Genomic DNA, 55,983 nt, shown 5'->3' with positions numbered 1-55,983 from the left:
GCCGGCTGTTCAGCCGCCGGGTGGGCGTGGCGCCCGGCCGGTTCCGCCAACAGCAGTCGGTGCCACAGCAGTCGGTGTCGCAGCCGTCGATGTCGCAGCCGTCGGCACGGTGGCTCCTCTCCCCCGTCACGGCAGGTAGCCGATGTTGAGTTCCGCGACCGCCGTCCACGGGTTGCCCGCAACCTCCTTCGTGGCCTTGAGCTTGACGTAGCGCGCGGTGCGCGCCGTGAAGGCGACGTCCTGCTGCGCGGTGGTGTTGGCGAAGGTTCCGGACGCGGCCGCCGTGCCCCAGGTGACCCCGTCCGTGGACGTGAGGACCTGGTAGTCGGCGATGCGCCCGTTGCTCTGCGTCTGCCGGGGCAGGTAGTGCAGGGCGGAGACGTTGTACGAGGCGCCGAGGTCGAGGGTGATCTCGTGCGGCATCGGCGCGGTGGCCTGGTACCACTGGGTGTGCCAGATGGTGGCGCTGTCCCCGTCGAGCACGTTGGCCGCGGCCCCGTTCTCCCCGGCGGTCTCCTGGCTGTCGACGGCCTTGACGCTCATCTGCGTCTGCGGGACGAGGAGTTCGCCGCCGCTTCCGGTGCCCAGGTCGTCGACCGCGAGGTCGTCGAGGATGAAGTCGGCCTCGTTGTGCGAGCCTTCGGCGGTGACCTTCCGTACGCCGATCCAGGCATCGGTCCCCGCGGTGAAGGTCTTGGTGAAGGTGGTGGCCGTCCGGGCCTGGTTCAGCGCGGTGGCCGTCTCGGTGCTGCCGGAGCCGGTGATGAACTGGTAGTCGCCGCTGAAGCCGTTCTCGTAGCTGAAGGTGACCTTGTACGAGCGGCCGGGCGTCAGCCGCAGGGTCTGCGGGAGGGTGCGGTAGACCAGGCCCTGCCGCTCCTCGTGTGATTTCAGCGAGTTCTGTCCGCTGAGCACGTCGTCGACCAGTTTTCCGCTCCAGCCGGCCTGGGTGTACGGGGCGTTGCGCTGGGCGATGTGGGTGCGCGGGTCGGTGGCGGAGCCGCCGGCCCCGCCGAAGGCGAAGGGGCCCCAGCCCGCGTCGACGTTCTCGAAGTCCTCGGTGAACCAGTGGCCGTTGAGCGGGGTGCGGGCCGAGCGGACGACCCGTACGTCGTCAAGGTAGACGGTGCCGGAGCCGGAGGCCGCGGACAGCTTGAGGGTGGCCGTCGACTGCCCCGCGGGGACGTCGAAGAGCACCTTCATGCGCTGCATCTTGGTGCCGTTCTTCTCGCTGCCGCCGAGGCTGTTGGTCAGCGTGGAGGAGTCGGCGTAGACGGAGGCGGCCGTGCCTCCGGCCGGGGTCACGGTGAGGGTGGCGGCGCGTCCGGCGGGGGTGGTGACCCAGACGGAGGCGGCGTAGGTGCCGGGGGTGAGGCCGGTGAGCTGCTGGGAGACGGCGGGCGCGGTGCTCGCGGCCATCGTGAGCTCGTTCTGCCCCTGGGCGTTGCGGGTGACGGCGGCGCCGGAGCCGGTGACGGTCCAGGCGTTCAGGTTGCCGGAGTAGAAGGAGGGGTCCTTGACGGGGGCGCCCTCGCCCCAGTTCGGGTCGGCCTGGGTGGCGGCGGCGCCGTTGGTGACGACGTAGGCGGTCTTCGCGGCGGCGTTGATGGTGACCTGCCCGCCGGTGACGGCCAGGTCGCCGACCAGCTGGCGGCCGGTGTCGGTGAGCTTGTAGAGCTTGGGCGAGGACCAGCCGGCCGGCAGGGTCCAGGTGGTGGAGGCGGCCTTGTCGTTCCAGTGGTAGAGCTTGCCGTCGCGCGGGAGCAGGTAGGCGGAGCCGTCGAGGACGGTCCGGCCGGCCGTGGTGATCTTGCGGGTGTTCCCGGAGGTGGTGACGGTGGTGCCGTTGGCGAGGGTGACCGCGCTGGCGGTCCACTTCACGATCGGGGATTCCTGGAGGTACTTGGTCGGCAGGTTCGTCCCGAAGGTGGTGGTGAGGAAGGCGGTGTAGTCCCGCTTGCCCTGCCAGCCCTCGTAGGCGGTGATCTCCGCGCCGCCGAGCAGCGGGTTGGCGGCGATCCAGTCGTCCTTGGTGTGGTTGGCGATGAAGCGGGCGATGTTCGAGTTGATGCCCTTGAGGTCGCTGCCGCCGTAGTTGACGTCGGTGGCCCAGTGGTGCCAGAGGGACTGTCCGGTCATGGAGGCGGGGAACTCGGTGGCGAGCTGGTAGCCGAGCCCGCCGATCTCGCGTTCGAGCTTGCGGGAGAGGTAGCCGTCGCCGTACCAGACGTCCACGTAGAGGAAGTCCAGGCCGGGGGCGGCCGCCTTGAGGTCCTGGAGCCGCTTGAGGCGCCCGCCGGACTGGCCGTCCTTGCGCGTGTCCACGTAGTACGACTGGTCGAGCCAGTCCCAGCCGAGGCCGCCGGTCTGGTGCGCCGGGTCGAAGGTGGCCGAGACCGGGTACTCCTCGGTGGCGTTGATGTGGACGCCGAAGTCGGCGTTGTAGGTGTGGCCGACGGTGGTGAGCGTGTTCAGGTCGGTGGCGCCGCCGAGCTTGGAGCCGATGTTCTTGTAGTCCATGTGGGCCGAGTCGTGGCCCTCGGAGGCGTACCCCTTGAGCAGGACGAACTGGCCGAGGCCGTCGGTGGCGAGGTTGACCCGCTTGGTCTCGTCGAGGGTCTCGGAGAAGGGGTGGGTGGCCGCGGAGGCGAAGTTGAAGGGGATGCGCTGCACGACCCGGTCGGCGGTCTGCTGCCAGCCGGTGGGGGCGGTCCAGATGTCGCGGTAGGCGACGGCCGCGTCCTGCCAGTCCACGGTGGAGTCGGCGTTGCGGTCGGCCGTGATCGCGACCCGGACGTAGGGCAGCGGCTCGGTGTCGGTGTCGGCCGCGCCCGTGGACCGGTAGAGCCAGGATCCGCTCCACAGGCCGGCCCGGCGGTAGCTGCCCTTGTCGGTGACCTGCTTGCTGATCCGGCCGTTCTCGTTGGCGGTGCCGCCGGAGGGGGCGTCGTAGTACGAGTTGGAGTCGATGGCCGCGGCCAGTTTGCCGGTGTTGGCCAGCCCGTACATCACGGTCGTCGCGGCGGCGTCGACCGGGGTGCTCGCGGTGATCGGGGTGAAGGTGTCCCCGGTGCCGGTGGTGGCGGTGTGCATCTTCGCGGTGGAGAGCGCGGCGCCCGCCTGGCTGCTGCGGACGCTGACGAGGTTGTGGTCGGGGATGGCGAAGCTGCGTACGCGCAGGGCGGCCGTGTCCTCGATCGCCGTGACCTTGAACTCCACCACCGAACCGGTCACCGAGAGCCGGGACCTGATGGTCACTCCGGAGAAGGCCAGCGCGTAGTCCACGCCGGAGGCGGAGGGGGTGGCGGTCACGGTGGGGGTGTAGGTGGTTCCGTTGACGACGATCGCGCCGATCGTGTCCTCGTTGCCGTTCAGCACGTCCCCGGTGGCGGTGCGGGTGTAGCTGATGACGCGGGGGAAGGCGCTGTCCACGCTGACGGACAGCTCGGGCGAGGCGATCGTCACGGGGCCGGCGGCCACCGCGGGGGCGGCGGGCACGGCCACGACCAAGGTGGCCACGAGACCGGCCACCGCGGCTGCGGCCGGCCAGAGGGGGGTTCGCATCGGACCTCCGGGAGTCGGCGCTTCCTGGGCGGAAGACCGCACACCGTGGAGGCCTGCGGTCCGCTCACTGACCTGACAGCCTGCGGACCACGGCCCGGCAGGCCCATGGACAAAGCAGCGCCCCGTCCTGGACTTATGTGACGGGTGGGTCGGGTGGGCGCACGGACGGGGGTACGGGGCGTCGGCGCGCGGGGGTACGGAGGCGTCGGCGCGCGGGGGTACGGAGGCGTCGGCGCGCGGGGGTACGGGTCGTCAGCGCGGGCGCTGACGGGCGCGGTGCCGGCGGACGGCGTCCCGGCTGCCGCAGCGCGGTGAGCAGTACCGCTGGGTGCCGTTGCGCGAGGTGTCGACGACCACGTTCGTACAGGGCTGGGCCTGGCACCGGCCGAGGCGGTGCATGCCGCGGGTCGTCAGGTGCAGTGCCGTGCCGACGCTGAACACGGCGTGCAGGACGCGTGCCAGGTCGTCGTCGACATCGCGGTAATGCAGGTGCCAGCCCTCGCCGTTGTGGTCGGTCAGGCGGGGGTACGCGGTCGCGGAGGCCATCTGCTCGTTGAGGATCGCCGCCCGCTCGTCCGGGTCGCGGGCGTCGACGACCCGGAGCCAGTCGTCGAGCACGGCCCGGCAGCGGGCGTGGTCGTCGGGCCGCTCGGGGAAGGGCATCGTCATGCCGAACTCCCGGGTCCGCTCGACGATCCCGGCCCGGGCGGCGGGCCAGTCGTCGGCCAGGGAACGGGCGAGGAGGACGGCGTACTCGCCGTAAGGGTTGAGATGCACAAGGGCATTACATCAGGCTGGGGTCATGTCCCTCACCTGGCTCTCCTCGCCCGTCTCCGGCATATCCGTCCTCGGGATGGCGCTCACCGCGCTGGTCATGGTCCTGACCCCCGGGCCCAACATGATCTACCTCGTGTCGCGCAGCATCGGCCAGGGGCGCACGGCGGGGCTGGTCTCCCTGGCCGGCACGGGCGTCGGCTTCGTCGTCTACATGCTGATGGGCAATCTCGGCCTCGCGGTCGTGTTCGTCGCCGTGCCCTGGCTGTTCATCGGCTTCAAGGCCGCCGGGGTCCTCTACCTGGCGCACCTCGCCTGGCAGGCCCTGCGCCCCGGCGGGCGAGGCATGTTCGAGGTCCGCGACGTTCCCCGTGACAGCCCGGCCCGGCTCTTCCGCATGGGGCTGGTGACGAACCTGCTCAACCCCAAGGCCGCGATCATGTACCTGACGCTGATCCCGCAGTTCATCGACCCGCAACGCGGGAATCCGACCGTGCAGGGCCTGACCCTCGGGTCGGTCCAGATCGCGGTGAGCCTGACCGTCAACGCCCTGATCGTCGTCGCGGCCGGCGCCATCGCCGCCTTCCTCGGCGAACGCCCGGGCTGGGCCGCCGCGCAACGCCGCATCACGGGCACCCTGCTGGGCGCCGTGGCGGTGCTGCTCGTCCGCGAGGTGCCCGCCAGGGCCCGGGTCTGACGGGAGCCCGCCACGCCCCTCCGGGGTGCCTAGACCGGCTCGGCTCCCCCCGCCTCCCGGCTGGCCGGGTACGAGGCTGCGGGCTCGGCGCGCCGGAGCCACAGCAGGGCGCCCGCCAGGAGCATCGCCCCTCCCGCCAGCCAGGGCAGCGGGCCCCGCGGCAGCACGCCGACGAGCAGACCCGAGAGCGCCCCGGTCAGTTGCAGGGCGAGGGACTGCACGGACAGCGCCGTGGCCCGGCCCGCGCTCGGCACCCGGCGGTGCAGGAGCTCGTTCTGGCTCGGTCCCGCCGCGCCGAGGCCGAGGTACACCAGGCCGTAGCCGAGGATCGCGAGGGCCAGTGCGAACGGGCCCGCCGCCGCGGCGGTGGCGCCGAGCAGGAGCAGTCCGCCCGCGCCGGCGCCCAGCCCGAGCAGGACCGCGCGCTCGCCACTGCCCGCGAGCCGGGCCGCCAGGGGGGCGAGGTGGTTCCCGAGCCCGGAGGAGAGGAAGCCGGCGCAGGCGAGGAGGGCGAAGAGCATCGCCCCCGATTCCGGCGCCCCGGTGAACGATGCGGCGCGGCCCGGTGTCAGCAGTTCGAGGGCGGCGAGCGCGCCGCCCGCGGCGGCCGCGCTGAGGAGAACCCGGCGGATCAGCGGGTCACGGCCGCCCAGCCGTAGGCCCTCGGCGACGGTGGCCGGGATGCCGTGGAGCACCGAGCGCAGGGTGCTCGGCGGGCGGGGCGGCTCCGGGAGCGCGGTGAGGACGTACAGCACGAAGGCCGTCGCCACGAGGGCGCCGAGCAGGGGCGGCAGGGAGAGCGGGAGCACCAGTCCCGAGGTCGTCCGGCCCAGCCAGGCGGCGACCGCATCGCCCCGGGCCGCCAGCCAGGGCAGCGCGCCCCCGAGCAGGGTGCCCGCGGCGAGCGCGGCGGACACCGCGGTACCGCCGCGGGCCAGTCCGGTGCGCAGTTCGGCGTCGGGGCCGGAGTGGGCCTGGACGGTGTCGACGTACCAGGCCTCGGCGGGCCCGCTGGACAGGGCGCGCCCCGCGCCCATGAGGGCCATCCCGAGGGCGAGGACCCAGGGTGCGGTGCCCAGGCCCTGGAGGGCGAAGGCCGTCAGGTTCAGCAGGCCCGCCGCGGCGAGCACGGCGCGGCGGCCCAGTACGTCGGAGAGTCCGCCGGTGGGCAGTTCCAGTGCGGCGGCGGTGACGGAGTGCGCGACGAAGAACGCGGCGACGGCGGTGAGGGACATGCCGCGCTCGGTGAAGAGCAGGATCAGCGGGCTCACGGCCAGGCCGACGGGGAACCAGTAGAGGACGCAGGCGGTCACGTAGCGGCGTCCCGCGGTGCGCGGGTCCAGGGGCACGGTCACGTCGCGACCCCGGCAGCCCTGGCGGCCCCGGCGGGATCGAGCGCGCGTATGGATTCTCGGCAGATCATCACGGGAGATTAGAGCCCCGCCGCGGTGATCACCAAGCACGGATCCGCGGAACGTTCCCGCGGGCCCCGGCGACCCCGGCGGGCCTGGGCCGGCCTAGGTGCTCGCCGGCACCAGGACGACGGCCGTCCCGTACGCGCACACCTCGGTGCCGATGTCGGCCGCCTCGGTCACGTCGAAGCGCATCATCAGCACGGCGTTCCCGCCGCGTGCCTTCGCCTGCTCGATGAGGCGTTCCATGGCCTGGTTGCGGGTCTCCACCAGGGTTTTGGTGAGGCCCTTCAGCTCGCCGCCGATCATCGATTTCAGCCCGGCGCCGATCTGGCTGCCCAGATGGCGGGAGCGGACGGTGAGGCCGAAGACCTCGCCGATGACCCGCTCGACCCGGTAGCCGGGTACGTCGTTCGTCGTCACCACCATGACGCCGGTCTGCTGTGCGCCGGGGCCGCCGCCGTAATCCTCGATACCCATGCCATCCACTCTGGCGGCGCCGCGCAGTGCCCGCATCCGGAGGAGGGGGCCGGGCCGCGGGGCACCCTCCGTGACGCCTGGGCCACACCCCGCATATTGGGCATATCGGGCGACGTCGCGGTGCGTCAGCACGATCTCACGGCCCTCCGTCGCCATAGTCGTCCCTGGCAACCGCCCGGTTGCCGCCCCGGGTCGCGCGACGCGGCCGGGCAGACGCTTTCTCGGAGGAGCCGGCTCATGCTGAAGCCCACCAGGACCATCCTCGCCCTCACCGCCGGAAGCCTGGTGCTCGGCCTGGTCGGTGCGGGCGCGGCCGTCGCGGCCGATCACTCCCCGCAGCGCGGCCAGGTCCTGACCACCCCCCTCACGGAGGACGACCAGGACGGCTTCGGCCGGGACGACGAGTACGGCAACCGCAAGCACGCCCGCGGCGTCGTCATCTCCCGCGGCCCGCTGACCGTCCGCAGCCGCCCGACCACCCACTCCCAGAAGGTGGGCCGGCTGCACCCGCACGAGAAGGTCGTCATCGAGTGCAAGACGCGCGGCGAGCGCGTCGACGGGAACAACATCTGGTACCTGCTCAAGGAGCGCGACGAGCGTCAGCCCCTGGACGAGGACCGCAAGGGCGCGATGATGCCCAAGTCGGCGAAGTCCGCGGCCGCCAAGGACCGCGACGACAACTGGGTCGCCGCCCGCTACGTCAAGAACTTCGGCGAGGTCAAGTACTGCCGCGCCTAGCCGCCCCGCCGCCGTGACACGGCGGCCGGCTCCTAGGCTTCCGGGCGTACGGTCCGCGGTCCCACGCACCGCGCACCGTGCGCCCGTACCCGTTCCCGCAGTTCCCGGTCCGCCGTGACCACGACGCATCCGCCGTGCTCCGCGCAGGCGGCCGCCGCGAGCTCCACGATCCGGTCGTCGCCGCTGCCCGGCGCCTCGTCCACCCGTACGCCGGGCACCGAGGCGACACCCCGCGCGGCGCCTTCGACGACGAGGACGATCTCCTCGCCCCCGTCGCGCAGCGCCAGCCGGTCGCGCAGCCGCTCGGCGGCCCCGCGCCGGTCCCGCCACCAGCCGTCCGGCACGGACCCGACGACGTTGGCACCGTCCACGATCAGTACGTTCGGCTCGTCCATCTCCCCAGTATGGCGAGCCGGCCGGCAGCCGCCGTGCCCGCCCTTCTAGAAGTCGCCGTAGTTGACCTGCCAGGTCGCCAGGCCCATCCGGCGCCAGATGGCCACCACCCGGTCGCGGTCGTCCAGGGAGACCCGGACCGCGTACCGGTCGCGCACGTGGGCGTTGAACAGCTCCGCCTTGACGATGTCGTCGCGGCGGGTGTCGCCCGCGGCCCGCATCCACAGCTCGTCGTACGGGACTTCGTGCTCGGCCAGCCAGGCCTCGGTCGGCTCCCGGTGCTCCTCCCCCCGCCCGGACAGCAGCACGATCGTGTCGCCGTCCGCCCGCCGGAAGGAGTCGAGCGCGTCGCGCACCGGCGCGTTCAGCGTGTCGAGGCCGCAGCGCGAGAAGTCGTACGGATTGCGGTCGCCGGTCATCGCGAGCGTGCCGTCGATATCGCACATGACCGCCGGGGGCAGCGCCGGGTCGGGGACGTACGGGGACACGTCCGGCTGGTCGTTGAGCCAGTCCGCGGTGAGCCGCCAGCCGCCCCGCTTCGCCTTCGCGTGCTTGTCCGCGAGTATCCGGATGATCTCCTCGCCGACCTGGCGCTCGCGCGCGGCGTCGCGCCGCAGGCACTCCTCCACGGGCACGTCGGTGAAATCGTGCACCACGAAGGTGGCCCGTCCCGCGACGGCCGCCTTCAGCCGCTTGGGGATGTAGGAGGTCAGGTGGGTGTTGTCGACGACCACGTCGAAACCGCCCTCGACGGCCGCGTCGACGGCCGCGTCCTGGATGTCCAGCACGGTCTGCTCGTGCTTGTACGAGCGTGCGCGCTCCGGGTCCGGCACGTCGAGCATGGCCCGCAGGTCGTCGAGGTTGACGCGGCGCATCCGGCCGCCGGACGCCGCCTGGAGGGCGCGCGCGGCGGTGGTCTTCCCGGAGGCCGGCAGACCCGTCATGACGTGGACCACCGGCAGCGCGGGAGCCGCCGGGGACGCTGACGGGGACCCGGGGGTCTCGGTTTCGGGTGCTTCGGACACGGGCTCAGTTCTCCTCGTCGTGGGTGAAGGGGTCGGACGCCTCGGGCCGCACCTGCCGCCAGGTGACGAGCTCCGTCGTCCTGCCGTCGAGGCGCTGGAACAGCGCGCCGCGGACCCCGCTGTCGCGGACCGTCGCCTTGACGGCGCGCGCGAACGCGCCCCGGTCCGCGGCCAGATGGGACAGCGAGGCGTACGCCTCGTCGATGGCGAGCTCGCGGAGCACGGCCTCGGCCTCCAAGCGTTCGATCACCGAGCGGACCCAGTGGTCGAACTCGTCCGGGACCTGTTCCAGCAGTGCGTCGAGCGGCTTTCCGTCCGAGGCCTCGATCTCGGCGACGGTGCAGTTCAGGCCCTGGGCGAGCTGCTTGAGGGGCAGGCCGGCGAACCGCTGGATGCCGTGGCCGCGCCAGATGTCGCGCTCGGTCACCCCGGTGAGCACCTTGTGGAGGCGTACGTACTCGGCGATCTTGGCCTTGGCCCGGACGCCCGAGGCGAAGCGCAGGACGAAGCCCTCCGCGTCCGTGCCGGTCGCGGCGGCGCCGCCCGGCAGGGTGCTGGAGCCGGTCAGCGCGAGCAGCTCGTCCAGCGGCATGGCGGGCCACACGGTGACCACCGAGCCGATGTCCTGCCAGTGACCGGAGGCCTCGGCGAGCGGCACCTCGGCGCCGTCCGCTCCGTACGCGGCGAGCAGGACCAGGTCGCGGCGGTCCCCGTAGTCCACGACGATGCGGTTCTGCGGGTACAGGATCTCCGCGAGGTAGGTGGTGCCGGGGACCAGCGCGGAGGTGTCCCGTCCGTCGAGGCGGCGCTGCGCCCAGACGGCCTGGGTGCTGGTGAAGGAACCCTTGGACGCGGCCCGCCACTTCCCCGCGTAGTGGAAGAGCACCCCGAGACTGCCGTCGACCTTGTCGTACACCTCGAACGGCTCGTCCGGCAGGGCGGGCGCGTACGGCCGGCCCGCCTCGTGCTCGCCGACGTTGAAGAACTTGGGCAGCGGCAGCGCGACGACCTCGCCGGTGACGTCGTCGGCGACGAGTCCGCGACAGCGCGTGGTGACCTGGTTCCAGACCTGCTCGTACTGGGCGGTCCGGCTGTAGGTGTAGAGGGACAGCGGCAGCTCGGGGTGCACCTTGCGGAGCACGTATCCGGCGTCGATGGCCTCGGTCAGCGCCTGTGCGGGCATCAGGTCGTGCAGAGTCAGGTGGTCCTGGCTCATGGGGTTCCTCCCGGTTCGAGATGCCTCATTCTCGGGTGCGGGAGGCCCTGGCCGAAACCGAATAACGGCCCGTTACCGCAGGTCTTCCGCCCTGTGCGGGCCTTCGCCGCCCAGCCGGTTGATGTCGCGGGGCCGCAGGATCCGCTGGGTTCCGGCGTCGCCGGGCCCGGCCGCGGCGACGGCGATCATCGCGCGGCCGAGGGCCCGGGTGGTGGTCACCAGGTCGGGTGCGAAGCGCTTCAGGACCGGGAAGAGCGGCGCGGTGACGGCGTAACCGGCGCGGTAGAGCGGGGTCTTGGAGGGGATGCCGCGGTCGGGCTGCACGATCCCCGGCCGGAACATGTACGCCTCGAAGGGGAGCTTCAGCAGGTCGTTCTCGGTCTTCCCCTTGACCCGGGCCCACATGGTGCGGCCGTTCTCGGTGCTGTCGGTGCCCTCGCCGGAGACGTAGGCGAAGGTCAGCCGCGGGTTGGCGGCGGCGAGGGGGCGGGCGGCGGCGAGCGTCAGATCGTAGGTGATCCGCCGGTACTCCTCCTCCTTCATGCGGAAGGAGGAGATTCCGAGGCAGAAGAAGCAGGCGTCGTACGAGGCCAGGTCCGGTCCGGGCACCGACAGGTCGGTCGGATCGGCGCGGACGAGCTCGTGCAGCTTGGGGTGGGTGACGGCGAGGGGGCTGCGGCCGACGGCGAGGACGCTGTCGACGGAGTCGTCGCGCAGGCACTCGCGCAGCACGCCCCGGCCGATCATGCCGGTCGCGCCGAAGAGGATGACGTTCACGGGTCCACCCTAGGCGGCGAGGCCTGCGTCAGGCCGACGCCGTCAGTGGGAGATGCACAGCTCGTTTCCCTCGGGGTCGGTGAGGGTGGTCCAGACTGAGGGGCCCTGGTTGCCTTCGTGCAGGTGCTCGGCCCCCTTGGCGAGGAGCCGCTCGACGAGTGCCCGCGGGTCGTCCTCGCCGGTGCGGACGTCGAGGTGGACGCGGTTCTTGACCGTCTTGGGCTCCCCCACGTACTGGAAGAGGATGCGGGGCGCCCTTTCGAGGCCCTCGGGGTGGCGGATCCCCTGGCCCGCCTTCCAGACGAGGACGCCCCGGTGGGTGGTGGTGTCGTCCTCGGTCGCCCGTCCGACGGCGATCATCTCACGGATGAACTCCTCGTCGCTGGGCTCGACTTCCCATCCGAGGGCCTCGGCCCACCAGTCGGCGAGGGCGTGCGGTGCGGTCGAGTCCACGGTGACCTGGAACGTGTAAGCCATGGCGCGACCCTACCCGTAGCCCTCCGGCGATCCGCGGCAGGAACACAGCCGGGGGCGGAGGCCGGGGGGAACTTCCCTGCCGGGGCCGCCGGTTCGAGGGCCCGGCGGGCCGCCACACGCCCACCGGAACCCCTGCGGGTCGCTCCTCCCCGCACGCATCCTCCCTCGCTAGCATTCCCGGGGACCAGGCCACGCGATGACCAGAGGCACCCCCATGACCTCCACCCCACCCCGGCGGCGCGGGATCCTGCGCCCGCTGGCCGTGCGGCTGTTCCCTCCGGAGGCGCCGGGCGCCGAGACTCCCCACGGGGTGCTGCCCCCGCTGCTGATCGTCCTCACCTTCGTCAGCGGTGTGGTCGACGCGGTCAGCTATCTGGGCCTCGGCCACGTGTTCGTGGCCAACATGACGGGCAACGTGGTCTTCCTCGGCTTCGCGATCGCCGGGGACCGGTCCCTGTCCGCACCTGACTCCCTGCTCGCCGTCGGCTCCTTCCTCGCCGGGGCGGCCGCGGCCGGCCGGCTCCGGCGGACCACCGGGGCGGCCAGGATGTTCGCGCCGCTCGTCTCGGTGCAGACGGTGCTGGTGGGCGGGGCGCTCGCGCTGACCGCGCTCGGCGCCGGACCGCCGGGGGTCATCGCCCTGCTCGCCCTCGGCATGGGCCTGCAGAACGCCGTCGTGCACCGGCTGGCCGTCCCCGATCTCACCACCACCGTCGTCACCAGGGCGCTGACCGGACTGGCGGCCGATCCGTGGGGTCCGGGTCCGCTCCGCCGCCTCGTGACGGTCGTGGCCCTGCTCCTCGGAGCCCTCGCCGGCGGCGTACTGACACTCCGTCACGGTACGGTGTGGGCCCTGATCTTGGCCGTGGGTCTGCTGGGCTGCGTAGCCCTCTCCCCCCGGTGGGACGGCACCGCGCGGCGGCCGTAGGTCCTGGCCCGGCCGCCGCTCACCTCCCCGGGCGGGCCCCTCCGCGCTCCACGAGGAGCGCCGCGAAGGTCAGTACCCACGCCGCGACCGCCACCCAGAGCAGCACCGTGCCGAGGGGCCGCAGCCACTCCACACCGGTCGGGGCGGCCGCCGCCAGGCAGGCGGTCGCCGTCATGCCGAGCGGGAAGACGCTCGACCAGCGCCGGATGTCGTAGCGGGGCCGCGGCCGGAGCGCCTCGGCGGCGAGGAGCACGGCGTACCAGGCCAGGGAGAGGCCGAGGGCCGCCAGGGTGACGGTGCGCAGCCCCGCGTGCACCCAGCCCGTCCACAGCGGTGACGCCGTGAGCCCGGATGCGGCGAGGGCGGTGATGGAGAGCGCCCCGCCGGCCACCCAGTGGTCGCCCGCGCCCGAGACCACCTGGCGGAAGTCGAAGCGCACGAGCGCCTCGGCGTAGAGCAGCACTCCCAGGCAGAAGGCGGCCAGCGCGGCCCGGCCGAGCCAGTCCTGGCCGGTGGGGGCGGCCAGGGTGGTCGCGAGGACGGCGAGCCCCTGGGTGGCCACGCAGACGAGGAACGCCGCGCCGGGCATCCGGTAGCCCCAGTGCCGCAGTACGGCGACCAGCAGTCCCGGCCAGAGCGCGGCGGCCAGCGCCAGCAGGCCGAGGGCCACGGCCTGCCAGCCGAGGAGGGAGAGCCGGTTGCCGAGCACGGCCGTGGCGGCCACGGCGGTGAGGGCCGCCGGGGTGTCGGCCTCGGCGCGGAACCGGCGCCGGTCGCCCAGGAGCCGGGCCGTGAAGTCCGCGGCGAGTACGAGCCACAGCGCGGCGGCGAAGACCAGCGCGGCGATCGACAGCCCGTCGCGGCCGATCAGGTGCAGGCCGGCCGAGATGATCCCGGCCGCCATGACGGCGGCGCCGGCGGACGGCGGCAACTCGGCCCACCAGCGGGCGCGCACGGAGATTCCCATGCGCCCAGCCGACACCATCGAACCGCGGCCCTTCGTGCGGCGCGCCATCGGCGCCGGGGCGATGACCCTTGCGAGCGCGGCGGCGCCCACGGGGACGCCCGCCGATCCGAACGGCGCACCCTATTGCAATCCGCTCGCAATAAGGCTCCAGGTGCGAAGGAAGCGCCTCCCTATTGCACCGACACGCCCAATTCCAAACGGGATTATCCTGAATTGCCGCTACTGTCGGTACTCAGTTGGCTACGGAGCGTCTCCCGCTCGATCCGATCGCCCGTCCCCCGCCGCACCATCTATCCAAGGGCCTGTACGGGCCCTGTTTTTGCGCATTGGAGAAGGAAATGCAGGCCGTGGCAACGGAGCCCGCCGCACGCCAAGCTCCCGCTCAACCCGCGAGCTTCATCCAGGAAGTCCTGCGTGGCGTCGCCCAGGTCGATTTCATGCCGAGCGCGATCACGGGCATCTTCTTCCTCGCCGCCCTCGCCGCGGCCGGCTGGCAGTACGCCCTCTACGGCCTCCTCGGCGCGGTCGTCGGCACCGCCACCGCCTACGCGTTCGGCATCGACCGGGAGATCGTCTCGGCCGGTCTGCGCGGTTTCAACGGCACCCTCGTGTCGCTCGGGTTCGCCGTCTTCCTCGGGTGGGACCACCTGTCCACCCTGCTGCTCGCCATCGGCGGCAGCATCACCGTGGTGGTCGTCACCTCGGCGCTGGCCACCGTCCTGGGCACCTGGAACATCCCCACGTTCACCGCGCCGTTCTGCATCATCGCGAGCGTCATGACCATCGCGGCGCCCAGCTTCTCCCGGGTGTGGCACAGCGGCCCCGATCTGGCGGCGCTGCCGGCTTCCGCCGCCGGAACCACCGAGCTGGACTGGGGTCAGCTCTGGCGCGCCTTCTTCGCCAACGTCGGCCAGATCTTCTTCATGCCGCAGTGGTACGTCGGCCTGATCTTCCTCGCCGGCATCTTCGTGGCCAGCCGGGTGGCCGGGGTCATGGCCTGTGTCGGCAGCGTCACCGCCATCTTCGTCGCCTGGGCAATGGGTTCGCCGTCCGAAGCCGTCTCGCAGGGGCTCATGGGCTACAGCAGCGTGCTCGTCGCGATGGCCCTGTGCGGCGTCTTCCTCGTCCGCTCCCACTGGAGCTTCGGCTTCGCCGTCCTGGGCGCCGCGGCCGCGACCGGGCTCACGGCCGCGATGACCGCCTTCTTCGCCCCGTTCGGCGGCCACACCTTCACCTGGCCGTTCGTCCTGACCACGGTCGTCTTCGTCGCCGCCGTCCCCCAGATCCCCCGACTGCAACGGACCTGAAACCCCCTCGGCCGAGGCCGCCGCAGCGCCGGCAACAGCAGAAGCAGAGGCACCGGGCACGAGCGGCGGCACCGGCAGTACCGGCAACACCTGAACCACCTTGAGAGCCGAAAGTGAGTGACCGATGAATCTCGCCCCCCGTGAGATGGACAAGCTCTGGATCTACGTCGTCGCCGACCTGGCGCGCAAGCGCCGGGACCGGGGCGTCAAGCTCAACTACAGCGAGGCCTGCGCCCTGATCAGCGAGGGCATCCTCGAAGGGGCCCGCGACGGCAGGACCGTCGCCGAGTGCATGGAGCTCGGCAAGCAGATCGTCTCCGCCGCCGACGTCATGAAGGGCGTACGGGAGATGCTTCCGCTGCTCCAGGTCGAGGCCGCCTTCGTGGACGGCACCAAGCTCGTCTCCTGCCACGACCCCGTCGGCGCCTGAGTGGTGGCGGTCATCGCACCCGAACGGCCGGGCCGCGCACCGGAATCGGCGGTCTCCGTCGTCCTGGCCGGCGGTCACGAGGGCGGCGCCGCGGCAGGTGCCGTGCACCCCGGACGGCCGCTGGCCGAAGCCGTGCGCGCGGCGCTCGCCGCCTCGGCCGAGCCGGTGTGCGTGGTCCCGATGACGCTGGGGCGCGACCCCGGGCTGATCGCCGACTGTGCCCGCGCCCTGCGCTGGCTGAGCCGGGAGGAGGAGCCCGGGCGGCTCGTGCTGGCGCCTCCCTTCGCCACCGTGGACCACCTGACCGCGTGGCTCCGTACCGCCGCCCTCAAGGCGGTCCGCGAGGCGCCCGAGACCTCCGCCGTTCTGGTCACCGCACCCGCCGCGGGTCCCTTCGAGGACGCCGATCTGTTCCGGGTGGCCCGGCTGGTGCGCCAGTACGGGCACCACCGCTGGGTCGAGGTGGCCTTCGACGGCGGTGACCCGGACCTGGCGGAGGGCGCGGAGCGCTGCCGCCGGCTCGGCGCGGGCCACGTCGCCGCGGTCCGGGCGGCGTTCGCCCCGGTCACGGGGCTCCCGGCCGGGGTCCTGGACACCGGTCCGCTGCTGTCCGACGCCGCGATCGCCCAGGTCGTACGGGCCCGCGCGCAGGAGGCGCTGCACCGGCTGGCCCACGGGCAGGACGGGGTGACGGAGGGCCTGGACGCCGAACACGGGCACGGGTACGCGCACTCCCACGGCCCGGGCGGCGACCACCACCACGCGGGCCCGGACGCACACGACACGGAGCCGCACCACACGCACGCGCACGCCCACGGCGAGGGCCACCGGCACGCGCACGGCCAGGGTCACGGCCACCCGCACGGCCATTCCCCCCACTGATCCGAAGGAAGGGAAGTACCACCATGTCAGGTGGCGCCACATACCTTTACGGCGAAGGCACCGTAGAGATCAACGCAGGCCGCCGCAAGGCCAAGGTCACCGTCTCCAACACCGGTGACCGTGCCGTCCAGGTCGGCTCGCACTACCACTTCTTCGAGGTCAACCGAGCCCTCGACTTCGACCGCAACGCCGCCTACGGCATGCACCTCGACCTCCCCGCCGGCACCGGCGTCCGCTTCGAGCCGGGCGACACCCGCGAGGTGGAGCTCACCGCGTACAGCGGCCACGGCCGGCTGATCGGTTTCAGCTCCCTCGTCAACGGCGGTCTGGGCTCCACCGACACCCGCGTCCGCGCGATGAACCGGGCGGTCGAGCTCGGATTCCTGGGAGCCCGGGCGGAGTCGGCCCAGCAGGCCGCGGCCGCGCAGGCCGCCTCGCCGGCCGTGGAGGCAGCGCCGAAGCCCGCGGCCAAGCGCGCCGCGAAGCCCGCGGCGAAGCCGGCCGCCGAGCCGGCTGCGAAGCCCGCCGCCAAGGCGCCCGCCAAGACCGCGGCCGCCAAGAAGTCCAAGACCTCCAAGAAGGGCGACAAGTAGCGATGGCTGTCCTGAGCCGCAAGCAGTACACCGACCTGTTCGGACCGACCGTCGGCGACCGCTTCCACCTGGCGGACACCAACCTGGTCATCGAGGTCGAGAAGGACCACAACGAGGGCCACTACGGCGACGAGGCCGTCTACGGCGGCGGCAAGGGCATCCGCGACGGCATGGCGCAGGACCCGCAGGCCACCAACCTGCAGGGGGCCCTGGACCTGGTCATCACGAACGTGGTGGTCATGGACGCGATCCTGGGCGTGGTCAAGGGCGACCTCGGCATCAAGGACGGGTTCATCGCGGGCATCGGCAAGTCCGGCAACCCGCACACCCAGTCGGGGGTCCACCCCAAGCTCGTCATCGGGCCCGGCACCGAGGTCATCTCCGGCGAGCACATGATCGCCACGGCCGGCGGCATCGACAGCCACATCCACTTCATCGCCCCGCAGCAGGCCGAGCACGGTCTGTCCAACGGCATCACCACCCTCATCGGCGGCGGCACCGGCCCCTCCGACGGCACCAACGGCACCACCTGCACCCCGGGGCCGTGGAACATCGGCCGCATGTACCAGGCGTCCGAGGACCTGCCGGTCAACGTCGGCCTGCTGGGCAAGGGCAACGGCTCGCTGCCGGAAGCCCTCATCGAGCAGGTCGAGGCGGGCGTGTGCGGTCTGAAGGTGCACGAGGACTGGGGCACCACCCCGGCCGCGCTGAGCCGGGCCCTGGACGTGGCCGACCAGTACGACGTACAGGTCGCCGTGCACACGGACACCCTGAACGAGTCCGGCTTCTTCGAGGACACCCGCTCGGCCATCGACGGGCGCACGATCCACACCTTCCACACCGAGGGCGCGGGCGGCGGCCACGCCCCCGACATCATGCGGGTGGCCGGCGAGCCCAACGTGCTGCCGTCCTCCACCAACCCGACGCTGCCGTACACGGTGAACTCCGTCGACGAGCTGCTCGACATGGTGATGGTCTGTCACCACCTGTCGCACGACATCCCGGAGGACGTCTCCTTCGCGGACTCGCGCGTGCGCGCCGAGACGATCGCAGCGGAGACCGTGCTGCACGACGAGGGGGTCATCTCGATCTTCTCCTCCGACTCCCAGGCCATGGGCCGCATCGGCGAGTCCTGGACCCGCGCCTTCCAGACCGCGCACCACTGCAAGGACCAGCGCGGCAAGCTCGACGGCGACACCGAGCGCAACGACAACTTCCGCGCACTGCGCTACCTCGCCAAGATCACGATCAACCCGGCGATCGCCACGGGCACCGCCGAGCACATCGGCTCCCTGGAGACGGGCAAGCTCGCCGACGTCGTGCTGTGGCCGATCGGCTCCTTCGCCGCCAAGCCGAAGATGGTCATCAAGGGCGGACTGATCAACTGGGCGCTGATGGGCGACCCGAACGCCTCCCTGCCGACCCCGCAACCGGTGTACTACCGGCCGATGTTCGGCGCCTACGGCAAGGCCAAGCAGGCCACCCGGGTGTCCTTCATGTCGCAGGCCGCGATCGATCTGGGCGTACCGGAGAAGCTGGGCCTGGACAGCCGGGTCCTGCCGGTCAGGCACTGCCGCACCGTCGGCAAGCAGCACATGGTCCGCAACGACGCCCTGCCGGTCATCTCCGTCGACCCGGAGACCTACAAGGTCACCCTCGACGGGGTGCCGGCCACCATCGAGCCGGCCCGCGAGCTGCCCCTGAACCACCTGTTCTACCTGGCATGAGCACTGCCGCCGACTCCGCCGTGGCCGGCACCGCGGCCGTGACGCCCGTACAGGCCCTGCTGGTCAGCCTCCAGCTCACCGACTCGGCCTTTCCCAGCGGCTTCTACACCCTCTCGCACGGCCTGGAGGGCTTCGCCCAGGCCAAGGCCGTGACCCCCGAGGGCGTACCCGGGCTGCTGGCCGACCTGCTGCGGCATTCGGTGGGGCCTTCCGACGCCACCGCGCTGGCGCTGGCCCACCGGGCCGCGCTGGCCGGTGACTGGGAGGCCCTGGCCGAGACCGACCGGCGGCTGAACGCGGCCAAGCTGAACGAGGGGCTGCGCCGCGCCGCCACCCGCACCGGCCGCCAGCTGCTGGACCTCGCCCGCGAGTGCATCGGCGGCGAGGCCCTGGAGCGGTACGCGGAGCTCGTGGCGGCCAAGCGGGCTCCCGGCTCGCAGGCCGTGGCCGCCGGGGTCGCGTACGCGGCCGCCGGCGTCCCGGCCGAACAGGCCGTCGTCAGCGATCTGTTCGCCTACTCGGCCAGCTTCACGGGGGCCGCGCTGCGGCTGCGGCTCACGGACCACCGCAAGGCGCAAGTGGTGCTGCGCGGGATCGCACCCGTCATCGAGGAGGTGGCGGGGGCGGCCCTGCGCCGTGAACTCTCCGATCTCGGCGGGTGCGTTCCGATGGCGGATGTGATGTCGGGCCGTCACGAGCGGGCCGAGGCCAGGCTGTTCGCCACCTGATCCGCAGCTGCACCCGCTCCTCCTTCGATCTCTTTCCCCCATTTTCCTCATCCCTAAGGTGTGTGACTTTCATGACCGAGGACAACGTCCTGCGCGTCGGCGTCGGCGGCCCCGTCGGCTCCGGCAAGACGGCGCTGATCGAGGCCCTGGTTCCGGTGCTCATCGCGCGCGGGCACCGGCCCGCCGTGATCACGAACGACATCTACACCCAGGAGGACGCCCGCCAGGTCCGCCGCACCCTGGCCGGGGTGCTCGACCCCGAGCGCGTCGTGGGCGTGGAGACCGGTGCGTGCCCGCACACCGCCGTGCGCGACGACCCGACGATGAACCTGGCCGCGGGCGCCGAGATGCTGGAGCGGTTCCCCGATGTCGACACCCTGCTCTACGAGTCGGGCGGCGACAACCTCACCCTCACGTTCAGCCCGGTCCTGGTCGACCTCTTCCTGTTCGTCCTGGACACCGCCGAGGGCGAGAAGATGCCCCGCAAGCGCGGCCCCGGCATCACCGAGTCCGACATGCTGGTGATCAACAAGATCGACATCGCCCAGTACGTCCGCTGCGACATCGGGGTCATGGAGGCCGACGCACACCGCGTGCGCGAGGGGCGCCCCGTGGTCCTGACCAACTGCCTCACCGGGCAGGGCCTGGAGGACGTGGCCAACTTCATCGAGTCCTTCCGCCGGGTCCCGGCGTGAGCGTAGTGGCGGACCCGCCCCACACTCCGCCCCGCGGCCTCCTCCCGCCCGCACGCCTGGAGGCCGCGCACTACGAACCGCCGCGCGTCCCCCTGGAGGTCCTGCGGCACTCCTCGGTGCCCGACACCCTCGGTGTCGGGCGCCCCGGCAAGGTGGGGCTGCTGGAGCTGGGCTTCGAGCAGGTCGGCGGCCGTACGGAGCTGGTGCGGCACTACCAGAAGTCCCCGCTCCAGATCATGCGGCCGCTCTACTTCGACCCGTACCGCCCCGACCTGCCCGTCACCTTCCTGATGTCCACGGGCGGCGGGATCATCCAGGCCGACCGGCTGCGCACCGACCTGTCCTTCGGACCCGGCACCTCGGCGCACATCACCACACAGGCGGCCACCAAGGTCTACCGGATGGAGCACGACTACGCCGTCGCCCAGACCTTCCTGACCGCCGGGGCGGACGCGTACGTCGAGTACCTGCCCGATCCGGTCATCCCCTACGTCGACTCCCGCTTCTACCAGCGCACGGTGGTCACCGCCGACCCCACGGCTACCGTGCTGGTGAGCGAGACCGTCCTGACGGGCCGGCTGGCGCACGGGGAGCGCAACGCCTACCAGGTCTTCGCCTCGGACTTCGAACTGCACCGGCCGGGCGGCGAGTTGGTCGCGCTGGACACCGTACGGCTGGAGCCGGGCGGGGCCGGGGGGATCGAGGGGAGCTCCGGCTCCGTCGACGGGCCCGCCGTACTGGCGGGCCGTTCCGTGATGGCCTGCTTCTTCGCGGTCAGCCCGCTCGCCCCCGCCCGCGAGCTCGCCGACCTGATGCACGCGACCCTGGCCGGCAGCGGACTCCCGTACGGGGTCAGCGTGCTGCCGCAGGACTGCGGGGCCTGGGTGCGGGTGCTCGGGGAGCACACCGAGGCCGTGACCCGGGCGCTCGGGGCCGTCTGGGACGCGGTGCGGCGCAGGCTGATCGGCGTACCCGCCCCGGACCTGCGCAAGACCTGAACTCCGCACTCCTCCCTGCCTGTTCACGACCAGAGAGAGCTCCACCAGATGCCCAGTGGCTACGATACGGGTAATACCGCCTGGATGATGGCGAGCACCGCCATGGTGCTGCTGATGACCCCCGGCCTCGCCTTCTTCTACGGCGGCATGGTCAAGACCAAGCACGTGCTGGTGATGCTCAAGATGAGCTTCGCCTGCCTGTCGCTGGTGACCATCCTGTGGGTCGCGGTCGGTTACTCCCTCGCCTTCGGCAAGGACTCCGGCGGCGGCATGATCGGCAATCTCGACTACGCCTTCTTCCGCGGCATCGGGATGGACTCCCTGCACGGCTCCATCCCGACCGTGATCTTCGCCTGCTTCCAGATGTCCTTCGCGATCATCACGGTGGCGCTGATCAGCGGCTCGATCGCGGGCCGCGCCACCATGAAGGGCTGGCTGGTCTTCGTCGTCGCCTGGACGATGCTGGTCTACGTGCCCACCGCGCACTGGGTGTTCGCCCCCGACGGCTGGATCCAGAAGTCCCTGGGCGCGCTCGACTACGCGGGCGGTCTGCCGGTCGAGCTCAGCTCCGGCGCCTCCGGCCTCGCGGTGGCCATCGTGCTGCGCAAGCGCAAGGACTTCGAGCGCGAGACGATCCGCCCCCACAACCTGCCCCTGGTCATCATCGGTCTGGCACTGCTGTGGTTCGGCTGGTTCGGCTTCAACGCGGGCTCCGCGCTCCAGGTCGAGGGCAGCGCACCCACCACCTTCTTCAACACGCAACTGGCCGCCGCGGGCGCGATGATCGGCTGGCCGATCATCGAGAAGTGGCGCCTGGGCCACGTGGAGATGCTCGGTGTGGCCTCGGCGGCGGTCGCGGGCATGGTGGCCATCACCCCGGCCTGCGGCGAGGTCTCGCCGCTCGGCGCGCTGATCATCGGCTTCACCGCCGGTGTGGTCTGCTGCTTCGCCATCAACATGAAGTTCAAGATCGGCGTCGACGACACCCTCGACGTGGTCGGCGTGCACGGCTGGGGCGGCATCGTCGGCGTGATCTCCATCGGCTTCTTCGCGACGGCCGCGATGAGCGGCAAGAAGGGCCTCTTCTACGGGGGCGGCCTCGACCAGTTGTGGCGTCAGGCCGTCGCCGTCCTGGCGGTGGGCTCCTTCGCCTTCGCCATGACCTGGCTCATCGCCAAGGCCATCGACAAGGCCGTCGGCTTCCGCGCCTCGGAGGAGTACGAGAACGTACCCGGCCGGGACGAGGAGGTCGCCTACGACAACGCGACCCTGGACGAGATCCGCGACCGGATCGGCGGAGCCGCGGCCTCGCCGCGCGAGCCCGCCGCGGTGGGCGCGGTGAGCGCGGTGAGCGCCTCCAAGGAGGGGACGGAGCAGCAGGACGCCGTGCTGCTCGCCGAGATCGTATCCGTACTGGACCGACGAGAGCGTGACAAGTGACCGCGCACACGATTGCCGCAACCGTCTCCGCGGTCTCGGCCGCACCCGCCGTCGCCGACTCCGGCAACGCGTCCTGGCTGATGATGGCCACGGCCCTGGTGCTGCTGATGGCTCCCGGAGTGGCCTTCTTCTACGGCGGCATGGTCCGCACCGGCCAGATCGTCGCCATGCTGAAGATGATCTTCTTCTGCATGGTGATCGTCACCGTGCTCTGGTTCGCCATCGGATACTCCCTGGCCTTCGGCCCCGATGCCGGCGGACTCGGGGTCATCGGCACGCTCGACCACGCCTTCCTGCGCGGGATCGACAACCGGTCGCTGACCGGCTCCGTGCCCACGGTCACCTTCGTGGTCTTCCACCTGTCCTTCGCGGTCGTCACCGTGGCCCTGATCGCCGGCTCCATCGCGGGCCGCGCGAAGATGGGCGGCTGGATCGCCTTCGTCATCGCCTGGACCCTGCTGGTCTACATCCCCATGGCCCACTGGGTGTTCGACCCGGAGGGCTGGGTCGCCAAGCAGCTCGGCGCCGTCGACTTCTCCGGCGGCACGGTCGTGGAGATCGGATCCGGAGCCGCCGGACTCGCCCTCGCCATCGTCGCGGGCAAGCGGGCCGACTTCGACCGCCAGGGCATCCGGCCGCACAACCTGCCGCTCGTGGTCATCGGGCTGTCCCTCATGTGGTTCGGCTGGTTCGGCTTCAACACCGGTTCCTCCCTGGAGACCCCGGGCGGCGCCGCGATGGCCTTCCTCAACAGCCAGCTCGCCGCCGGCGCGGCCATGGCCGGCTGGGCGGCGACCAGTTGGTGGCGCACCCGGAAGGTCGGCCTGCTCGACATGTGCATGGGCGCCGTCACCGGACTCGTCGCCATGACCCCGCTGGCCGGCGGGGTGAGCCCGGTATGGGCCACCATCATCGGCTTCCTCGCCGGGCTGACCTGCGCGTTCGCCATCAGCTGGAAGTACCGGCTGGGCGTGGACGACACCCTGGACGTGGTGGGCATCCACGGCTGGGGCGGCATCGTCGGCATGGTCATGGCCGGCCTCTGCGCCACCGGGACGCTGACGGGCCACAAGGGCCTCTTCTACGGCGGCTCCTGGGACCTGCTGAGCAAGCAGCTCACCGCCACGGTGGTGCTGGGCCTGTTCTCGTTCGTGATGACCGCACTGATCGGCAAGGCCATCGAGGTCACCATCGGGCTGCGCCAGCCCGGCGGCATGGTGGAGAAGGAGCAGGCCTACGCCGACGCCCTCTCCGACAACCTCGAAGAGCTCTCGGGCGCCGACTCCCGCACCGAGGGCGCCGGCGAAGAACCGGAGAGCGCCTCCGCCCTGGTCGCCCGGCTGCGCGAGGTCCTGCAGAGCGCCCCGGGGGGCGGCGGCGGGGAGCGTTAGGACCGCGGCCGGCCCACCGGGCCTCCGCTCGGCGGGCCGGCCGCTCCGCATGGCGAACACTTGACGCAAGGTTGACCACTTCGGTGGCGAGCGGGCCCGGGAGGGCCAACTACCGTCCCTGGCATGCCCCTTCGCCCCCCACCCCTGCCCGTCCTGCCCTACCGGAAGCCGACCCGCGGACGCGACTTCTGGGAACTGGACGACGTACTGCCCGATCCGGCCGCCGTGCGGGAGCGACTGCTCGCCCGGGACGACTGGACCGAGGGGTACCCCCACAAGCCCGAGGCTTGGCCGGGCCTGCGCTCCATGCCCGCCCTGGAGCCGGACGAACTCGCGCACGTGGAGCGGCTGGTGCGCAGGACGACCGGAGCCCCGCGGATCTGGGCCCAGGAGCCCACCGGGGGCGGCACGTTCAACCACAACTGCGTACAGGTCGTCGGCGAGGGCGAGTGCGAGCCGCGGCCCCACACCGATTCGCGCACCCTGTGCCGGTACGCCGCCGTCCTCTACCTCAACCCCGCGGTCCCGAAGGACTGCGGCACCAGCTTCTACCGACAGAGCCTGCCGGGCGGCTCCCTCGGCGGCAACCAGGTGGCGGCCCCGCACAACAACCTGGTCGACGCGCTCGGCACCCGTTTCGTCGCACCGGATTCCTTCGTCGAGGATCTGCGGGTCCCCCACCGGGCCAACCGGCTGCTGCTCTACTCCGCCAACTTGATCCACACCGCCACCCGCTACTGGGGCCACACCCTGGAGGACAAGCGGATGACGGCGGTGTTCTTCTGGATGGCCTGATCCGCCGGTCCGGCCGGGGCGGCGACGAAGTCAGCCGGTGAAGCCCAGGGCGCCCAGCGCCTCCTCGATCCGGGCGCGGTGCTGCTCCTCCCAGGCATCGAGGGACTCCTCGGTCTCCTTGGCCAGCTTCGCCCGGGCGGCCCGCAGGATCTCCTCCTGCCGGGCGGCCGGGGTGACGACGACCCCCTCCTCGTCGGCGACCACGATGTCACCGGGGTGCACGGTCACTCCGCCGACCCGCACGGCCCCGCCGAGCGAGCCGAGCTTCTTCTTGCCGCCCGGGATGGGGATGACACCACGGGCGAACACCGGGAAACCCGCTTCGCGCACCTCCCCGAGGTCGCGCAGGAGCCCGTCGAGCACGAAGCCGGCGATGCCCCGGCGCTGGGCGACGGCGCACACGTTGCCGCCGGCCAGCGCGTGGTCCAGGTCGCCCGATTCGACGACGATCACCGAGCCGGGCTCGGCGCGGTAGATCGCCGCGTGCAGCATCAGGTTGTCCCCGGGCTCGCACCGCACCGTGTACGCGGGCCCGGCGACGCGCGGCGCGTCCCACAGCGGGCGGATGCCGATGTCCATGACCTGCCCGCGGTCCAGGAAGTCTGCGAGCGTGGTGGGCGGGACGCCCCGGAAGCCGTTGTCCATGTCAGTCCTTGCTCTCAGTGCCGGCCGCGGGCCGCTCCGAACCCGGAGCCGGAGCCTGAGCCGTCCAGCGACCGGACGGTCTCCGGCCGCCCGTGCGGCGGGCCCGCCCGGGCAGCAAGATCGTAGGCCACCGCACCCGGGGAAGGCCCGGCCGGGCCACGGGGCGGACGCGCCCCGGGGGGATGCGGCGGGCGGGCGGACCCTCCGCTCTCGGCGAACCGGCCTCGGCATCCGGCGCGAGCCGTGTTTGGGTGGGGCGATGGAGATACTTGTTCTGGGCGGAACGGCATGGCTGGGCCGGGAGTTGTCCCGGCAGGCGATCGAGCGGGGCCACCGGGTGACGTGCCTCGCGCGCGGCGAGAGCGGCGCGGTCGCGGACGGGGCCGCACTGGTGGCGGCCGACCGGCGCGACCCCTCGGCGTACGACCCCCTCCTGGACCGCACCTGGGACGCGGTCTTCGAGGTGTCCTGGCAGCCGGGGTTCGTACGCGGGGCGCTGGCCGCGCTCGCCGACCGGACCGGGCACTGGACCTACGTCTCCTCCGTCAGCGCCTACGCCTCCCACGCCACCCTCGACGCCGACGAGTCCACGCCGCTGCTGGCCGCGGCCGAAGCCGACGAAGTCGACCGCGCGGAGTACGGCGAGGCCAAGGTCGCCTGCGAGCAGGCCTCCACGGCCGCCGTCGGCGACCGGCTCCTGATCGCCCGGGCCGGCCTGATCGGCGGCCCGGGCGATCACAGCGACCGCTCCGGCTACTGGGCGGCCCGCGCCGCGGCCGACCCGTCGGGGCCGATGCTGGTCCCCGACGAACCGGAGCTCGCCACCCAGGCCGTCGACGTACGGGACCTCGCCGGCTGGCTCCTCGACTGCGCGGCGAAGGGCACCACGGGCACCTACGACGCCGTCGGTCCGGTGGTCCCGCTCGCACGGTGGATCGAGCTGTCCCGCGCGGCCGGCGGGCACACCGGTCCGCTGGTCCCCGCCGGCTCCGCCTGGCTGCTCGCCCACGGCGTCGCCGAGTACATGGGGCCCGGTTCGCTGCCGATGTGGGTGGCGGAGGAGGGCTGGGAAGGCTGGGCGGCACGGAGCGGGGCGGCGGCGCGCTCGGCGGGCCTGCGCCACCGTCCCCGGGCCGGACTGCTGGCCGACACCCTGGGCTGGGAGCGCGCCCGGGGCCTGGAGCGGACCAGGCGCGCGGGCCTCGACCCCGTACGCGAGCGCGAGCTGCTCGCCGCGCTGGCGGCCGAGGCCGGCTGAGACCCGGGGCGGTGGGGCACCGGAAACCGCCGCCCCACCGCCCCACCCGTTCGGGCTACCGCGCCTGCTCCGCCGCGTAGCCCGCGGAGGCGATCGCCGCGATGACGGCGGCCGGGTCGACGGGCCGGTCCGTATCGACGACCGTGCGGCCCCTTCGGACGCTCGTCGCGCTGGCGGCCACTCCCGCCAGCTCCTCCACCTCGTCGTCGATCAGCAGTCCGCAGCTGTTGCAGTGCATGCCGGTCACGGTGAACTCCATGCGCTCCTTCACGAGGTGCCCTCCTGGTCCTCGAAGGTGATCCGGCCGCCGTACATGCCCATGCCGCAGCTGTACTCGAGCGTCCCCGGCCGCCGGGCGCCCAGGTCGATGCCGGTGGTCCCGGTCGTGGGGAGGATCTTCTGGATGCCGAGGTCGGGGATGACGAAGGCGCGGACGCAGCCGCCCGTCCCCTGCGTGGCGACGACCAGGGTGGTGGGGACACCGGCCTTCGCCGTGACGGCGGCCGGGGCGTAGGCGTTCGTACGGGCCCGGATGGTCACGGTCTGGGAGCCGTCCGGGTTGAGCACGACGGTGCGGGCCTCCACCTCGACCGCGACCGCCGCCGGGGCTCCGGTGGGCCACCAGCCGCCGAGCCGCAGCCCGCTGCCGAGGGTCCACACCGCGACGAGCAGCACCACGACGGCGGTCGCCAGGGTCAGCCGCCCCTGCCACAGCCGGGCGGCGGAGCGCAGGAAGAAGCCGAGGGCGGCGAAGAGCGGGCCGGTGCCGAGGACGAAGCCGGCCATGACGGCCGCTCCCGCGAGCGGGCCCGCGGAGGTGACGGCGAGGAGCTCGACGCTCAGGGTCACCCCGCAGGGGATGAGCACGGTCAGGAAGCCGAGGACGGCCGGGGTGGTGACGGCTGTGGACCGGGCCGACCGGCGGACCCGGCGGCCCCAGGAGGCGGGCGTGCGGGGCACGAAGCGGCGTACCCCGCGCACTCCGAACATGTCGAGGGCGAACAGGACCATCAGCACGCCCGCGCCCAACATCAGTACGGCGCGGGTGCGGGGACCGGGCTGGACCGCGGCCCCGATCAGCCCGAGGGCGGCGCCGAGGAGGGTGTGGGAGAGGAGTTTGGCGCCGAGGAAGGCCCCGACGGGGGCGAAGAGGCCGCTGCGCTGCCACCTCTCCTGGGACCACTCGGTGGACCGGCGGCCGACCGCCCCGGCGAGCAGGCCTCCCTGGACGGCGGCGCAGGACGCGCCGCCGGCGAACAGACCGGTGGAGACACCGGTGACGAACAACGCGGTGGATGAAGCCATGGGGGAAGGAACTCCCTGTACGTCGCAGTGGATCGGAACACGGCGAAGCACCCCGGCCGTCCGGCGTGCGGGCGGGTACGGGTGCGGGGCCGGTCAGGTCCGGCTGACGCAGAGGGAGTCGAGGTCGGGCGCTCTGGGGCGGGAGCACTCCGGGGGCGGCACGGGCCCCGGGTGGCCGTCGGCCGCGGACCGCATCCACCCCGGGACGCCGCCGGAGAGCTCCCCTACCGGACCGGCCTGGCCGGTGGCCGCGTACGCCGACGCCAGCGGGCAGTCCTGCCCGAAGTCCGAACAGCCCCCGCCGGCACCGGAGCCGTCGTTGCTCTCGCCCATGTGGAACCCCGAGCCGGGGCCAGCGCCGTTCTCCGGGCCGGAGCCGGGGCCAGTGCCGCTCTCCAGGCCGGAGCCGGGGCCAGTGCCGCTCTCCAGGCCGGAGCCGGGGCCAGCACCGTTCTCCGGGGCGGAGCCGGGGCCTACGCCGCTCACCAGGCCGGAGCCCGGGCCAGTGCCGCTCACCAGGCCGGAGCCCGGGCCAGTGCCGCCCACCGGGCCGGAGCCCGGGCCAGCGCCGATCACCAGCCCAATGCCCGGGCCAGTACGGCCCACCAGACCGGAGCCGGGGCCAGCGCCGCCCACCAGCCCAGTGCCGGAGCACGCGGCCATGCCCCGGGGCGCGATCGCGCCCCGGACCGGATCCAGGCGCGCGGCCGAGCCCACGCCCAGGTCCGTCCCGGCCATCGCCGGGGGCCGGGCCGTACCGGCCATCCCGGCCATACCGGCCGTCGCGGCCATCCCGGCCGTCTTGGCCGTACCGGTCATCCCGGCCGTCGCGGCCATACCGGTCATCCCGGCCGTCGCGGCCATACCGGTCATCCCTGTCGGCCCGGCCATCCCGGCCGTACCAGTCATCCCTGCCGGCCCGGCCATCCCGGCCGTACCAGTCATCCCTGCCGGCCCGGCCATCCCGGCCGTACCAGTCATCCCTGCCGACCCGGCCATCCCGGCCGTACCAGTCATCCCTGCCGACCCGGCCATCCCGGCCGTACCAGTCATCCCTGTCGACCCAGCCATCCCGGCCACCACCGGAGCCCCCGCCACGTCGGCCATCCCCGGCGACCCGGCCGTCGTGGGCGGCCAGGTCAAGGCGGCCCCGGCCATCCGCATCACCGCCGCGTTCCCCGCCGGCGCGGGGTGCGTGAACAGGCCGCCGCAGACGAGCAGCAGCACCGCCACGACGCCCGCGGCGACGGCCGTGGCGTGGTGGTGGGTGCGGAGGGGTGGCATGGGCGCGATGCTACGACAGCCGCCCGCCGCCCTCCGGAACCGGGGCTGCGCGGCAGCCCCTTGCGGCCGCTACCGTGGGGCCATGGAGACCCGCACCACCGCACGGGCGAAGCCCGCCCGCTTCCACGGCGACCGTGCCTGAGGCCCCGGCCCCGGCCCCGGCCGTGAACGCGCCCCTCCGCGGCGCCTGGCTCCGCGACGGCATCAGCCGCAACGGCGGCCCGCTGCGGGAAACGGAGCACGTCGTGTGGCTCCAGACCGGCAGCCTGTACGCGGACAGCCGCGGGTTCGCCGGGACCACCTCGTACGACGGCCGGGAGATCACCTTCCATCACGATGTCGGCGCTCCCGGCCACGACGTCGGAGTCCTGACCCCCGACGGCGAGCGCCTGGTCGAGACGGGCACCAACCTCGACGGCAGCACCTTCCTGGAGGTGTGGTCCCCGCTGCCCGGCGCCCAGGGCCCCACCGGCTGCTGGCTCGCCGCGGGCACCCAGACCGTGCGGGTGGGCGGCCACGTGGTGCACGTCGACGCCGCCGGGCACGGCACGCACCACGTCCTGCGGCAGACCGGCGCTCCGCCGCCGGGTCAGCCGGGCTGACCCGGTCCGGTGTCCGCGGCCCCGGCCCCGGCCGTACGGGCCTGCCCGCGGCCGAGCAGTTCCGCCAGTCCGCGCCGGGTGGCGGCCACGACCACGCGGTCCACGGGCCGCAGGACGCGGCCGGGGCGCAGGTCCCAGACCAGGGCGGGCCGCCGGGCCGTGTCGTAGCCCGGTTCGGTGGCGAGGCCGGGGCGGCGGTCCGCCGGGGCGGCGGTGTCCAGGGCGACGACCCGCCAGGCGCCGGGCCGGAAGGACTCCGCGATGGTGCGGCCCTCCAGCTGGGGATGGCCGGCCACCTCAAGGACCGCGAACACCAGGACCCTGCGTTCCACCGGGATCGCGCCGAGCACCTGGCGGCCCATCATCGCCCCGGCGAACGCGGGCGCGGCCAGGTGGGAAACGCTGCGGCTGCGGGTGAGGGCCGCCGGGTGGGCCTCGCGCAGGGTGCGGTAGACGGCGGTGGCGAACTCGTTGTCGTACAGCCGCATCACCACCCGTACGTCGGGTTTCACCGAGCGGGCGTAGAGCGCGGCCTCCAGGTTGGTGGTGTCCGAGCTGGTCACCGCCAGCAGGGCGTGGGCGCGGTGGATCCGGGCGGCCTCCAGGACCCCTTCGTCGGTGACGTCTCCGACCACGACGGGCACGTGCAGGCGGCGGGCGAGGGCGATCCCGCGGGCCAGCGGATCGGACTCCACGCACACCACGGGGATCCCCAGCTCGCGCAGCCGGGCGAGCACCCGGGCGCCGACCTTGCCGAGGCCGAGCAGCACGACGTGGCCGGAGAGCCCGCGCGGTGGTCTGCGCAGGGCCGTGGCGGTACGGAAGGCGCCCAGTGCCTCCAGCGCGGCCGCGACCAGCACGGGCAGCAGGAGCAGCCCGACGAAGCCGGCCAGGATCTGCAGGAGCTGCCGCTCGGGGGGCTGGTCGAGCGCGGGGTCGTTGATGGCGAAGACGTCGAGCAGGGTCAGGTAGCCGGCATGGAGCGGGGTGTCGCCGGTGACCAGCGAGGAGGCGACGGCCAGGGCGCCCACGGCGGCCGTGATCCCGGCCAGTGACCAGCGGAGCCTGCGGGAGAACAGCGAACCCACCGGCAGGGAGACCTGGTTGAGCCTTCCTTCGGGTGCGGCCGGGGTGTGGGAGACGGCTTCCAGCGCGATGATCCCCCGGCCGGTCGCGGCCGCCACGGACCGGGCGTCCGGGAGCAAGTGCGGGCCCCGGTCCCCGCCGAGCTCCGATCCGTCGGCGCCGGCCGGGTCCACGGCGGTGGCGGAGAGCAGGGCCAGGGTGCACAGGCCGGGGTCGGCCACCTCGCCGGGGCCGGGGGGCGTGCGTTCCACCGCGCGCAGCAGCAGGCCGTCGGCCTGGATGACCTTGCTGGTGCCGGCGACGGCGGAGGCGACGAGTGCGGGGGCGGCCGTATCGGCGTCGGAGAGCACGGTGGTGGCGGAGTCGAGCCCCCGCAGGTCGATCCCCGGCTCCGCGACGAGCGCCGCCTGGTCGAGCAACTCCTCCAGGTGCTGGCCGAGTTTGCGGTTGTAGAGCCGGATGACGAGCCGCAGCCTGGGATTCAGCCGCCGGGCCACGAGGGCGGCCCGTACGTTCGTCTCGTCGTCCTCGTAGACGAGCGCGAGCGCCGCCGCCCCGGCCACCCCGGCGGCGGAGAGGGCCTCTTCGTCGGGGACGGGAGCCTCCAGCACCCGCATGTCCGGTACGAGCGCCTCCCCCGGGCCGGCCCGGTCCGCGGCGGCCGTGCGGATCCGCGCGGCCGGGAACCGCCCCAGCAGCGCGCGCCCCGCCCGGGCGCGGGTCCGGCCCGGTCCGGCCGCCGTCCCGGGGCGCACCTCGCGGGCGGCCGGCACGACCAGCGTCACCCGCTCCTCGTACACGTCGCGGAGTTCGGCGGCCAGCCGGTGGGCGAGCCCGTCGTCCCCGCACACGACCATCAGGTCGGCGGATTCGGTCGGTTGGGGGTGCGCGGAAGGAGAGGACACCGCCCCAGCATGCCGTGTCGGCCGCCCGGGCCGGGCGGCGGCCGGGCGTCAGTGGATGACGGTGAAGCTGCGCCAGGGCAGGGCCTCGGGGGACGTGACGTTCGAGAGGGTCGTGGCCACGTAGGTGCCGTCGCCGCGGTCGAGCTTGCGGCAGTCCTCCGTCTGGTAGAGGACGACGTCCACGAGGGTGTTGTTCTCCACGTGCGTCGCCCCCTTCGGCAGGGCGATCTTGTGGCAGCCCTTGACCGAGGTGTTGCTGTAGCTCACTTCGACGGGCGATTCATGGCCGCGGAATTCGAGCATCCCTACGGTGCTCCGGCCCAGGCCCGAGCAGGCGGTGGCCGTCAGCAGCAGCGCTGCCGTTCCCGCGATGATGCTGATACGCCTGCTGTGGGACATGGCGCGGTCCTCGTCTGTGCGGTGGTGGCGGTCCTGCGTACAGACTGCCCCGGCACGGCGCGCGCGGCCCCCGCTGCTCGGCCGTCCGGGTGAACGCGCCCCCGGCGGTGACGTCGGGGCGGACGTCACCGCCCTGCGGCGGGCGGCTGTCTCAGGAGTACTGGCACACGGTGACCCAGCCACCGGGAATGCTCGCGCCGCTCATCGCGCCGCAGCCCATCTTGGTGTAGTTGGGCTGGACCATGTTGTAGTAGTGGCCCCAATTGCGGTACGAGGCGCTGTTGGTGTCGTAGTCGGGACCTGCCGCGTCGTAGGCGGCCTTCTCCGCCGCCCATTGTCCGACGGCTCCGGGGGGTCCGACGCTCGACATGTTCTCGGCGACGTTCGCCGTGCTGTGCTGCAGCTGGTTGCCGGCGGAGGACTGCGGGTCGTCGGCCCAGCCCTGGGCCTGGCCGGCGAGACCCGCGTCCCAGGTGAGGGGCGGTTGGCCGTTCTGCTGGCGGATGCCGTTGGTCTCGGCGAGCATGGCCTGTTGCTCGGCCGGGCTGATGTCCGCGGGGACGGCTGTCGAGGAGGCCGCGGTCGCGGCGCCGCCCGTCGCCAGCAGGAGGCCTCCGGCCAACAGGGCCGCCGAAGCGGCCGCGGCGGCGCGGCGGTGCATTCTGGTCAGGTTCACTGCGACCTCCAGGTCGCACGGAGGGCATGCAGGGAGAACGGGCACACGTCGAGGCGATCGCGAAACTTCGCCGCGGCCGGCCGGTTCCGTTTGATGGCGGGGAAACAGCCATCGCGCTGTGCTCGGGTCGGCGGCCGTCAGACCGCCCCCGACGGGTCCAACTGGACCAGCTGGTCCCGGTCCCAGTATCCCCTCGGCGCGGTGCCGGCGCACCGCGTCCGGCCCCGCACGGTGGCTCACCTGGGGCTTCGGGTCATGGGGAGCCGTCATCGGAAGCCCGATGCGGCGCCGGAGTGCGATCAAGGCGGCCGGGGGGTGCGATGGAAACCGGGGCCACGGCCACCCCGGCGCGTGCCTCACCATCCGGATCGCTGAACGGCGGTGATGAGCCGATGGGCGTGACCGCGCACACCGAGGACCCGGCCCGACGGACCGGCGACGCGGCACGGCAGAGCTACCCGGCACGACGGACCGGCCCGCACCGCCGGAGCGCCGCGGCGTGCACCGCCCTCGCACTCGCCCTCCTGTCGGGCTTCGCCCTCGCCCCCGCGGCCCACGCCGGTTCGGGCGGCGACGCGGCCCCCGAGCGCTGCACCCCCGGGTGGGTCTGCGGCTGGACCGGCCCGTCCTACACGGGTGTGGTGAGCCTCGTGGCGCAGGACATGCCGCGGTTCCCCGAGACGACCGCCTACGTGGGCTTCAACGACGCCGCATCGGTCTGGTACGGCGCCGCGTCGCCGGGCGTCGGCGGGGCGGCGGGCGGCCGGTGCGTCACCCTCTACAACGGCCCCGGCTACAAAGGGCGGGCACTGACTCTGGCTCCCGGCAAAGGGGTCCCGCGGCTGCCCCCGTCCTTCGGCCACGTCCACTCCAGCCGCTTCCACACCTGCAAGCCCGCACTCCCGTAGCCCGACGGCAGGCACAACCCCAGCGCGTGCGCACGGCGGGCGGCTGATCTAGCGTCGAGGGTGGGGGCCCGGTCGAGCGGTACGGCCCGGTACGGCAGGCGCCTCAGCCTGCGGCACGCCGCTCCAGTACCCGCTCGACGCCGAATTTCCGCGCTCCGGACCATCAGGGTCCGGGGCGGCGACGACCTCGGAGAGCAGGTGCGTCCCATGCGCACGTCGACCCGCATCGCAGGCGTCCTCACCGGCCTGACCCTCGCACTCGGCGGCGGCACGGCCCTCATGGCCCCGTCCGCCCAAGCGGACGTCACACAGTGCATCGACCAGGTCGAGCGCGAGCTCCAGGGCGGCGAGGCACCGGACTCCGTCCGCATGTCCTGCTACGTGGGCCTGACCGGCGACCACGCGAAGTGCGTGAAGACCCTGACCGAGGGCAGGGTCTCCGCCGCGACGGCGGAGGCCGCGTGCCAGGTCGCCCCCGAGTAGGTCCGGCTCCGTACAACACCGCTCCGGTTGTGGGGATTTCTTGTGAACAACCCGCAAACCGGTGGGTGTTAATTTGGGGGGTACTGGGGAGGCCGGTGGCCCCGCCGGCCCACAAGAACACGGCCGGGAGGCAGGCGCGTAGGTCGACCGGGCTTCCAGGGACGCTCCGGGCTTGATCTTGAAGGAGTGGAGCGCGGCGCCCTGTACGCCCTCGCCGGGGCCGAGGGGCGTCACCTTGTACGGAGCTCCCGCGCAGCCCTCCGCCTCGTAGATGAACACGGCCGAGGAGCTGTGGTTGCTGACCGAGCCGAACGAGCTTCCCTCGGGAGCTTCCGGGAAGACCTCGCTGAGGGTGTAGCAGCGGCCGTCCTGGGGGGACGTGATGAGCTTGACCGGCGCGCCCACGAGGCGTCCCCCGTCGCCGGGTGTGGTCAGGGCGACCTGTACGTCGCCGACGGCGGCCGTGGCGGAAGAGGTGGGCAGGGTCAGGGCGAGTACCAGCGCGGTCCCCGCCGCGAGGGGCAGCCCGGCCCAGCGGGTGGTAGGCCGGTGGAGCATGGCAGCCTCCAGGGATGTCGGCGAACAGGGTTCCCCCACGCCGCCCAGTATCCGCTGGGGCCGCCGTCGCCGCACCCGCGGTGGGGTTCCACGCACGGCGAACCGGGCCGGCCGCGGGTTGCGCGGCCGGCCCGGGTCGGACACGAGGATCAGACGAGGTCGAACCGGTCCAGGTTCATGACCTTGGTCCAGGCGGCGACGAAGTCCTTGACGAACTTCTCCTTCGCGTCGTCGCTCGCGTAGACCTCCGCGAGCGCGCGCAGCTCGGAGTTCGACCCGAAGACCAGGTCGACGCGGCTGCCCGTCCACTTGACCTTGCCCGTGGCGTCGTCACGGGCCTCAAAGGTGTTCGCGTCCTCGGAGGTCGGCTTCCAAGTCGTCCCCAGGTCCAGGAGGTTGACGAAGAAGTCGTTGGTGAGCGACCCGGGGGTCGCGGTGAGGACACCGAGCGGCGACTGCTGGTGGTTCGCCCCGAGCACCCGCAGGCCGCCGACGAGGACGGTCGTCTCGGGGGCGCTGAGGTTGAGCAGGTTCGCCTTGTCGAGCAGCAGGTACTCGGCCGGCAGCCGGTTGCCCTTGCCGAGGTAGTTGCGGAACCCGTCGGCGGCCGGCTCCAGCGCGGCGAAGGACTCCACGTCGGTCTGCTCCTGCGAGGCGTCCACGCGTCCCGGTGCGAACGGCACCTGGATCTCGACGCCGGCGTCCTTGGCGGCCTGTTCGACGCCCGCGCCGCCCGCGAGGACGATCAGGTCGGCCAGCGAGATCTCCTTGCCTCCGGTCTGGGCCGAGTTGAAGGCCCCGCGGATCCCCTCCAGGGTGCGCAGTACGGTGGCCAGCTCGTCGGGGTTGTTGACCTCCCACCCGCTCTGCGGCTGGAGGCGGATGCGCGCGCCGTTGGCGCCGCCGCGCTTGTCGCTGCCGCGGAAGGAGGAGGCGGCCGCCCAGGCGGTGGAGACGAGCTGGGACACCGAGAGGTCCGAGGCGAGGACCTTGGCCTTGAGGGCCGCGACGTCCGCGTCGTCCACGAGCGAGTGCGTCAGCGCGGGGAGCGGGTCCTGCCACAGCAGGACCTCGGAGGGCACCTCGGGGCCGAGGTAGCGGACGATCGGGCCCATGTCGCGGTGGGTGAGCTTGTACCAGGCGCGGGCGAAGGCGTCGGCGAACTCGGCCGGGTTCTCGTGGAAGCGCCGCGAGATCTGCTCGTAGGCCGGGTCGATGCGCAGCGAGAGGTCGGTCGTGAGCATCGTCGGGGCGTGGGTCTTCGACGGGTCGTGCGCGTCGGGTACGGTGCCCGCCCCGGCGCCGCCCTTCGGCCGCCACTGGTGGGCGCCCGCGGGGCTCTTGAACAGCTCCCACTCGTAGCCGAAGAGGATGTCGAAGAAGGTGTTGTCCCAGGCGATCGGGGTGTTCGTCCAGATCCCCTCCAGGCCGCTGGTGATCGTGTCGCCACCCTTGCCCGTACCGAAGGAGTTGGCCCAGCCGAAGCCCTGCGCCTCGATCGGGGCGGCCTCGGGGTCGTCGCCCACGTTCTCCGAGGGTCCCGCGCCGTGGGTCTTGCCGAAGGTGTGGCCGCCCGCGATGAGGGCGACGGTCTCCTCGTCGTTCATCGCCATCCGGCGGAAGGTCTCGCGGATGTCGCGGGCCGCGGCGAGCGGGTCCGGGGTGCCGTTCGGGCCTTCGGGGTTGACGTAGATGAGGCCCATCTGGACGGCGCCGAGGGGGGTCTCCAGCTCGCGGTCGCCGGTGTAGCGCTCGTCCTCGAGCCAGGTGGTCTCGGGGCCCCAGTAGACGTCCTCGTCGGGCTCCCAGACGTCGGCGCGGCCGCCGGCGAAGCCGAAGGTCTCGAAGCCCATCGTCTCCAGGGCGACGTTGCCGGTGAGGATCATGAGGTCGGCCCAGGAGAGGCTCTGGCCGTACTTCTTCTTGACCGGCCACAGCAGGCGGCGGGCCTTGTCGAGGCTCACGTTGTCCGGCCAGCTGTTGAGGGGGGCGAAGCGCTGCTGGCCGGCCCCGGCGCCGCCGCGGCCGTCGCTGATGCGGTAGGTGCCCGCGCTGTGCCAGGCCATGCGGATCATGAGCGGCCCGTAGTGGCCGAAGTCGGCGGGCCACCACTCCTGCGAGGTGGTCAGCACCTCGGCGATGTCCCGCTTGACCGCCGGCAGGTCGAGCGTGTTGAACGCCGCGGCGTAGTCGAACTGCTCGCCGAGGGGGTTGGCCACGGCGGGGTTCTTCGCGAGGATCTTCAGGTTCAGGCGCTCCGGCCACCACTGGTGGTTTCCGCCGCCCTGGGTCGGGTGCGCGGCGCGCGTGTGCACGACCGGGCAGCCCCCGCCGCCTTCCGGCTCGTCCGTGACGATTGCATCATGGTTCTCAGAATGGTTCTCAGACATGGGAATCCTTCCGGACCGGACCAGGCGGTCACGGTGATCAGGAACTGCATGTGATGGAACATCTTTGGGGCACGGGGACCCGGCAGCGGGTCCCCGGTTTCACGGTCGTCCTGACGCCGGGGCGGTCACCGTCACGGACGGTCTCACGTCCGGTCCCGCGCTGCTGCGGACCGTTCCTGTCCCTTGGCTATCAACACGACCGATCCTACGATGGACGCAATCCAAGTCAAGAACGACACCAAGCCCGCATCACGTCGGATCCCGGACCGCAGGCGGTAAATTCCTTGGATCCCGCCGCCCTGCCCCGCCGAACCCGAAAACGGTGAGTCGATATGAGTGACCTGCTGGAGCGGCTGCGCGAGCGCGGCTGGCGGATGACCTCCCAGCGGCGTGTCGTCGCGGAGGTGCTCGACGGCGACCACGTGCACCTCACGGCCGACGAGGTGCACGCCCGCGCGGTGGAGCGACTGCCCGAGATCTCCCGGGCCACGGTCTACAACGCCCTGGGCGAGCTGGTCTCCCTGGGCGAGGTCATGGAGGTCACCACCGACGGCCGGGCCAAACGGTACGACCCCAACGCGCACCATCCGCACCAGCACCTGGTGTGCTCGGGCTGCGGCCTGATCCGCGACGTCCACCCCACCGGCGACCCGATGGCCGGGCTCCCGGCCGAGCAGCGGTTCGGCTTCACGGTGTCCGGGGTCGAGGTCACCTATCGGGGGCTCTGCTCCTCCTGCGCCTGAGCCGGGCCGCCGGGCCCGCCGCGCGAAACGGGCCGGGCCCGCCGCACTGAGCGGCGGGCCCGGCCCGGAATACGCCCGTACGAGACCGGGCGCACGGTGTGCGAAGTGGACGCGGGTCCGGAGCTGACGTCAGTCAGCCCGGCCGGACGTCAGCCCAGCTGGATGTCGGAGTCGGGCTGGGCGACCTTGAACAGCGCACGGGCGATCACGGCGGCGTCCTCATCGGTGAGGTGCGCGGAGAAGTGCTTCTGGATGCTGCGCATGTAGACCGGGGCCGTGGCCCGATGGGCCTCGGCCCCCGCGGGGGTGATCACGGCCCAGGAGGCCCGCTTGTCGTGGGGGTCCGGCAGCTTGTCCACGAGGCCGGCGCGCACCATCTCGTCGATCAGGCGGCTGACCCGGGTCCGGCTGAGGACCACCCGGTTGGCCACTTCCTGCATGCGCAGCCCGTGCTTCCCGGCCGCCTTGAGTTCGAGCAGTACGTCGTACCACGTCAGAGGGATCCGGCCGTCCCGCTGCACATCGCTCTCGATGGCGCGGACGGCGGTGTTGTGCGCGAGGAGCATCGCCCGCCACGCCTCGAGTCGATCATCCTGTCCGGTCACACGGTGATCCTACCCCCATTGCGTGCGCCCGCACATACTTGTTAAGGTGCGTGCGTACGCACTTATTGATCCTTGATTTTCGGAGGCTGGCTACATGGCGGTTCAGAACCTCTCCCGCGACGAGGTCAAGCAGAAGCTCGACAGCGGCAAGACCGCGGTCGTCGAGGCCCTGCCGGAGCAGTACTACAAGGAGGCGCACCTGCCGGGGGCGCTGCTCCTCCCCGTCGACGACGTCGACACGCTGGCCCCCGGCCTGCTGCCCGACAAGGACGCCGAGGTCATCGTCTACTGCACCGGCACGACCTGCTCCAACTCGGGGATCGCGGCCGAGCGGCTCGCGGAGCTCGGCTACTCGAAGGTCTTCACCTACAAGGACGGCAAGGAGGACTGGATCGGGGGCGGGCTCCCGACCGAGTCCGGCGTCTGAGCGCAGCGCCCACACACGAGCAGGAGGAACGGACGATGACCAGTAGCGCGAACGCGCCCACCCGCACCGTGGACGGGGTCGAACTCCCGGCCGTGGGCGACTGGAAGGTCGACCCGGGACATGCGGAGGTCGGCTTCCTCGGCCGGCACTTCATGCTCACGAAGGTGCGCGGCCGGTTCACCGGTGTCGACGCCACCGTCTACATCGGCGAGCGGCCCGAGGACAGCAAGGTCACCGCGGTGATCGACATGGCCAGCGTCAACAGTGGGGACACGGCCCGGGACGACCACCTCCGGTCCGCCGAGTTCTTCGACGTGGCCGAGTACCCCCGGGCCACGTTCACCTCGACCTCGGTGAGCTGGAACGGCACGAGCGGCACGCTCGCGGGCGATCTCACGATCAAGGACTTCACCCGCCGCGTCGAGCTCGACGTCGACTACCTGGGCCACGCCAAGGACCCGTGGGGCAACGACCGCACGGTGTTCTCGGCACACGGCAAGATCAACCGCGAGGACTGGGGCCTGACCTGGAACATGGCCCTGGAAACCGGCGGGTTCCTGGTCTCCAAGGAGATCGAGCTCTCGCTGGAGATCGAGGCGGTCAGGGAGGTCTGACGCCCGGCGCGTCGACCTGCCGGTCCCGGTACGGCCCCAGCCGTGCCGGGACCACCCCTGCCCGTGTCCGGACCGCGTCCGCCTGCGTCCGTTCCACGCCGGCGGGCGTACGGACCTCCGTCGGCGGGCGCAACGGACCACGCCTGCCGGCGGAGCGCCCGTCAGGCCTCCAGGACCCGCCGCACCATCTCGCCCAGAGCTCCCCGGATCCGTCCGGGAGTGAATTCGCTGCTGCGCAGCGCTTGTTGCAGATCCGCGTCGACCATGGCGAGCAGCAGGTGCGAGGTGCCCTGGGCGTCCAGCTCCGGCCGCGCCTCGGCCAGCAGGACGGACAGGTGGCGCTGCCACAGGCAGTAGGAGCCGATCTGGTAGCGGACGCCCGGCGCGGTGGTCTCCGAGAGCCGGACCAGTTCCAGGTTCGCGTCGAGCAGGTCCAGATACGTATCGAAGAAGGCGGTGATCCGCGCACCCGCGTCGGCTCCGGGCCCCAGGGGCGGCGGTCCGAACAGCATCCTGCCCTGGAGCTCGCTCTCCTGGGCGTCGAGCAGGGCCACGGCGAGCCCGGACTTGCTTCCGAACCGGCGGAACAGCGTCCCCTTGCCCACGCCCGCGCGCGAGGCGATGGCGTCGAGGGACACGTTCTCGACGCCGTGCTCCCCGAAGAGTTCGGCGGCCACCGCCAGGATGCGGTCGCGGTTGCGCGCCGCGTCCGCGCGCTCGCGGACCGGCTTCCGGATGAGTTCGGTCACTTCAGGCGACCCGCTGGTCATTGTGTGTCTTTGTCCGTGACCTCGTAGGTACGTCGGTTGTCGCGAGTGTACCCAAGTCGGACATCACGCGCGTCTGGCGGGCCACGAGCACACCTAACCCCCAACTGCCTTTCTTCGCCGTTCGTTTGCTTGCCCCTGTGAACACGATGTGTCAGGGTCGTTGCCGAAACGGACCGCAGTCCGCTTATGGGGGACCACCATGACACAGCTCAAGGGCCACCGCACTGCATTCCCTTCAAGAGCCGGCCGCCCACGGGAGAGTTCCGTCCGCCCGATCGGCAGCTGATCCCGCCCACCGCGAGCACAGCGCGTCCGATCGCGCACCACTCCCCCTGGCACGCACGCCCTCGACCGGAGGAAGCATGACCACGCACATCAGCCCGACCAGCCCGGACAACCAGCTCCTGGACCTGACCCAGCACGAGATCCAGGCACTGCGCACGAGGTTCAACCTCGCCGACGCCCACACCCACCAGCAGCAGTCGGACAGCCAGCGCGAGATCGTCGCCCGGCTGCCCGAGCTCTGGTACGAGGCGGAGCGCGGGCTGCAGGCCACGGCCGAGGAGCGCTTCATCGAGGCCTTCTTCACCCTGCACGGCCAGGACACCGCCCTGGCCAAGAAGAAGACCCTGCTCTCGTACGCCGCCTCGATCTCGACGATGGTCGCCGGCATGTACCTCAAGCAGCAGCGCAAGTCGGTCACGCTGGTCGAGCCCTGCTTCGACAACCTCTACGACGTCCTGAACAACATGGGCGTACCGATGTACCCGATCGAGGAGTCGGCGCTCCACGACCCGGACCGGATCTACTCCGAGCTCAAGCGGCTGGTCCGCACCGACGCCCTGTTCCTCGTCGACCCGAACAACCCCACCGGCTTCACGCTGCTCCAGCACGGCCGCAAGGGCTTCGAAGAGGTGGTCCGCTTCTGCAAGGACCACAACAAGCTGCTGGTCATCGACTTCTGCTTCGCCTCGTTCACGCTCTACGACGAGAAGCTCGCCCGCTTCGACATCTACGAGCTCCTCGAAAGCTCCGGCATCTCCTACCTGGCCATCGAGGACACGGGCAAGACCTGGCCCGTCCAGGACGCCAAGGCGGCCATGATCACGGCCAGCGACGACATCCGCGAGGACGTCTACAACCTGCACACCAGCGTGCTGCTCAACGTCTCGCCCTTCGTGCTGAACATGCTGACCCAGTACGTCCAGGACTCCACCCGCGACCAGCTCGCCTCCGTCCGCGAGGTCCTCACCCAGAACCGCGAGGCGATACGCAAGGCGATCGACGGCACGATCCTGGAGTACCAGGAGCCCGTCGCCGGAGTGAGCGTCGCCTGGGCGCGCATCAACCACCCGGAACTGACCGCGTCCGAGCTGCAGCGCCTGCTGGCCGAGGCCGAGGTGTACGTCCTGCCCGGCCGGTTCTTCTTCTGGAGCCAGCCCGACCGCGGCGAGGCCTTCGTCCGCTTCGCCCTCGCGCGCGACCCGCAGGTGTTCTCCGACGCCATGGCCCGGATGCGCGAGGTGCTCGACCGCCATGCCGTCTGACACGCGCGTCCGTGACGAGTACGCCGACGCCGCCCTCTTCCTCGGCATGAACAGCGAGGACGAGGACGTGCGCCGCGCCTGCAAGGCCTTCTTCGTGGACCGGCTCGACGCCAGCATCGTCATGAGCCTGGAGCAGGTGGGCCGCTGCGACGACATCATCTGGGGCTTCTCCCGCGAACTCCAGGACGCCTACTACCCGTTCATGGACAACCTGCACACCGTCATGCACATCCGGCGGCTCGGCTACGAGGAGGCCGACGTCCTGCGGGCCACCGACACGGAGCTGCCCCGGTCCCTTCCGGTGCACGAGCGACTGCTCCTGGGCATGGTCCAGGGCCGCGAGGGGCTGCTGCACACGGCCAGCCCGCGCCTCGCGGCCACGACCGGGTTCGCGCTGCGCGCCGTGACCGGCGCCGACGGCGCCGACGGGCCGGAAGCCCGCTTCCCCGAACCGCTGGAAGACCTCTACCAGCAGTCCCTCGCCCTGCGCGTGCCGGCCGAAGCCCTGTGACGGAGGACCGATGATCACCGGAATGACCACCGCGCTCGTCACCCCGGTCGACGCGGCGGGAGAGATCGACGAGAAGAGCATGGCCCGCCTGATCGCCACCGTACGGCCGTACGCGGACGCCCTGTTGCCGGCGCTGAGCACCGGCGAGGGGGGCTCCCTGTCGGACGCGCAGTGGCAGGACACGCTGACCGCCGCCGTCCGGTACGCCGACGGGTTACCCGTCCTCGCCGGCATCCTGCGGCCCACCACGGCCGCGGTCCTCGCCCTCGCCCGCGGCGCGGCCGCACTCGGCGCCGCCGCGGTCGTGGCCACCACCCCGTACGGGGCGGAGGTGACCCAGGAGGAGATGTACCGCCACTTCGAGGCGGTGGCCGGAGCCGGCCTGCCCGTGATCGTCTACCACGAGTCGGCCGTCTCCCGGAACAGCCTCGAACTGGGCACCCTGCTGCGCATCTGCGCGCTGCCGGGAGTGGCCGGGGTCAAGGACTCCGCCGGAGAGCCCGAGTTCACCCGGTCGCTGATCGCCGCCGGCCCGGGCGTGCCCGTGGTCCAGGGGCTCGAACACCTCCTGCTGGACTCCGGGCCCGTCGACGGCTGGGTCGTCGCCCTGGGCAATGTCGAACCGGAGCTCTGCCGGGCCCTGTTGACCGACCGCGGCGCGGAGCGGGCGGCCGAACTGCACACCGCGTACGCACGGTACGGACTGGACCGGGACGACTGGTACCGCTCGCTGAAGACCGAACTGCTGCGGCGCGCCGTGATCGAGACCGACCGGGAGGTCCCGTGCTGAACCTGACACCGAAGCCCGAAGACAGCCCGCAGAAAAGGCTGTTCATCCACAACCGCACCCTCCAGAACTCAACGGTCCTGGCCCGGATCGAGGACCTGGAGGCGACCTGGATCGAGCCGCTCGTCGAGGACCTCGCCGACCGCACTCCCCCGCTCGCCGGCCGCGCCGAGTGGAAGGAGCGCCTCGCCGGACTGCTGGCCCTCGAACGCGAGGGCAGCCCCGCCGGCAGCTACCTCGCCGAGAAGGCCACCCGGGAGCAGTTCACCCACGTGGTAAGGGAGTTCGCCCTCGACGGACTCACCGAGGCGCAGAACTTCTTCCCGGCGATCCCCCGGCTCCCGATCCGCGCGCAGATGGCCGTGATGCGGGTGCTCATCGACGAGTTCGGCTGCGGCAACCTCCAGCAGACCCATTCCAAGCTCTACCTGGACCTGCTCGCCGAACTGGGGCTCCCCCAGGAGCTGGAGAGCTTCCTCGACACCACCGGCGACGAGACGTACGCCTTCCTCAACGTCTTCTACTGGCTCACCCAGCGCGCCGAGCACGTCGAGTACTTCCTCGGCGCACTCGCCTACCTGGAGGCCAGCATCCCCGACGCCTTCACCGTGCAGGCCCGCGCCTGCGCCCGGCTCGGGATCGCGCAGGGCCGGTACTACACCGAGCACCTGCACATCGACACCTTCCACATGCGGGAGATGCAGACCGCGATCAAGGAGTACGAGGCTGCGCGCGGACTCGACGCGACGAAGCTCTGGGTCGGGGCGCAGCTGCTGTCCGGGCTGATCGGGGGCGCCTTCGACGCCGCCGTCGAGCGTGCGCGGGAGGTGGCATGAGCGACGCCGTGCTGGAAGAGCTGCCGGGCGGCCGGGTGCGGGTCCGCGTCTCGGGCCGGGAGTTCGTGATCGACGCCGCCTGTACGCACCGGCTCGGCCGGCTCGTGCACGGGCAGGTCAATCCGCGCACCCTGCGCATCACGTGCCCGCTGCACGGCACCGGCTTCGACCTGGCCACCGGCTGCCCGGTGTCCGGCGCGGCGGCGGAGCCGCTGACGGTGCACCATGCGGGCGTGCTCGGGCAGCTCTACGAGCAGCAGGACGTGTGGCTGCCGGCCTCCGAGCGGCTGCTCGAATGGGACGACGGCTTCCACGACCTGATGCTGGGCGACCGGTTGCGCATGGCCGCGTACAGGGCGGCCATCACCGAGGCGGTGCGGCCCGGCGCCACCGTGCTCGATCTGGGCACCGGTACCGGCATCCTGGCCCAGTGGGCGCTGGAGGCGGGAGCGGCCCGGGTCTACGGCATCGACCTCAACGAGAAGATCCTGGAGACCGCGACGCGGCGGCTCACCGAGGCCGGGTTCGGGGACCGTTTCCATCCGCTGCGCGGTTTCTCCTTCGACATCGAGCTGCCCGAGCGGGTGGACCTGATCATCTCCGAGATCATGGGCAACCTCGCCGACAACGAGAACTGCGTCGCGATCCTCGACGATGCCCGCAGCCGTTTCCTGCGGCCGGGCGGCGCCATGCTTCCGGTGGCCGTGGAGAGCTATCTCGTACCGGTCACCGCGGAGGCGGCCCACGGGGCGGTCCGCGACGGGTCGCCGCAGGACGCCGGCAGCCCGGCCGAGTTCGCCGAGCTGCTGAAGGGGCGGGGGGCCAGGGACGCCTTCGACCTCTACTACGACGCGATCATCCCGCTGGGCGGCCAGCTCTCGGCGCCGCGGCTGCTGCGCCGGTACGCCTTCGAGGGGACGCACGGCGCGCACGAGACCTCGTACGAGGTTCCGCTCGTGTACACCGTCCAGCGGGCGGGGCTGTTCACCGGCTTCAAGGGCTATTTCGTGGCCACGCTGTCGGAGACCGTGGCCCTGGACATCTCCGGCGACGAGGTGGCGGCGGACGATCCGCAGGCCCGTACGACCTCGGACAGCTGGAAGCACGCCTACCTGCCGGTCCGGGAGGCCGTGCCGGTGCGGCCGGGCGACCGGATCGCGCTCACCTTCTCCCGGCGGCACCCGGCGGACACCGGATCCGGATCCTTCGGACAGGTCTACGGCTGGGAGGGCTCGGTCGTCTCCGGGGACGTCACCGTGGCCCGGTTCTCGCACAGCACCCGGCCCGACCAGGAAGGCTGGACCCCGTGACCACGACGACCACGACCACGACCGAGGGCCGGCTCGCGGATCCGCGGCTGCCCGCGACGCCCGACACGATCAGCGTCTACACCGATCTGAACTGCTCCTTCGCCCACGTGGCCGTGCACCGGCTGCACGAGACCCGGCGCAAGCTGGGGCTGGAGGGCCGGATCTGGTTCGACTTCCGGGCCTTCCCGCTGGAGCTGTTCAACCGGGAGGTCAACGCCCGGCCCGGCGTCGACTCCGAGATCTCGGTGCTCGGCGCGCTCGAACCGGAGGCCGGCTGGCGGCTGTGGCAGGGGCCGGACTGGGCCTACCCGGTCACGACCCTGCCTCCGCTCGAAGCGGTGCACGCGGCCAAGTCCCAGTCCCTGGAGGCCAGTGAGCGGCTCGACCGCGCACTGCGCCGCGCCTTCTGGGCGGAGGGCCGCTGCATCTCGATGCGCCACGTCATCCTGGACGTGGCCGCCGCGACGGGGGCCGTCGACGTGGACGCGCTCGCGCACGCCCTGGACACGGGCTCGGCGCGGGCCGCCGTGACGGCCCAGTACGAGTCGGCGCGCGAGGGCCGGGTCAACTGCAGCCCGCACGTGTTCCTCCACGACGGCACCGACATGGCCAACCCCGGCATCGAGGCTCACTGGGTGAACGGGGACTTCGGAGAGGGCTTCCCCGTGATCGACCGGGACCGCCCGGAGGTGTACGAGGAACTCCTGGCGCAGGCCGCCCTGTTGCTGCCCTGATTCCGCACCGTAGCCGGTCGCGGAAGGCGGTCAGACCCGGTCGGCCGCGATCAGCAGGTACTGGAAGGAGCCGTCCTTGTAGGACTCGATGAAGGCCTCTTCGATGCCGGTGACCAGCGAGGACGTGGCCCGCAGCTCCCAGTAGGGCAGGGTCGCGGGGGTCAGGTCGATGACCGCCTGCGGCACGAGCCGGTTGTCCGCCATGGAGCGCAGGTACTCCCGGCGGGAGTGGATGTTGCACTCGAAGTGCGCGTTGATCTGGGAGACCCACTTCGAGGGCTGGCCGTACCGCGGGTTCCAGCAGCCGGTGATGGTCACGTACCGGCCGCCGACCTTCAGGACGCGGGAGTGCTCGGCGAACAGGTCGTCCAGGTCGACGTACATGCTCGACTCGTTGTTCCAGGACGCCGCGGCCTGCCCGGTCTCGAAGGGCGTGCCGAGCATGTTGCAGACGCGGGCCCGGACGTGGTCGTCGATGCCGAGCTCGCGGGCGCGCTGGTTGGCGAAGTCGGCCTGCTTGGCGGACAGGGTGACGCCCTCGACGTTGCATCCGAAGCGCTGGTGGGCCATGACCATCGAGCCGCCGCGGCCGCAGCCGGCGTCCACGAGCGTGTCCTCGCGGCCGATGGGGCCGAGGTGGTCCAGGAGGACTTCGGCCTGCGCCGACTCCAGCCGGTGGAGCTCGGCGACCAACTTCTTCTCGTAGGCGGCGTCTTCGGTGTCGCCGAGGGCGGAGTGGTCGACGTCGCCGATGCCGTAGTGGTGGTGGTAGAGGCCGTCCACGTCACCGAGACGCAGGTTCACCGGCCGGGCCTCGTTGTTCCAGTAGCGGGCGATGTCCCCCTGGTAGGGGGTCGCCGGGCCGGGAATGACGACCGGGGCCGGGGTGGCGCCGTGGGAGCCGGTGGTGCCGGTGGTGAAATCAGTGCTGGTCACTAATAGATCCGTCCTTACCAGAAGTCGGGCAGGCTGTAGCGATAGGTATTGGTCTGGTGCCAGTAGTGGTTGCCGTCGACCCAGACGGCGACTCCCCGCAGGAAGCGCAGCACGCTCGGGACGGGGCAGGCCGCGGCCAGGGCGGCGGCCTCCGCTTCGAAGGCGTGCATGAGGTCGTTGTGAACCTCGACCGCCTTCAGGTAGCCCTCCTTGTCGGAGGTCCCCTCCCGGTCGGCGATCACCACGGGAAGGTTCATGTGCCGTCCTGGGGCGGCGAGTTCCTTGGTGTAGGAGTACAGGTCGTTGACGATCGTGGTGGCGTTCCCGGCGAGCGCGATGACCCGCTGCATGGCGGCCTGGGCGTGCAGATCGGCCGGCAGCTCGTAGCCGCCGACGGTGTCGGTGATGGTGGGGCAGGGGCGGAAGTTGTTGAACTGCCGCATGGCCAGGTACTCCCACACCTCGGGGACGTACTCGGTCTGGCTCCAGGCCGCCTCCGCCAGGTACCCCAGGTGCAGCCGTGCCATGTCGTGCCGGTAGCGGTCCGCCTGCGAGGGGGTGGCCTGCCGGAGGAAGTACTCCATGGCGGAGCTGTAGGCGCGCCGGGGCGCGTCCGACCGGAGCGACTCGGCCCACGCGGGCTCGTACTCCTTCGTCGTGTGCAGGGGGTCGATGGCGGTGTGCGCCAGCAGGAGGCGTCCGCCGAGGCCGATGGGCGAGCCGCCGTGGTCCTCGCAGTAGCAGTCGTCGACCGCGTTCTCGGCGACCATCAGCCGGGTGGCGACCATCAGGTGCTCGATGGTCGGGGCGTCCGGGTGGCAGGCCACCATGTAGCGCCCGACGTGGAAGCCGTCGAACTGGTTCTCCCAGGCATCGGGGAACAGGTCGACCTCCTCCACCGCCCAGGCCTTGATCCGGCGGCTGACCTCCGCCACCCGCACCGGGTCGGGTTCCGGCACCGGGTGGTGGTAGAGGCCCGGGATCGGGATTCCGGCCGCCGGAGCGGCGGGCTCCGGAGCCGCCGCGGGCGCGGGGGGCTCCTCCCGGCGGGCCGGGTGCAGGCCCGTCGTGCCCAGACCGCTGGGTCCGCCCAGGAGCCGTTGCAGGGCGGCGCTCGGGGCGGACGGGGCGGTCGGGGCGGTCGGGGCGGGTAACGCCTGCCGGCCGGGTACTGCGGGTCCGGCGGGCAGACCGCCGGACGCGTGGGCCCGGGCGCTGCCGAGGACGTGGGCTCCGAACTGGGCAGCGGCGCCGGGCAGGCTCGACTGCAGAGGGGAAGGCCCGGGCTCGGGCATCCGTGACTCCTTGGTGGGGTGGGTGGTCCGTCCCGGATCCCGGGCGCGCTCGGCCGGCCCGCGAGGGTCCGGGCTGTCGTCGTACGGGTCCGCCGGCCGGTCAGTCGCTGCGGCGGGCGATCTGGACGTTCTCCAGGACGCCGAGGGCGTCGGGCACCAGGATCGCGGCGGAGTAGTAGGTGGTGACCAGGTAGGAGATGATCGACTTCTCGTCGATGCCCATGAAGCGGACCGACAGGCCCGGCTCGTACTCCTCGGGCAGACCGGTCTGGCGCAGGCCGATGACGCCCTGGTTGTCCTCGCCGGTGCGCATGGCGAGGATCGAGCTGGTGTTCTCCTTGGAGATGGGGATCTTGTTGCACGGCAGGATCGGGACCCCGCGCCAGGCGGGGACCTGCTGGCCGCCCACGTCCACGTGGTCGGGGTAGAGCCCGCGGGCGTTCATCTCGCGGCCGATCGCCGCGATCGTGCGGGGGTGGGCGAGGAAGAGCTTGGTGCCGCGGCGGCGGCAGAGCAGCTCGTCCATGTCGTCCGGGGTGGGCGGGCCGGAATGGGTCTGGATCCGCTGCTTGAAGGCGGCGTTGTGGAGCAGGCCGAACTCCCGGTTGTTCACCAGCTCGTGCTCCTGGCGTTCGCGCAAGGCCTCGATGGTGAGCCGGAGTTGCTCCTCGGTCTGGTTCATCGGGCCGTTGTAGAGGTCGGCGACCCTCGTGTGCACCCGCAGGACGGTCTGGGCGATGGAGAGTTCGTACTCGCGCGGCTTCGATTCGTAGTCCACGAAGGCGCCGGGCAGTTCGGCCTCGCCGGTGTGGCCGGCCGACATCGCGATCTCGGCCTCGCCGTGCTTGTTCTGCCGTTGCAGGGGCAGCGAGCTGAACCGCTGGATGTGCTCCTGGAGGTGCGGCGCATTGGACACGATGCCGGCGAAGTCGGCGCGGGAGAGGGTGAGGAGGGTGCCGGGGGTCTCGGCGGTGGCCGTGTAGTCCCACCGGGCGTCGGAGTCCAGCAGGGCGTTCTCGCCGAACCGGTCGCCGTCGGCGAGCACCGCGACGGAGATCTCGTCCCCGTACTTGCCCTCGGAGGTCTGGCTGATCCGGCCGTGGGCGATCAAGTGGACCTGCTCGGCGGCAGCGCCCCGCTCGACCAGCACCTCACCGGCACGGAAATCGCGCTGGACGCAGCGGCCGGCGATCGCCGCCAGCACCTCTTCGTCGTCGAAGCCGCGCAGCAGGGCCAGTTCACCGAGCTCGCGCGGGATCACCTGGACGCGGGCACCGTCCTGGACGAACTCGATGCTCCCGTCGCCGACGGTGTAGGTCAGCCGGCGGTTCACCCGGTAGGCGCCGCCCTTGGTCTCCACCCAGGGCAGCATCCTCAGCAGCCAGCGGGAGGTGATCTCCTGCATCTGCGGGGCGGACTTGGTCGTGGTGGCAAGGTTGCGGGCGGCCGACGTGCCCAGGCTGGACTGCTTGGGCGGATCCAGCTGGGCTTCCGGGCTGGTGTCAACGGTCATCGGTCGGGCTCTCCTTCATCAGCGGGGAAGGGAAAAGGCGAACGTCTGGGCGTCCGTCCAGATCCCGGGGAACCGTAACGGCGGTACTCCCCGGCCGACCGTGAAAAAACGATGCCGTTGCTTCGTTCTGGTGATCCTGCCCCGCATGGGGTTTGTTTGTCAGACCGACGATTTCCAGCCGGGGTGGGGCACACGGCCTCTTGGATGATTCACCGTGGCCGGACCGGCCGGACCGGCCGGTTTCCGTGTTCGGGACCAGTCGCCCCCTCGGGTCCATCCCTGGTTCACTGACTGCGGACACCCGCTCCCTGGGCTGCTTGCGGCTCTCGCTGCCACAGGGGGCGTGGTGGAGGAAGCCCCCTGCCCGCCGATCGCGGTGTTCGGCGAGCAGGGGGCTCCGTCATGCAGGCCGTGGCAGCCCTGATCCCCTGCGGATCCGGGCCCGGTCCATCCGGCCCGTCCGGTCAGACGTACATGTTCTTCTCGTCGTACGAGGGTCCGTAGTAGCGCTCCAGCGACTCCAGGGACTCGTGCGTGCGCTCCAGGCTCTTGGAGATCCTCGCCCGGGACGGGGCGGCTTCCGGATTCCAGGTCTCCGGCTTCCACAGGGCGGAGCGCACGAAGGCCCTGGAGCAGTGGAAGTAGACCTGTTCGACCTCGACGAGGAGCGCGAGGGTGGGCCGGTGCCCCTGCACGGTCAGCTCGTCGAAGAAGGGTGCGTCGCGCAGCAGCCGGGCCCGGCCGTTGATGCGCAGGGAGTCCCCACGGCCGGGGATCAGGAAGAGCAGACCGACGTGCGGGTTGGTGAGGATGTTGCGGAAGCCGTCCGCGCGGCGGTTTCCGGGCCGGTCCGGGATCACGAGGGTGGTGTCGTCCAGGATCTTGGCGAAGCCGGCCGGGTCGCCCTTGGGCGAGACGTCGCAGGTGCCGTCGGCGGCGGAGGTGGAGATCAGGCAGAGCGGGGAGTGCGCGAGCCACTGCGCGTGGTGCTCGTGGAGGGTCCGCCGTTCCTTGCCCAGGGCCACCGCGGTCGGCTCCCCCAGGAGCTCGCGCAGTTCTCCCTCGCTGGTGATCTCCTCGAACGCCCCTGTGTCCGCAGCCACTTCCCCGCCCCCCGCCCGTTCGCCGGCGGCGTCCGCCGCCGCCCTACGGCGACTATGCCACTGGATGCGCGTACGAAGGAGCGCCCCCCACCAGCGGCGGCCTTCATGGAATCGTCCTAAAGGGTGCTTGACCGATCAATCTTCTGCACGTAACTTCGACCGCACCAACTCGAGAGCCCCCTGGAAGGAGGCGAAGCCGGATGTCGACCCTCTCCGTACCGCTTCGCCTCGCTCACCAGACCGCCTGGGCTCCGGGTCGTGTAGCACACGGCTGCTGAACGGCCCCCTTCCGGCGTGCCCGATCGCGGCCCCGGAACGTTTACATCACCCCGTCACCTTTTACGGCACCTCCTTGCGTGCCGGTTCGCCGCGCTCGCGGGACATCGAGCTGCGGCCACTGAACGAGAAAGTTCCTGCCATGGCGACTAGGACAGTCCGATCGACCGCGCCCCGGAACGGGGACGTACCGTGGTAGCGGCGCGGATCACGGTCAACGGGAAAGAAACACCGATCGCTCCGGCCGCAGCCCACACCACGGTGCTGGATTTCCTGCGCGACCGCGGCCTCACCGGAACCAAAGAGGGCTGCGCCGAAGGCGAATGCGGTGCCTGCTCGGTGCTCGTGGCCCGGCCGGGGGTGAACAAGCCCACCGACTGGGTGGCGGTCAATGCCTGCCTGGTTCCGGCCCTGGCCCTCGACGGTCAGGAGGTCATCACCTCCGAAGGCCTCGCCACCGTCGACGAGTCCGGCGCGGCCACCGCGCTGCACCCCGTGCAGGAGGAGATGGCCGTCCGCGGCGGCTCCCAATGCGGTTACTGCACACCGGGGTTCATCTGCAGCATGGCCTCCGAGTACTACCGGCCCGACCGCTGCGCACACACCGACCCGGCGGCGGAGCCGGCCGCCGGTACCGACTCCGAGCACGGCCCGAACGGTTTCGATCTGCACGCGCTGAGCGGGAACCTGTGCCGCTGCACGGGCTACCGCCCCATCCGCGATGCCGCGTTCGCCGTCGGTTCGCCCGCCGAGGACGACGCCCTGGCGCAGCGGCGCGAGCAGTCCCCGCCCGAGGCCGCCGCCACCGAATACACCCGGGACGACAGCGAGTTCCTGCGGCCGGGCACCCTCGCGGAGACGGTGCGGCTGCTGAGCGAGCGGCCCGACGCGGTGGTGGTCGCCGGCAGTACCGACTGGGGCGTGGAGGTGAACATCCGCTCCCGCCGGGCGGGTTGCGTGGTCGCGGTGGACCGACTGCCCGAACTGCGGGAGCTGCGCGCCGAGTCCGATCACCTGGTGATCGGTGCGGCGCAGACGCTCACCGAGATCGAGCGCCGCCTCGACGGCAGCGTCCCGCTGCTGGCGGAGCTGTTCCCGCAGTTCGCGTCCCGGCTCATCCGCAACAGCGCCACCCTCGGCGGCAATCTGGGGACGGGCTCCCCCATCGGTGACAGCCCGCCGGTCCTGCTCGCGCTGGAGGCCTCGCTGCTGCTGGCCGGCGCCGACGGCGAGCGCGAGGTCCCCCTGGCCGAGTACTTCACCGGCTACCGGCAGAGCGTGCGCCGTCCCGGCGAGCTGATCCGCGCGGTGCGCGTCCCGCTGCCGCTGTCGCCGGTCACGGCCTTCCACAAGATCGCCAAGCGGCGTTTCGACGACATCTCCAGCGTCGCGGTCGCCTTCGCGCTCGACATCGAGGACGGGATCGTCCGCAAGGCGCGCATCGGCCTGGGCGGCGTGGCCGCCACCCCGATCCGCGCCCTCGCCACCGAGGCCGCCCTGGAGGGCGAGCCCTGGACGGCTGAGGCCGTCGAGGCCGCGGCCCGGATCCTGCGGGCCGAGGGCACCCCCATGGACGACCACCGCGCCAGCGCGCTCTACCGCTCCGCGATGCTCGGCCAGAGCCTGAACAAGCTGTACGCGCAAACCACCGAGGCGGTGTCGTCATGAGCCAGTTGTCCGAGCGTCCCGAAAAGCCCGTCGTCGGGCAGTCGATGCCCCACGAGAGCGCGAACCTGCACGTCACCGGTGCGGCGCTCTACACCGACGACCTGGTGCACCGCACCAAGGACGTCCTGCACGCCTACCCGGTCCAGGTCATGAAGGCCCACGGCAGGATCACGGCGCTGCGCACCGAGCCGGCGCTCGCCGTACCCGGCGTGGTCCGCGTACTGACCGGGGCCGACGTGCCCGGGGTCAACGACGCCGGCATGAAGCACGACGAACCGCTGTTCCCCGACACGGTCATGTTCCACGGCCACGCGGTCGCCTGGGTGCTGGGCGAGAGCGTGGAGGCGGCCCGGCTCGGTGCGGCGGCCGTCGAGGTGGAGCTCGACGAACTGCCCTCCGTGATCACCTTGCGGGAGGCGATCGAGTCCGAGAGCTTCCACGGCGCCCGCCCCCGGATGCTGACCGGTGACGTGGACGCCGGTTTCGGGGACTCCGCGCACGTGTTCACCGGGGAGTTCCAGTTCTCCGACCAGGAGCACTTCTATCTCGAAACGCACGCGGCGCTCGCCCTGCTGGACGAGAACGGGCAGATGTTCATCCAGAGCAGCACCCAGCACCCCTCGGAAACGCAGGAGATCGTCGCCCACGTCCTCGGCCTGCACAGCCACGAGGTGACCGTGCAGTGTCTGCGGATGGGCGGCGGTTTCGGCGGCAAGGAGATGCAGCCGCACGGGTTCGCGGCCGTCGCCGCGCTCGGCGCCAAGCTCACCGGCCGGCCGGTTCGGGTACGGCTCAACCGGACCCAGGACCTGACCATGTCGGGCAAGCGCCACGGATTCCACGCCACGTGGAAGATCGGCTTCGACGCCGAGGGGCGCATCCAGGCCCTGGACGCCACCCTGACCGCCGACGGCGGCTGGAGCCTGGACCTGTCCGAGCCCGTCGTGGCCCGCGCGCTGTGCCACATCGACAACACCTACTGGATTCCCAACGCGCGCATCGCCGGCCGCATCGCCAAGACCAACAAGGTCTCCAACACGGCCTTCCGCGGTTTCGGCGGGCCCCAGGGCATGCTGGTGATCGAGGACATCATGGGCCGGTGCGCGCCGCTGCTCGGCCTGGATCCGATGGAGCTGCGCGAGCGCAACTTCTACCGGCGGGGCCAGTCGACGCCGTACGGGCAGCCCGTCCCCCACCCCGAGCGGATCTCCGCGATCTGGCAGCAGGTCCGGGACGACGCCGCGCTGGCCGAGCGGGGTCGCGAGATCGCGGCCTTCAACGCCGCGCACCCGCACACCAAGCGGGCGCTGGCGATGACCGGGATCAAGTTCGGCATCTCCTTCAACCTCACCGCCTTCAACCAGGCCGGTGCGCTGGTGCTGGTCTACAAGGACGGTTCCGTCCTGATCAACCACGGCGGCACCGAGATGGGGCAGGGCCTGCACACCAAGATGCTGCAGGTGGCCGCGACCACGCTGGGCATCCCGCTGCACAAGGTGCGCCTCGCCCCGACGCGCACGGACAAGGTGCCCAACACCTCGGCGACCGCCGCCAGTGCGGGCGCGGACCTCAACGGCGCGGCGGTGAAGAACGCCTGCGAGCAGATCCGCGACCGGCTGCTCCAGGTGGCCGGCACGCAGCTGGGTACGAACGCCTCGGACGTGCGCATCGTCGAGGGCGTCGCGCGCGCCCTGGGCGTCGACAAGGAGCTGGCCTGGGACGACCTGGTGCGCACCGCGTACTTCCAGCGGGTCCAGCTCTCGGCGGCCGGTTTCTACCGGACCGAGGGCCTGCACTGGGACGCGAAGGCGTTCCACGGCTCGCCGTTCAAGTACTTCTCGTACGGGGCCGCGGCGACCGAGGTGGAAGTGGACGGCTTCACGGGCGCGTACCGGATCCGGCGGGTGGACATCGTCCACGATGTCGGCGACAGCCTCTCCCCGATGATCGACATCGGTCAGGTCGAGGGCGGTTTCGTCCAGGGCGCGGGCTGGCTGACGCTGGAGGACATGCGCTGGGACTCCGGCGACGGCCCGAACCGCGGCCGTCTGCTGACCCAGGCCGCCAGTACGTACAAGCTGCCGAGCTTCTCCGAGATGCCCGAGGAGTTCAACGTCAGGCTGATGGAGAACGCCACCGAGGAGGGCGCGGTCTACGGGTCCAAGGCGGTCGGTGAGCCCCCGCTGATGCTGGCCTTCTCGGTCCGGGAGGCCCTGCGGCAGGCGGCCGCGGAGTTCGGGCCGGCCGGAACCAGTGTGGAGCTGGCCTCGCCGGCCACGCCGGAGGCGGTGTACTGGGCGATCGAAGGGGTCCGCAAGGGCGCTGTGCCCGGCGGCGGGCAGCCGGCCGGGGACAGTGGGGTCCCGGCCGGTGCCGGTGCCGATGCAAGCGCTTTGAGCCATGTCTGACATGAGCTGGGTCGCCGCGGTCGCGCGGTTGCGGGCACGCCGGGAACCCGGCGTGCTCGTGACCGTCGCGACCGTGCGCGGCCACGCGCCCCGCAAGGCCGGTGCCAAGCTCGTCGTGGGGCGGTCCGAGACCTGGGGGTCGATCGGCGGGGGCAACATCGAGGCCGTCGCCATCGACCGGGCGCGCGAGCTGTGCGGCGCGGCCGATCCGGAGCCGGAGCTGATGGAGTTCGCCCTGAACGACAAGGTGACCAGCCGGCACGGCGTGCAGTGCTGCGGCGGGGCCGTCACCGTACTGCTCGAACCGCTGCCGGTGGTGCAGGCGGTGGCGGTCTTCGGCGTCGGGCACGTCGGGCTGGAACTGGCGCGGATCCTGGCCCGCCAGGACCTCGACCTGCACCTCGTCGACAGCCGCTCCGACATGCTGACCGGGGAGCGGCTCGGGGTGCTGTCGGACGCGGTGGCGCAGGTGCACACGCACCACACCCCGCTGCTGCCGGAGACGGTGCTCGGGGAGCTGCCGCCCGGCACCCACGTCCTGATCATGACGCACGATCACGCCGAGGACGCCGCGCTGTGCGACGCCGCCCTGCGCACCGACGGTCTCGGTTCGATCGGTCTGATCGGCTCGTCCGCGAAGTGGGCGCGGTTCCGGCAGCGCCTGGCCGCGGAGGGCGGTCACGACGCCGGCACCATCGACCGGATCCAGACCCCGATCGGGCTGACCGAGATCACGGGCAAGGAGCCCGCGACGATCGCGGTGAGCGTCGCGGCGGACCTGCTGCGCACCTTCGAGCAGGACCGCCAGTGGGCGGTTCCGCACACCCTGGCCGAGGTGGTCTACCCGACGGCCGGCTCCCACCCCGGCTACGCGGCCACCAACCTCCAGACCGCAGGACCACGGGCGGAGGGACGCAGGGGCACGGAACGGCTCATGGAGATCGGCAACCGCGTCTTCGCCCAGTCC

Annotated in this window: 55 protein-coding genes (1 of these 55 only partly in view); 31 read left to right on the top strand and 24 right to left on the bottom strand. The window is 72.0% G+C overall.

Translation table 11 applies throughout. The features are described 5' to 3' along the window. Positions 1-149 carry the final stretch of a helix-turn-helix domain-containing protein gene (locus ACFWNV_RS14525; protein WP_383945740.1) on the top strand. 763 nt of this gene lie to the left of the window's left edge, so 149 of the gene's 912 nt are visible here — the last part of the coding sequence; the start codon falls outside the window, past its left edge; it ends in the stop codon at positions 147-149. Here the strand turns inward: ACFWNV_RS14525 and ACFWNV_RS14520 are convergent. Both ACFWNV_RS14520 and ACFWNV_RS14515 read right to left on the bottom strand, forming a co-directional pair. Beyond that, positions 127-3,564, bottom strand: a complete 3,438-nt coding sequence (locus ACFWNV_RS14520) for an endo-alpha-N-acetylgalactosaminidase family protein (protein ID WP_383945737.1) — start codon at positions 3,562-3,564, stop codon at positions 127-129. The two genes, ACFWNV_RS14525 and ACFWNV_RS14520, sit on opposite strands and share 23 nt — an antisense overlap. A gap of 252 nt (positions 3,565-3,816) precedes the next feature. Beyond that, entirely contained in the window at positions 3,817-4,341 is a 525-nt protein-coding gene (locus ACFWNV_RS14515; RefSeq protein ID WP_383945734.1) for a CGNR zinc finger domain-containing protein, read from the bottom strand. 25 nt (positions 4,342-4,366) lie between these two features. Here ACFWNV_RS14515 and ACFWNV_RS14510 point away from each other — a divergent pair, with 25 nt between their 5' ends. Further along, a complete protein-coding gene (locus tag ACFWNV_RS14510) occupies positions 4,367-5,035 on the top strand; it encodes a LysE family translocator (protein WP_383945731.1) in 669 nt (222 codons plus the stop codon). Between the two features lie 29 nt (positions 5,036-5,064). On the opposite strand, the gene ACFWNV_RS14505 is transcribed toward ACFWNV_RS14510, so the two are convergent. Continuing rightward, the gene (locus ACFWNV_RS14505; protein WP_383945729.1) at positions 5,065-6,390 is read right to left on the bottom strand and encodes an MFS transporter; all 1,326 of its coding nucleotides are present in this window, start codon (positions 6,388-6,390) and stop codon (positions 5,065-5,067) included. 162 nt (positions 6,391-6,552) lie between these two features. Beyond that, positions 6,553-6,927: a YbjQ family protein gene (locus tag ACFWNV_RS14500; protein WP_383945726.1), complete on the bottom strand. Its 375-nt coding sequence runs from the start codon at positions 6,925-6,927 to the stop codon at positions 6,553-6,555. A 237-nt stretch (positions 6,928-7,164) separates the two neighbouring features. On the opposite strand from ACFWNV_RS14500, the gene ACFWNV_RS14495 reads away from it, so the two are divergent. Further along, entirely contained in the window at positions 7,165-7,665 is a 501-nt protein-coding gene (locus ACFWNV_RS14495) for a hypothetical protein (RefSeq protein ID WP_383945723.1), read from the top strand. 32 nt (positions 7,666-7,697) lie between these two features. Here the strand turns inward: ACFWNV_RS14495 and ACFWNV_RS14490 are convergent, their stop codons facing one another. The 5 genes from ACFWNV_RS14490 to ACFWNV_RS14470 form a co-directional block, all read right to left on the bottom strand. Then, complete coding sequence (locus ACFWNV_RS14490) at positions 7,698-8,060, bottom strand: NTP pyrophosphohydrolase (protein WP_383945720.1); 363 nt, start codon at positions 8,058-8,060, stop codon at positions 7,698-7,700. A gap of 45 nt (positions 8,061-8,105) precedes the next feature. After that, the gene (locus ACFWNV_RS14485; protein WP_383945717.1) at positions 8,106-9,083 is read right to left on the bottom strand and encodes an AAA family ATPase; all 978 of its coding nucleotides are present in this window, start codon (positions 9,081-9,083) and stop codon (positions 8,106-8,108) included. Positions 9,084-9,087: 4 nt separating this feature from the next. Next, positions 9,088-10,299 (bottom strand): RNA ligase, encoded by a 1,212-nt coding sequence (locus ACFWNV_RS14480; protein ID WP_383945715.1) that lies wholly within the window; start codon positions 10,297-10,299, stop codon positions 9,088-9,090. Between the two features lie 72 nt (positions 10,300-10,371). Beyond that, positions 10,372-11,076: an epimerase gene (locus tag ACFWNV_RS14475; protein ID WP_383945712.1), complete on the bottom strand. Its 705-nt coding sequence runs from the start codon at positions 11,074-11,076 to the stop codon at positions 10,372-10,374. Between the two features lie 42 nt (positions 11,077-11,118). Beyond that, positions 11,119-11,553 (bottom strand): VOC family protein, encoded by a 435-nt coding sequence (locus ACFWNV_RS14470; protein ID WP_383945709.1) that lies wholly within the window; start codon positions 11,551-11,553, stop codon positions 11,119-11,121. 214 nt (positions 11,554-11,767) lie between these two features. Between ACFWNV_RS14470 and ACFWNV_RS14465 the strand changes: the two genes are divergently transcribed. Then, positions 11,768-12,481, top strand: a complete 714-nt coding sequence (locus ACFWNV_RS14465; RefSeq protein WP_383945706.1) for a YoaK family protein — start codon at positions 11,768-11,770, stop codon at positions 12,479-12,481. A gap of 19 nt (positions 12,482-12,500) precedes the next feature. Here ACFWNV_RS14465 and ACFWNV_RS14460 read toward each other — a convergent pair whose 3' ends face one another. Further along, the gene (locus ACFWNV_RS14460) at positions 12,501-13,448 is read right to left on the bottom strand and encodes a tellurite resistance/C4-dicarboxylate transporter family protein (RefSeq protein WP_383945703.1); all 948 of its coding nucleotides are present in this window, start codon (positions 13,446-13,448) and stop codon (positions 12,501-12,503) included. A gap of 347 nt (positions 13,449-13,795) precedes the next feature. Between ACFWNV_RS14460 and ACFWNV_RS14455 the strand changes: the two genes are divergently transcribed. The 11 genes from ACFWNV_RS14455 (at position 13,796) to ACFWNV_RS14405 (ending at position 24,434) form a co-directional block, all read left to right on the top strand. After that, positions 13,796-14,755, top strand: a complete 960-nt coding sequence (locus ACFWNV_RS14455) for an urea transporter (RefSeq protein WP_383945699.1) — start codon at positions 13,796-13,798, stop codon at positions 14,753-14,755. 124 nt (positions 14,756-14,879) lie between these two features. Then, positions 14,880-15,185 carry an urease subunit gamma gene (locus ACFWNV_RS14450; protein WP_243332378.1) on the top strand — a complete coding sequence of 102 codons (306 nt, stop codon included), beginning with the start codon at positions 14,880-14,882 and terminating at the stop codon, positions 15,183-15,185. Positions 15,186-15,188: 3 nt separating this feature from the next. Further along, positions 15,189-16,067 carry a sirohydrochlorin chelatase gene (locus ACFWNV_RS14445; protein WP_383945695.1) on the top strand — a complete coding sequence of 293 codons (879 nt, stop codon included), beginning with the start codon at positions 15,189-15,191 and terminating at the stop codon, positions 16,065-16,067. Positions 16,068-16,090: 23 nt separating this feature from the next. Beyond that, positions 16,091-16,660, top strand: a complete 570-nt coding sequence (locus ACFWNV_RS14440; RefSeq protein ID WP_383945692.1) for an urease subunit beta — start codon at positions 16,091-16,093, stop codon at positions 16,658-16,660. Positions 16,661-16,662: 2 nt separating this feature from the next. Continuing rightward, on the top strand, positions 16,663-18,387 hold the full coding sequence (ureC, locus tag ACFWNV_RS14435) for an urease subunit alpha (protein ID WP_383945690.1): 1,725 nt from the start codon (positions 16,663-16,665) through the stop codon (positions 18,385-18,387). Further along, positions 18,384-19,115 (top strand): urease accessory protein UreF, encoded by a 732-nt coding sequence (locus tag ACFWNV_RS14430; protein WP_383945687.1) that lies wholly within the window; start codon positions 18,384-18,386, stop codon positions 19,113-19,115. Before ureC ends, ACFWNV_RS14430 begins: the two co-directional genes overlap by 4 nt. Before the next feature lie 71 nt (positions 19,116-19,186). After that, positions 19,187-19,810 (top strand): urease accessory protein UreG, encoded by a 624-nt coding sequence (ureG, locus tag ACFWNV_RS14425; RefSeq protein ID WP_383945684.1) that lies wholly within the window; start codon positions 19,187-19,189, stop codon positions 19,808-19,810. Next, entirely contained in the window at positions 19,807-20,808 is a 1,002-nt protein-coding gene (locus ACFWNV_RS14420) for an urease accessory protein UreD (protein WP_383945681.1), read from the top strand. Before ureG ends, ACFWNV_RS14420 begins: the two co-directional genes overlap by 4 nt. 48 nt (positions 20,809-20,856) lie before the next feature. Beyond that, entirely contained in the window at positions 20,857-22,248 is a 1,392-nt protein-coding gene (locus ACFWNV_RS14415) for an ammonium transporter (protein ID WP_383945678.1), read from the top strand. Next, positions 22,245-23,639 carry an ammonium transporter gene (locus tag ACFWNV_RS14410; RefSeq protein WP_383945675.1) on the top strand — a complete coding sequence of 465 codons (1,395 nt, stop codon included), beginning with the start codon at positions 22,245-22,247 and terminating at the stop codon, positions 23,637-23,639. Before ACFWNV_RS14415 ends, ACFWNV_RS14410 begins: the two co-directional genes overlap by 4 nt. Before the next feature lie 123 nt (positions 23,640-23,762). Continuing rightward, on the top strand, positions 23,763-24,434 hold the full coding sequence (locus ACFWNV_RS14405) for a DUF6445 family protein (RefSeq protein ID WP_383945672.1): 672 nt from the start codon (positions 23,763-23,765) through the stop codon (positions 24,432-24,434). 30 nt (positions 24,435-24,464) lie between these two features. Here the strand turns inward: ACFWNV_RS14405 and ACFWNV_RS14400 are convergent, their stop codons facing one another. Beyond that, the gene (locus tag ACFWNV_RS14400; protein WP_383945669.1) at positions 24,465-25,079 is read right to left on the bottom strand and encodes an RraA family protein; all 615 of its coding nucleotides are present in this window, start codon (positions 25,077-25,079) and stop codon (positions 24,465-24,467) included. 259 nt (positions 25,080-25,338) lie between these two features. On the opposite strand from ACFWNV_RS14400, the gene ACFWNV_RS14395 reads away from it, so the two are divergent. Further along, positions 25,339-26,337, top strand: a complete 999-nt coding sequence (locus tag ACFWNV_RS14395) for an NAD-dependent epimerase/dehydratase family protein (RefSeq protein ID WP_383945666.1) — start codon at positions 25,339-25,341, stop codon at positions 26,335-26,337. Positions 26,338-26,392: 55 nt separating this feature from the next. Here the strand turns inward: ACFWNV_RS14395 and ACFWNV_RS14390 are convergent, their stop codons facing one another. The 3 genes from ACFWNV_RS14390 to ACFWNV_RS14380 all read right to left on the bottom strand — a co-directional run bounded on the left by ACFWNV_RS14390 (position 26,393) and on the right by ACFWNV_RS14380 (position 28,926). Beyond that, positions 26,393-26,608 carry a cation transporter gene (locus ACFWNV_RS14390; protein WP_383945663.1) on the bottom strand — a complete coding sequence of 72 codons (216 nt, stop codon included), beginning with the start codon at positions 26,606-26,608 and terminating at the stop codon, positions 26,393-26,395. After that, positions 26,605-27,642: a sulfite exporter TauE/SafE family protein gene (locus ACFWNV_RS14385; protein ID WP_383945660.1), complete on the bottom strand. Its 1,038-nt coding sequence runs from the start codon at positions 27,640-27,642 to the stop codon at positions 26,605-26,607. Before ACFWNV_RS14385 ends, ACFWNV_RS14390 begins: the two co-directional genes overlap by 4 nt. Positions 27,643-27,735: 93 nt before the next feature. After that, positions 27,736-28,926, bottom strand: a complete 1,191-nt coding sequence (locus tag ACFWNV_RS14380) for a hypothetical protein (protein WP_383945658.1) — start codon at positions 28,924-28,926, stop codon at positions 27,736-27,738. A gap of 134 nt (positions 28,927-29,060) precedes the next feature. On the opposite strand from ACFWNV_RS14380, the gene ACFWNV_RS14375 reads away from it, so the two are divergent. After that, the gene (locus tag ACFWNV_RS14375; RefSeq protein ID WP_383945656.1) at positions 29,061-29,528 is read left to right on the top strand and encodes a hypothetical protein; all 468 of its coding nucleotides are present in this window, start codon (positions 29,061-29,063) and stop codon (positions 29,526-29,528) included. Here the strand turns inward: ACFWNV_RS14375 and ACFWNV_RS14370 are convergent. From ACFWNV_RS14370 to ACFWNV_RS14360, 3 genes are all read right to left on the bottom strand, one after another. Further along, positions 29,516-31,471, bottom strand: a complete 1,956-nt coding sequence (locus ACFWNV_RS14370) for a potassium channel family protein (RefSeq protein WP_383945785.1) — start codon at positions 31,469-31,471, stop codon at positions 29,516-29,518. The genes ACFWNV_RS14375 and ACFWNV_RS14370 overlap by 13 nt on opposite strands. Before the next feature lie 96 nt (positions 31,472-31,567). After that, a complete protein-coding gene (locus tag ACFWNV_RS14365; RefSeq protein ID WP_383945653.1) occupies positions 31,568-31,918 on the bottom strand; it encodes a hypothetical protein in 351 nt (116 codons plus the stop codon). A gap of 151 nt (positions 31,919-32,069) precedes the next feature. Beyond that, entirely contained in the window at positions 32,070-32,594 is a 525-nt protein-coding gene (locus ACFWNV_RS14360) for a CAP domain-containing protein (protein ID WP_383945650.1), read from the bottom strand. Positions 32,595-32,992: 398 nt separating this feature from the next. On the opposite strand from ACFWNV_RS14360, the gene ACFWNV_RS14355 reads away from it, so the two are divergent. Then, entirely contained in the window at positions 32,993-33,502 is a 510-nt protein-coding gene (locus ACFWNV_RS14355; RefSeq protein ID WP_383945647.1) for a peptidase inhibitor family I36 protein, read from the top strand. A 207-nt stretch (positions 33,503-33,709) separates the two neighbouring features. Beyond that, positions 33,710-33,985 (top strand): hypothetical protein, encoded by a 276-nt coding sequence (locus tag ACFWNV_RS14350; RefSeq protein ID WP_383945644.1) that lies wholly within the window; start codon positions 33,710-33,712, stop codon positions 33,983-33,985. 707 nt (positions 33,986-34,692) lie between these two features. On the opposite strand, the gene katG is transcribed toward ACFWNV_RS14350, so the two are convergent. Then, complete coding sequence (gene katG, locus ACFWNV_RS14345) at positions 34,693-36,933, bottom strand: catalase/peroxidase HPI (RefSeq protein WP_383945642.1); 2,241 nt, start codon at positions 36,931-36,933, stop codon at positions 34,693-34,695. 332 nt (positions 36,934-37,265) lie between these two features. On the opposite strand from katG, the gene ACFWNV_RS14340 reads away from it, so the two are divergent. Then, the gene (locus ACFWNV_RS14340) at positions 37,266-37,676 is read left to right on the top strand and encodes a Fur family transcriptional regulator (RefSeq protein ID WP_383945639.1); all 411 of its coding nucleotides are present in this window, start codon (positions 37,266-37,268) and stop codon (positions 37,674-37,676) included. A gap of 149 nt (positions 37,677-37,825) precedes the next feature. On the opposite strand, the gene ACFWNV_RS14335 is transcribed toward ACFWNV_RS14340, so the two are convergent. Continuing rightward, the gene (locus ACFWNV_RS14335) at positions 37,826-38,281 is read right to left on the bottom strand and encodes a MarR family winged helix-turn-helix transcriptional regulator (protein WP_383945636.1); all 456 of its coding nucleotides are present in this window, start codon (positions 38,279-38,281) and stop codon (positions 37,826-37,828) included. A gap of 94 nt (positions 38,282-38,375) precedes the next feature. On the opposite strand from ACFWNV_RS14335, the gene ACFWNV_RS14330 reads away from it, so the two are divergent. Both ACFWNV_RS14330 and ACFWNV_RS14325 read left to right on the top strand, forming a co-directional pair. Beyond that, complete coding sequence (locus ACFWNV_RS14330; RefSeq protein WP_383945633.1) at positions 38,376-38,708, top strand: rhodanese-like domain-containing protein; 333 nt, start codon at positions 38,376-38,378, stop codon at positions 38,706-38,708. Positions 38,709-38,743: 35 nt separating this feature from the next. Continuing rightward, a complete protein-coding gene (locus ACFWNV_RS14325; RefSeq protein ID WP_383945630.1) occupies positions 38,744-39,322 on the top strand; it encodes a YceI family protein in 579 nt (192 codons plus the stop codon). Between the two features lie 161 nt (positions 39,323-39,483). Here the strand turns inward: ACFWNV_RS14325 and ACFWNV_RS14320 are convergent, their stop codons facing one another. Beyond that, the gene (locus tag ACFWNV_RS14320; protein WP_383945627.1) at positions 39,484-40,071 is read right to left on the bottom strand and encodes a TetR/AcrR family transcriptional regulator; all 588 of its coding nucleotides are present in this window, start codon (positions 40,069-40,071) and stop codon (positions 39,484-39,486) included. A 383-nt stretch (positions 40,072-40,454) separates the two neighbouring features. On the opposite strand from ACFWNV_RS14320, the gene ACFWNV_RS14315 reads away from it, so the two are divergent. The 6 genes from ACFWNV_RS14315 to ACFWNV_RS14290 are packed head-to-tail and all read left to right on the top strand — an operon-like array spanning position 40,455 to position 45,817. Beyond that, complete coding sequence (locus ACFWNV_RS14315; RefSeq protein WP_383945624.1) at positions 40,455-41,639, top strand: pyridoxal phosphate-dependent aminotransferase; 1,185 nt, start codon at positions 40,455-40,457, stop codon at positions 41,637-41,639. Next, positions 41,629-42,150, top strand: a complete 522-nt coding sequence (locus ACFWNV_RS14310) for a DUF6190 family protein (RefSeq protein WP_383945621.1) — start codon at positions 41,629-41,631, stop codon at positions 42,148-42,150. Before ACFWNV_RS14315 ends, ACFWNV_RS14310 begins: the two co-directional genes overlap by 11 nt. Before the next feature lie 10 nt (positions 42,151-42,160). Then, positions 42,161-42,940, top strand: a complete 780-nt coding sequence (locus ACFWNV_RS14305) for a dihydrodipicolinate synthase family protein (protein ID WP_383945618.1) — start codon at positions 42,161-42,163, stop codon at positions 42,938-42,940. Further along, complete coding sequence (locus tag ACFWNV_RS14300; RefSeq protein WP_383945615.1) at positions 42,934-43,773, top strand: iron-containing redox enzyme family protein; 840 nt, start codon at positions 42,934-42,936, stop codon at positions 43,771-43,773. The genes ACFWNV_RS14305 and ACFWNV_RS14300 overlap by 7 nt, the downstream gene beginning before the upstream one ends. Then, the gene (locus tag ACFWNV_RS14295) at positions 43,770-45,083 is read left to right on the top strand and encodes a methyltransferase domain-containing protein (protein ID WP_383945612.1); all 1,314 of its coding nucleotides are present in this window, start codon (positions 43,770-43,772) and stop codon (positions 45,081-45,083) included. The genes ACFWNV_RS14300 and ACFWNV_RS14295 overlap by 4 nt, the downstream gene beginning before the upstream one ends. After that, positions 45,080-45,817 (top strand): DsbA family protein, encoded by a 738-nt coding sequence (locus ACFWNV_RS14290; RefSeq protein WP_383945609.1) that lies wholly within the window; start codon positions 45,080-45,082, stop codon positions 45,815-45,817. Before ACFWNV_RS14295 ends, ACFWNV_RS14290 begins: the two co-directional genes overlap by 4 nt. Before the next feature lie 30 nt (positions 45,818-45,847). Here the strand turns inward: ACFWNV_RS14290 and ACFWNV_RS14285 are convergent, their stop codons facing one another. From ACFWNV_RS14285 to ACFWNV_RS14270, 4 genes are all read right to left on the bottom strand, one after another. Further along, a complete protein-coding gene (locus tag ACFWNV_RS14285) occupies positions 45,848-46,753 on the bottom strand; it encodes a geranyl diphosphate 2-C-methyltransferase (RefSeq protein ID WP_383945607.1) in 906 nt (301 codons plus the stop codon). A 14-nt stretch (positions 46,754-46,767) separates the two neighbouring features. After that, positions 46,768-48,048 carry a family 2 encapsulin nanocompartment cargo protein terpene cyclase gene (locus ACFWNV_RS14280; protein WP_383945605.1) on the bottom strand — a complete coding sequence of 427 codons (1,281 nt, stop codon included), beginning with the start codon at positions 48,046-48,048 and terminating at the stop codon, positions 46,768-46,770. Between the two features lie 100 nt (positions 48,049-48,148). Continuing rightward, entirely contained in the window at positions 48,149-49,561 is a 1,413-nt protein-coding gene (locus tag ACFWNV_RS14275; protein ID WP_383945602.1) for a family 2B encapsulin nanocompartment shell protein, read from the bottom strand. Between the two features lie 464 nt (positions 49,562-50,025). Next, positions 50,026-50,664 carry a pyridoxamine 5'-phosphate oxidase family protein gene (locus ACFWNV_RS14270; protein WP_383945599.1) on the bottom strand — a complete coding sequence of 213 codons (639 nt, stop codon included), beginning with the start codon at positions 50,662-50,664 and terminating at the stop codon, positions 50,026-50,028. A gap of 468 nt (positions 50,665-51,132) precedes the next feature. Here ACFWNV_RS14270 and ACFWNV_RS14265 point away from each other — a divergent pair, with 468 nt between their 5' ends. The 3 genes from ACFWNV_RS14265 to xdhC form a co-directional block, all read left to right on the top strand. Continuing rightward, positions 51,133-52,608, top strand: coding sequence for a xanthine dehydrogenase small subunit (locus ACFWNV_RS14265; RefSeq protein WP_383945596.1), 1,476 nt, complete (start codon positions 51,133-51,135; stop codon positions 52,606-52,608). Further along, positions 52,605-55,016, top strand: a complete 2,412-nt coding sequence (gene xdhB / locus ACFWNV_RS14260; protein WP_383945593.1) for a xanthine dehydrogenase molybdopterin binding subunit — start codon at positions 52,605-52,607, stop codon at positions 55,014-55,016. Before ACFWNV_RS14265 ends, xdhB begins: the two co-directional genes overlap by 4 nt. Continuing rightward, a partial coding sequence (gene xdhC, locus ACFWNV_RS14255; protein WP_383945590.1) for a xanthine dehydrogenase accessory protein XdhC occupies positions 55,009-55,983 on the top strand: 975 nt, incomplete at its 3' end. The genes xdhB and xdhC, both read left to right, overlap by 8 nt.

Source organism: Streptomyces sp. NPDC058401 (assembly GCF_042722885.1).
Lineage (GTDB): Bacteria > Actinomycetota > Actinomycetes > Streptomycetales > Streptomycetaceae > Streptomyces.
Note: the sequence above shows the minus strand (reverse complement) of the source record. Positions and strands in the feature narration are given on the sequence as shown.

Bases quoted from the DNA above. Each gene is read 5' to 3' on its own strand.
- ACFWNV_RS14340 (WP_383945639.1), top strand. From the start codon at position 37,266: ATGAGTGACCTGCTGGAGCGGCTGCGCGAGCGCGGCTGGCGGATGACC.
- ACFWNV_RS14275 (WP_383945602.1), bottom strand. From the start codon at position 49,561: ATGACCGTTGACACCAGCCCGGAAGCCCAGCTGGATCCGCCCAAGCAG.
- ACFWNV_RS14405 (WP_383945672.1), top strand. From the start codon at position 23,763: ATGCCCCTTCGCCCCCCACCCCTGCCCGTCCTGCCCTACCGGAAGCCG.
- ACFWNV_RS14365 (WP_383945653.1), bottom strand. From the start codon at position 31,918: ATGTCCCACAGCAGGCGTATCAGCATCATCGCGGGAACGGCAGCGCTG.
- xdhB (WP_383945593.1), top strand. From the start codon at position 52,605: ATGAGCCAGTTGTCCGAGCGTCCCGAAAAGCCCGTCGTCGGGCAGTCG.
- ureG (WP_383945684.1), top strand. From the start codon at position 19,187: ATGACCGAGGACAACGTCCTGCGCGTCGGCGTCGGCGGCCCCGTCGGC.
- ACFWNV_RS14480 (WP_383945715.1), bottom strand. From the start codon at position 10,299: ATGAGCCAGGACCACCTGACTCTGCACGACCTGATGCCCGCACAGGCG.
- ACFWNV_RS14450 (WP_243332378.1), top strand. From the start codon at position 14,880: ATGAATCTCGCCCCCCGTGAGATGGACAAGCTCTGGATCTACGTCGTC.
- ACFWNV_RS14315 (WP_383945624.1), top strand. From the start codon at position 40,455: ATGACCACGCACATCAGCCCGACCAGCCCGGACAACCAGCTCCTGGAC.
- ACFWNV_RS14395 (WP_383945666.1), top strand. From the start codon at position 25,339: ATGGAGATACTTGTTCTGGGCGGAACGGCATGGCTGGGCCGGGAGTTG.
- ACFWNV_RS14415 (WP_383945678.1), top strand. From the start codon at position 20,857: ATGCCCAGTGGCTACGATACGGGTAATACCGCCTGGATGATGGCGAGC.
- ACFWNV_RS14465 (WP_383945706.1), top strand. From the start codon at position 11,768: ATGACCTCCACCCCACCCCGGCGGCGCGGGATCCTGCGCCCGCTGGCC.
- ACFWNV_RS14460 (WP_383945703.1), bottom strand. From the start codon at position 13,448: ATGGGAATCTCCGTGCGCGCCCGCTGGTGGGCCGAGTTGCCGCCGTCC.
- ACFWNV_RS14400 (WP_383945669.1), bottom strand. From the start codon at position 25,079: ATGGACAACGGCTTCCGGGGCGTCCCGCCCACCACGCTCGCAGACTTC.
- ureC (WP_383945690.1), top strand. From the start codon at position 16,663: ATGGCTGTCCTGAGCCGCAAGCAGTACACCGACCTGTTCGGACCGACC.
- katG (WP_383945642.1), bottom strand. From the start codon at position 36,933: ATGTCTGAGAACCATTCTGAGAACCATGATGCAATCGTCACGGACGAG.
- ACFWNV_RS14280 (WP_383945605.1), bottom strand. From the start codon at position 48,048: ATGCCCGAGCCCGGGCCTTCCCCTCTGCAGTCGAGCCTGCCCGGCGCC.
- ACFWNV_RS14430 (WP_383945687.1), top strand. From the start codon at position 18,384: ATGAGCACTGCCGCCGACTCCGCCGTGGCCGGCACCGCGGCCGTGACG.
- ACFWNV_RS14295 (WP_383945612.1), top strand. From the start codon at position 43,770: ATGAGCGACGCCGTGCTGGAAGAGCTGCCGGGCGGCCGGGTGCGGGTC.
- ACFWNV_RS14350 (WP_383945644.1), top strand. From the start codon at position 33,710: ATGCGCACGTCGACCCGCATCGCAGGCGTCCTCACCGGCCTGACCCTC.
- ACFWNV_RS14310 (WP_383945621.1), top strand. From the start codon at position 41,629: ATGCCGTCTGACACGCGCGTCCGTGACGAGTACGCCGACGCCGCCCTC.
- ACFWNV_RS14490 (WP_383945720.1), bottom strand. From the start codon at position 8,060: ATGGACGAGCCGAACGTACTGATCGTGGACGGTGCCAACGTCGTCGGG.
- ACFWNV_RS14440 (WP_383945692.1), top strand. From the start codon at position 16,091: ATGTCAGGTGGCGCCACATACCTTTACGGCGAAGGCACCGTAGAGATC.
- ACFWNV_RS14500 (WP_383945726.1), bottom strand. From the start codon at position 6,927: ATGGGTATCGAGGATTACGGCGGCGGCCCCGGCGCACAGCAGACCGGC.
- ACFWNV_RS14510 (WP_383945731.1), top strand. From the start codon at position 4,367: ATGTCCCTCACCTGGCTCTCCTCGCCCGTCTCCGGCATATCCGTCCTC.
- ACFWNV_RS14470 (WP_383945709.1), bottom strand. From the start codon at position 11,553: ATGGCTTACACGTTCCAGGTCACCGTGGACTCGACCGCACCGCACGCC.
- ACFWNV_RS14330 (WP_383945633.1), top strand. From the start codon at position 38,376: ATGGCGGTTCAGAACCTCTCCCGCGACGAGGTCAAGCAGAAGCTCGAC.
- ACFWNV_RS14520 (WP_383945737.1), bottom strand. From the start codon at position 3,564: ATGCGAACCCCCCTCTGGCCGGCCGCAGCCGCGGTGGCCGGTCTCGTG.
- ACFWNV_RS14370 (WP_383945785.1), bottom strand. From the start codon at position 31,471: ATGGTCGTGTGCGGGGACGACGGGCTCGCCCACCGGCTGGCCGCCGAA.
- ACFWNV_RS14380 (WP_383945658.1), bottom strand. From the start codon at position 28,926: ATGCCACCCCTCCGCACCCACCACCACGCCACGGCCGTCGCCGCGGGC.
- ACFWNV_RS14495 (WP_383945723.1), top strand. From the start codon at position 7,165: ATGCTGAAGCCCACCAGGACCATCCTCGCCCTCACCGCCGGAAGCCTG.
- ACFWNV_RS14385 (WP_383945660.1), bottom strand. From the start codon at position 27,642: ATGGCTTCATCCACCGCGTTGTTCGTCACCGGTGTCTCCACCGGTCTG.
- ACFWNV_RS14305 (WP_383945618.1), top strand. From the start codon at position 42,161: ATGATCACCGGAATGACCACCGCGCTCGTCACCCCGGTCGACGCGGCG.
- ACFWNV_RS14325 (WP_383945630.1), top strand. From the start codon at position 38,744: ATGACCAGTAGCGCGAACGCGCCCACCCGCACCGTGGACGGGGTCGAA.